Below are 57,671 nucleotides of genomic sequence, written 5' to 3' on the forward strand. Positions count from 1 at the left end.
GATGTCGAAGTAGCACAAGCAGTTCCACTGATTCGCGCGTTCAGTCACTTCTCTCTGTTGGCCAACCTCGCCGAGGATCTGCATCGCGAACGTCGTCGTGCAATTCACCTCGACCGCGAGGATCCGCCACAGGACAGCAGCCTCGACGCCACGTGGCTGAAGATAGATGCCGCAGCACCGTCGCGTGAGCAAGTGGCAGCCGCCCTGACCGATGCTCTGGTGGCTCCGGTGATCACCGCGCACCCCACCGAGACACGTCGTCGGACCATCTTCGACGTGCAGTCCAAAATCACCGAGCTGATGCGTCGCCGCGATATCGCCACTGCGGCTCGTGAAGGCAAGGCCGCCAGTGCGGCGAAAGAACTGGCCGCCATCGACGTGCAGATCCGCAGGCAGGTGCTGACCCTGTGGGAAACGGCTCTGATTCGGTTGTCTCGCTTGCGAATTCAGGACGAGATCGAGGTCGGTCTCCGGTATTTCGAGTCGTCTCTCTTCGATGTCATGCCTGCCCTCAATGCTGATGTCCGTGCCGCGCTGCGCGCACGGTGGCCCGAGGACGATCTACTGCCGCGCCCCATCCTTCGCCCCGGTTCCTGGATCGGCGGCGACCGCGACGGCAATCCGAACGTCACCGCGGAGGTGGTGCACACCGCGACACATCAGGCGGGGTACGTAGCGTTCGAGCACTACCTGGACGAACTGGTCGCGTTGGAAAAGGAACTGTCGATGTCCGCGCGCTTGGTGGACGTCACGGAGGATCTCGCAGCTCTTGCCGGTGCATCTGCCGAACCGGACGATCGCCGATCGGATGAGCCGTATCGGGTCGCGGTGGTCGGCATCCGGGCCCGGCTCACGGCCACCGCCGAGGCCGTCCTCGACGCGGTACCGGTCTCCGGGGTCGACCTCGGGGCGAGCAAGTACGACGGCCCGCAGGACATCCTCGACGACCTCGACATCATCGACCGCGCACTGCGCGCCGACGGTGACGCCTTGATCGCCGACGATCGCCTGCTCCGGCTCCGGCGGTCGGTCGAGACGTTCGGATTCCATCTGCAGGCTCTGGACATGCGGCAGAATTCCGAAACCCACGAAGAGGTGGTCGCCGAGCTTCTCGCCTGGGCCGGTGTACACCCGGACTACCTGTCACTCGGCGAGGACGAGCGTGTCTCGGTTCTCTCGCAGGAGCTGGCCACTCGGCGCCCTCTGGTCGGTCCCAACGCGCACCTCAGTGAGCTCGCCACGAAGGAACTGGGCATCGTCAAGGCCGCCAAGGAGGCCATCGACCACCTGGGCCCCGACACCATCCAGAACTACATCATCAGCATGTGTCAGTCCGTCAGCGACATGCTCGAAGCGGCGCTGCTGCTCAAGGAAGCAGGCATCTTCGACCCCGGCACGGACGGCTCGTCGCCCACGTCGACCGTCGGCGTCGTGCCGCTGTTCGAGACCATCGAGGATCTTCAACAGGGTGCGGCGACTCTGCTGGCCACGCTCGATGTTCCGATCTACCGCGCTCTCGTGGCCGGGCGCGGCATGAATCAGGAAGTCATGCTCGGCTATTCGGACTCGAACAAGGACGGTGGATATCTCGCGGCGAACTGGGCGCTGTACCGCGCCGAGTTGGATCTGCTCGAGGCATCGCGCAAGACGGGCATTCGTCTGCGGCTCTTCCATGGTCGCGGTGGCACGGTCGGTCGCGGTGGCGGTCCCAGCTACGACGCGATCCTGGCGCAGCCTCCGGGGGTGGTGCAGGGATCCCTGCGTCTGACCGAGCAGGGCGAGATCATCGCGGCGAAGTATGCCGAGCCGTCCTTGGCGCGTCGCAACCTCGAGTCCCTGGTTGCCGGAACCCTCGAGTCGACTCTGCTCGACGTCGAAGGCCTCGGTGACGGTGCCGAAGCTGCGTACGACATCCTGGACGATCTCGCCGCCAAGGCGCGCGCAGCGTACGGCCGTCTGGTGCACGAGGAGCCCGGATTCGTCGAGTACTTCCGTACGTCCACACCGGTGGCAGAGGTAGGGGAGCTGAACATCGGCTCCCGCCCGGCATCGCGGAAGCCGACCAACTCGGTGTACGACCTGCGGGCGATCCCGTGGGTGATGTCGTGGAGTCAGTGCCGCGTCATGCTGCCCGGCTGGTACGGCACGGGGTCTGCGTTCGAGGAGTGGGTGGGCGACGACGACTCCAAGCTCGACGTTCTGACCGACCTGTATCGAAAGTGGCCGTTCTTCCAGACCGTTCTGTCCAATCTTGCGCAGGTCATGGCCAAGTCGGATCTGGGCATCGCGGCGCGCTACGCCGAGCTGGTTCCGGACGCCGATCTACGGGCCCGGATCTTCGGCATGATCGAAGCCGAGCACGCCACGACGGTGCGGATGTACCTGAAGATCACCGGTCACAGTCGACTGCTCGAAGACAACCCGTCGCTCGAACGCTCCGTGCACAATCGGTTCCCGTACCTGGAGCCGTTGAACCAGATGCAGGTCGAGATGCTCCGCCGTTACCGCAACGGTGACGACGACGAACGCGTCAAGCGAGGAATCCTGCTGACGATGAACGGTCTTGCAACGGCACTGCGTAACAGCGGCTAGCCTCGGGCTCCGCCCTCGTGCGCGTTTTGCGTGTTCAGGACTACGCAAAACACGCACGAGGGGGAGGAACCGGCGGGTATCCCACCGCGTCCAACGGGTATGAGGCGGTGCAGAAACACAACCGAGGCCTGGCGTGACGGATCCGCCTACCGCGCGAACGGTAGGCGGATCGGATGCTCGAACATCCCACGCGACCATCTCACCGTCGAGGGTGATGCCGAGTCTCGCGAACGCGACTTCGGTGCCGAATCCGCTTAGGTCGGCAGCTGTCGAGGGTGGGGTCAGACAGAATCCAGTTTCGATGCAGCGCCGGCGTCGACGAACCACACCGTCGATTCCGTGCCCACGGCACCTGCCGACGGGACGTCATCGGAATCGGCTCCGCCGACTGCGGCCGCCACGGCGTCGGCCTTGTTCGCCCCCGATACCAGCAACCACACGTGCTGTGCGCGGCGAACTGCGGGCAGTGTCAACGTGATCCGAACCGGTGGAGGTTTGGGTGAGTCCTCGACCGCGACGACGAACCGGTGCTGTTCTCGGACTGCATCGGTATGGGGGAACAGCGAATTGATGTGCCCCTCGCCACCCATTCCCAGCAAATGGATGTCGAATGCGGGGGTCGGCTCGCTCTCGGATCCGGAATGCAGAGTCCGGGCATAGGTCGCCGCTGCCACCTCGGGGTCGCTGCCGTGCGGTCCATCGGACGCCGCCATTCGAAAGATGCGATCGGGATGCACGTCGACGTGATCGAGCAGTGCTTCGGCGGCCTGAACCTCGTTGCGTTCGGGATCACCCGACGGCAAGAAGCGCTCGTCTCCGAAGTAGATGTCGACACGGGCCCAGTCGATCGATCCGGAATCCTCGCGCAGCGCCTCCAACAATGCGATACCCGTGCCGCCGCCGGTGAGCACCACCGACGCCGAGCCCCGCTCTGCTTGTGCGGCAGTAACGACCTCGACGAATCGAGATCGCGCAGCGTCGACCAGAGCCTGCGCGTCCAGGTACCTAAGGACCGATGTCTTACTCATAGCTCACTTTCGACAGTCCGTGCAGGGCGAGTTCGTAGATCTCGTCGGTGTCGAGTCGGCGCAGTTCCTCCGCCAGACACTCGCGGGTGTTGCGCCGTGCCAGTGCGACTTCGGCGTCGGGCTGTCCGGTGCGCCGCAGCGTGGCGGTTTTCCCGGTCTGCGGACGCGTCAGCGAGATGCTGCTGTTCTCTCGGATCAGCTCCACCTTCAACTCACCCGCTCGGCGATACACCGGCACGTCCAGTTTTGCGGCCAGCCAGCCGGCCAGAATATCGAGTGCGGGCTCCTCGGCCAGTCCCGAGACCGTTGCGGAGACGACCGCCTCGAACGGAGCCTGGTCGAGCGCGGTGGCCAACAGACCACGCCAGTAGGTGATGCGACTCCAGGAAAGATCGGTGTCGCCCTCGGTGTAGCTGCTGAGCCGACCCTTGATCGTCGCGGTGGTGTCGGGGGAGTTGGTGGCATCGGTGATTCGCCGAATTGCCAAGCGCCCCAGCGGATCCTTCGCCGGAACAGCAGGTGCCTCGTCCGGCCACCACGCCACGATCGGAGTGTCGGGAAGCAAGAACGGGATGACCACACTGTGCTCGTGGTCGGCGAGCTCGCCGTTGAGCCGCAACACGACGACCTCCGATGCACCGGCGTCACCCCCGACGCGGATCTGGGCGTCGAGACTCGACTCGGCCGATCGGTCGCCGTGAATCAACACGATCACGCGGCACGGATGTTCGCGGCTCGCCTCGTTCGCTGCGTCGATTGCTCGCTCGGCCTTGGACGGATCGCGACTGGCAACGATCAGGGTCAGCACGCGTCCGATGGTCACCGCGCCACCTGCCTCGCGCACCTCCACCAACTTCTTGCCGACCTCGGCCGTCGTCGTGGCGGGGATATCGACAATCACGGCCTTCTCCATTCGCGTCCGGTGCGCTGCATCATCTCGTCACCCGAGGAGGGACCCCAGGTGCCGGCTTCGTACGGTTCCGCAGTGCCACCCGACGCCCAGAAGTCGAGGATCGGATCGAGGATCTTCCACGACAGCTCGACCTCCGCATTGACCGGAAACAGCGAGGGCTCACCGAGCAACACGTCGAGGATGAGTCGCTCGTACGCCTCCGGCGACGATTCGGTGAACGCCTGGCCGTAGCTGAAGTCCATGCTGACGTCGCGCACCTGCATGCTCGATCCCGGCACCTTGGAGCCGAACCGCATCGTCACGCCCTCGTCGGGCTGGACTCGGATCACCAACGCATTCTGACCGAGTTCTTCGGTCATCGTGGCGTCGAACGGCAGGTGTGGAGCGCGCTTGAACACCATGGCGATCTCGGTGACTCGGCGCCCGAGTGCCTTGCCGGTACGGAGATAGAACGGCACCCCACCCCAGCGCCGCGTGTCCACTTCGAGGGTGATGGCGGCGTAGGTCTCCGTGTTGGACTCGGAGTCGAAACCCTCTTCCTCCTTGAGCCCCTTCACTTTCTGGCTGCCCTGCCACCCTGCTGAGTACTGGCCGCGAGCGGTGGTGCGATCGAGTGGCTCGGCGAGCTTGGTTGCCGAGAGCACCTTGATCTTCTCCGACTGCAGCTCCTTCGGGTTGAAGCTGACCGGCTCCTCCATCGCAGTGATGGCGAGCAGCTGCAGAAGGTGGTTCTGAATGACGTCACGGGCCGCACCGATTCCGTCGTAATACCCTGCACGACCGCCCAATCCGATGTCCTCGGCCATCGTGATCTGAACGTGGTCGACATAGTGCGCGTTCCAGATCGGATCGAACAACTGGTTCGCGAAGCGCAGCGCGAGGATGTTCTGCACCGTCTCCTTGCCCAGGTAGTGATCGATGCGAAACACGGTGTCCTCGGGGAACACTCGATTCACCACGGCATTGAGCTCTTTCGCGCTCTGTAGGTCGTGGCCGAACGGCTTCTCGATCACCACTCGTCGCCAGTTGCCGTCCTCGCCCTGCGCCAGACCGGACCGAGACAGCTGCTCGAGAACGACGGGAAATGCGCTAGGCGGAATGGACAGGTAGAAGGCGTGATTGCCGCCCGTGCCTCGGGTCTCGTCGAGCTCGGTCAGCGTCCGCGACAACTCGTCGAACGCTGCGTCGTCGTCGAACGTGCCCTGGACGAACCGGAATCCTTCGGCGAGGGTGTTCCAGACCTCCTCGCTGAACGGGGTGCGCGCATGATCGCGCACGGAATCGTGCACGATCTTCGCGAAGTCCTGGTTCTGCCATTCCCGACGGGCGAAGCCGACCAAGGCGAAACCGGGGGGTAGAAGCCCCCGGTTCGCCAGGTCGTACACCGCAGGCATGAGCTTCTTACGCGCGAGATCGCCGGTCACTCCGAAAATGACCATGCTGCACGGGCCCGCAATGCGGGGGAGCCGCTTGTCTCGCGCGTCGCGGAGTGGGTTGACCCAGTCCGCGGAATGGAGAGGTTCGGTTTCTGCGGTGGGCACAGTCGGTCAGCTCTTCTGACCTGCTTGGCGAAGCTGCTCGCCGGTGGCCTCGAGCAACTCGTTCCAGGCCGCCTCGAACTTCTGGACGCCTTCGTTCTCCAGCGTCAGGAAGACATCGGTGATGTCGATCCCGAGCGCCGAGATGCGGTCGAAGATCTCCTGCGATTCCGGTCCCTTGCCCGATACGGTGTCGCCGACGACCTCGCCGTGATCGGCAACCGCATCCATGGTCTTCTCCGGCATCGTGTTCACCGTGTTCGGTGAGACGAGTTCGGTGACGTACATGGTGTCGGGGTAGGCGTCGGACTTGACGCCGGTCGAGGCCCACAGCGGACGCTGCGGACGCGCGCCGCTACCGACGAGCTCACGGAACCTGGGTGCAACCTCGAAGATCTGCTGGTACGCAACGTATGCGAGCCGCGCGTTGGCCAGAGCGGCCTTGCCCTTGAGCGCCTCGGCGTCAGGCGTGGCGATCGCATCGAGACGGGAATCGATCTCGCTGTCGACGCGGGAGACGAAGAACGACGCCACCGAGTGGATCTTGTCGAGGTCGTGGCCGGCTGCGCGCGCCTTCTCGAGACCGTCGAGGTAGGCGTTCATCACCAGCTCGTAGCGCTCGACGGAGAAGATCAGCGTGACGTTGACGCTGATGCCCTCGCCGATCACCTTCGCAATGGCGGGAATTCCGGCCTCGGTGGCCGGAATCTTGATGAGCAGATTCGGACGGTCGACGATCTTCCACAGCTCGACGGCCTGTTCGTACGTCTTGTCGGCATCGTGTGCCACGCGGGGATCGACCTCGATGGACACGCGTCCGTCGACGCCTGCGCTTGCCTCGTACTGGGGCATCAGGATGTCGCATGCCTCACGAACGTCGTCGGTGGTGACGGTGCGGATCGTGGTCTCGACGTCGGCGCCTTCGCCGGCGAGCTTGTTCACCTGCTCGTCGTATGCCTCGCCCTTGCTCAGCGCAGCCTGGAAGATCGACGGGTTGGTGGTCACTCCCACGACGCTCTTGGTGTCGATGAGGTCCTGCAGGTTGCCCGAGCGGATGCGGTCACGGGACAGGTCGTCCAGCCATACCGAGATTCCTGCGGCGGAGAGCTCTGCGAGATTCTTGTTCTGGGTCATGAGTTATCCCTTCACGTTGGTGATGGAGCGCTGAGCGGCTGCGGTCACGGCCTCGGCCGTGAAGCCGAACTCGCGGAAAAGTGTTGCAGCGTCGGCAGATTCGCCGTAGTGCTCGAGCGAGATGATTTCGCCGAAGCCGCCGACGATCTTCCACCACGGCATCGCGATGCCGGCTTCGATCGACACCCGGGCCTTGACGGTGGGCGGGATCACCTGGTCGCGGTAGTTCTGATCCTGGCTCTCGAACCACTCGACGCACGGCATGGAGACGACGCGAGCGGCGATGCCCTGCGCCTCGAGCTGCTTCTGCGCCTCCACGGCGTACTGCAGCTCGGAACCGGTTCCGATCAGCACGACGTCCGGGGTCGCCTTGGAGGACTCGACGAGGATGTATCCACCCTTCGAGACGCCCTCGTAGCTGGTGCCCTCGAGGATCGGGATGCCCTGACGCGTCAGTGCGAGGCCGACGGGTCCGCTGCTGCTGGACTTCGCGAGCACTGCCTGCCACGCGAATGCGGTTTCGTTGGCATCACCGGGGCGCACGACCGACAGGTTGGGGATGGCCCGCAGCGCGGCGAGATGCTCGACCGGCTGGTGCGTGGGGCCGTCCTCGCCGAGGCCGATGGAATCGTGGGTCCATACGTAGATGGGGTCGATGTCCATGAGCGACGCGAGCCGAACGGCCGGACGCATGTAGTCGCTGAACTGCATGAACGTGCCGCCGTACGCACGCGTCGGGCCGTGCATGACGATGCCCGACAGGATGGCGCCCATCGCGTGCTCACGGATGCCGAAGTGCAGCGTCCGGCCGTACGGCTCGGCGTCCCAGTCGTCGGTGGAGATCGACGTGGGGCCGAAGGACTTCGCGCCCTTGATCGTGGTGTTGTTGCTGCCTGCGAGGTCGGCGGAGCCGCCCCACAGTTCCGGCAGAACCGGTCCGACGGCGTTGAGGACCTCGCCCGAGGCGGCACGTGTGGCGACGGCCTTGCTGCCGGGCTCCCAGGTGGGGAGAACGTCGGTCCAGTTCTCGGGCAGCGTGCCCTGGGTGAGGCGATCGAGCAGCTTCTTGCGCTCGGGCTCGCGCGCGGCCCAGGCATCGAATTCGACGGTCCACTCGGCGTGCGCCTTGCGGCCGCGCTCCTGGAGCTTGCGGGTGTGGCCGATGACCTCGTCGGTGACCTCGAACGTCTTGGCGGGGTCGAAATCGAGGGCCTGCTTGACCTTCGCGATCTCCTCGTCGCCCAGTGCCGCACCGTGGACGGCACCGGTGTTCATCATGGTGGGCGCCGGGAAACCGATGATGGTGCGCAGAACGATGATCGACGGCTTGTCGGTGACGGCCTTGGCTGCCTCGACGGCCTCCTCGATGGCGGTGACGTTCTCGCCGCCCTCCACCACCTGCACGTGCCAGCCGTAGGCCTCGTAGCGCGCAGCCGTGTTCTCCGAGAGCGCGATGTCGGTGGAGTGCTCGATGGAGATCTTGTTGTCGTCGTAGAACAGGATCAGGTTGCCGAGCTGCTGAGTGCCGGCCAGAGACGACGCCTCGGAGGTGACACCCTCTTCGATGTCGCCGTCGGAGGCGATCACGTAGATGAAGTGATCGAAAGGACTGTCGCCGAGAGCGGGCTCGGGATCGAACAGGCCGCGTTCGCGGCGCGCTGCCATTGCCATGCCCACGGCGGAGGCGAGCCCCTGGCCGAGCGGACCGGTGGTGATCTCGACACCGTCGGTGTGGCGGAACTCGGGGTGTCCGGGTGTCTTGGACTTGTAGGTGCGCAGCGCCTCGATGTCGGCGAGTTCGAGCCCGAAGCCGCCCAAGTACAACTGCAGGTAGAGGGTCAGGCTCGAGTGGCCACACGAGAGCACGAACCGGTCGCGGCCGATCCAGTGCGTGTCGGTGGGGTCGTGGCGCATGGTGCGCTGGAAGAGGGTGTAGGCGAGGGGAGCCAGGCTCATCGCGGTTCCGGGGTGGCCGTTGCCGACCTTCTGCACTGCGTCCGCTGCCAGAACACGAACGGTGTCGACCGCTCGGGTGTCCAGGTCCGTCCAGTCGCTCGGGTGGTGCGCCGTGGTGAGGACGTCAATATCGTCTGTGATCGACACGAGCAGAAATCTCCTGACATTCGTTCGAGTTGTGGCTCCGAGGAATCGTCGGTCGGCGGCGACTGCGATGCGCCTGGGTGGAGCACGCATGTGGTCGGTGCCGAGGGACGTCCTCCACCAGCCTAGTTCTGTCCGACCCTACTGTCGTGCCTTCCCCCGGACGATTGCGCGTGGGTTACTCGGTGACCACCATTTCCTCACTTTGGGTGCCCTGCGAATTGGAGGTGCAAACCCAGCCGTCTACCATCGGTCGTAGTAGGCGCACGTTCGGTGGCATTTTTCCGATCGGGTTGATCAGGCGTGCGCGTGGACGTCCAGGGTCGCCGCCGAGTGCGAACCCCCGTGCCGGTGGCGCGAAGGACAAGTGGCCGAGCGCCAGAGAACGACAGTCGGGCGAGGAGACGCAGTGCGAATTGGGCAGCAGCCGGGCGGACACGGTTTCGCCGGCGGCCCCGGATTCGGAGCAGACGACCAGGGTGAGTCCGCGCAGTCGGCTCCGGCATCGTCGGCTCCGCGCCGAGCGTTCGCACTCTTCCTCGCGTACGTCGCGCTGACGAAGCCCAGGGTCATCGAACTACTCCTGGTGACGACCATTCCCGCGATGCTTCTGGCCGACCGCGGTCACGTGAACCCGTGGTTGATTCTCACCACGCTCTTCGGCGGAATGCTGGCGGCAGCGAGCGCCAACACACTGAACATGGTGGTCGACGCCGATATCGACAAGGTGATGAAGCGCACCGAGAAGCGTCCGCTCGCCCGCGGTGCCATGCCGGTCTCGCATGCTCTGGTGTTCGGAATCGTGCTCGGCGTGTTCTCGTTCTTCTGGCTGTGGGCCACCACGAACCTGCTGAGCGGCGTGCTCGCCGTCGTGACCATCTGCTTCTACATCTTCGTCTACACCCTCGTCCTCAAGCGGCGTACCTCGCAGAACGTGGTGTGGGGTGGTGCCGCCGGATGCATGCCGGTGATGATCGGCTGGTCTGCCGTGACGGGCACCATCGGGTGGCAGGCGTTGGTGATGTTCCTGGTCATCTTCCTGTGGACTCCGCCGCACACGTGGGCACTGATGCTGCGGTACAAGGAGGACTACCAGGCGGCCAACGTGCCGATGCTGCCGGCAGTGGCCTCGGAAACCAAGGTGACCAAGCACATCGTGCTCTACGCATGGGCGACGGTGGCTGCCACGCTGGCCCTGGCACCGGGCTCGGGCGTCATCTATGCAGTCGTCGCGGTGGCCTCGGGAGCATGGTTCCTCGTCGTCGCTCATCGCCTCTATGCCGGAGTTCGAGCCGGAACTCCGGTCAAACCGCTGAAGTTGTTCATCCTGTCCAACGAGTACCTGGCCCTGGTGTTCTGCGGCCTTGCCGTGGACTCGGTGCTCGGCTGGCAGACGCTCGCCCAGATCTTCTCCTGAGCGAACGTCCGCCGAGAGCCGGATCAGGGAACCAGAACGATGGACCCGGTGGTCTTGCGGGACTCGAGATCGATGTGGGCCTGCGCCGCGTCCTCGAGTGCATAGCGCGCACCCACCTGGACCGTGAGCGCTCCACTCGCCATCGCTGCGAACACCTCACCGGCCCGCCACTCCAGCTCGGCTCGGTCCCGTATGTGGTGGGCGAGTGTCGGCCTGGTCAAGAACAGGGACCCTGCACCGTTGAGCCGCTGTGGATCGAGCGGCGGCACGGGACCGCTCGCGGCCCCGAACAGAGCCAGCGTCCCTCGGACTCGCAGTGACGCGAGACTTGCCTCGAACGTGTCGGCACCGACGCCGTCGTACACCGCATGCACGCCTTCGCCCGAGGTGATCTCGCGGACGCGGGCGGCGATGTCCTCGTCGTAGCGCAACACGTGGGCGGCACCGGCCTGCGTCGACCGGTCGGCCTTTGCATCCGTGGAGACCGTGGTGATCACGTTCACGCCCTTGGCCACCGCCATCTGCGTCAACATCAGTCCGACGCCACCTGCGCCTGCATGCACCAGGACGGTCTCACCAGGCTGGGCCGGGTAGGTGGATTCGATCAAATAGTGCGCCGTCATGCCCTGCAGCAGTGCCGAGGCGGCCTGATCGGCAGGAACGCCGTCGGGAACCGCGATGGCCGACGAGGCGTCGACCAGGACGTATTCGGCGTAGCTACCGGGTGCTGCGGCCCAGGCGACGCGATCTCCTGGAACGAAGTCGGTGACGTCCGAGCCGATCTGATCGATCACGCCGGACCCCTCGTCACCGGGAACGTAGGGCAACGCGCGCGGATACATGCCGCGGCGGAAGTAGGTGTCGATGTAGTTGATGCCGATGGCGTCCGTCCGGACCAGGAGCTGGGTAGGTCCTGGGGTCGGTACCGGAATATCGACCCCCTTCATGACCTCGGGTCCGCCGGTGTTGTCTATTCGAATCGCACGCATGAACTCCGTTCTACACGGACCGACCGCAGCGGCGCGTCCGGATTCGGTCGATGCATGTGCGCCGCCGAAGTTACCGATCAGTAACGACACCGTGGGCCGATGCAGGCGAGACGAACGAACTCGGTATCGTGTCGGCATGGCTACCGAAATCGACAGTGCGGGCATCGAGAAGAGTGAGTCGAACGAGGTTCCCAAGGGAACGCTCGCAGCGGTGAAGAGTTTCCTCGCCGATCATGGCAATTCTGCTCAGGTCGTGATTCAGCCCATAGGTCGCGCCGGAACCCGACTCACCATGGTCGGTGCCGACGGAGTGCTCGGTGACCAGGTGGTTGCCACCCACGGCATCGCTCGGGCGATCGTCGACGATCTCGATGAACTGACCGAGGCCGAATGGGATCGTGAGCTGGTCAGCTCCGTCAACCCAGCGCCAGGGCACTACGAGAAGATGGCCGGCTGGGTCGCCCGTCAGAAGAAGTTCCCGAAGGCCCGCAACCAAGCGATCGTCTGAGCGAAAAACCTTCCGAAATTTGTTCGATCGGACGGGAACCATCTCGGAACCCGGTGCGTCGAAGTCAGTGGAGGGGCAGTCGGCCATCTGAGGGGGAGGTCGGCTGCCCCTCCACCCTGTTCGAAGCCGCACCGCTCGTCACGAGTGGAGTGCGACGTCCTCGACGGTCTCGATCTCGTCCGTCGCTATCGGGCCACGAGTGCGGCAGGCAGCCCAGACGGCCGCAGTCGCAGCGGTGCAGGCACCCGCTCCGGCTACGTGAAACGCGACGAGCACTGCCGGAACGCCGGTGAAGTACTGCACCAGTCCGATCAGCGACTGAGCCAGCACCAACGCGATCAGAACGTGCAGGCGACGCTTGACCGCGCTCGGCGCACGCACCGCGTACAGCGCGAATCCCAGCCCGACCAACAGGGCCAGGTAGCCGACCAAGAACTGGGAATGAGCGTGAACAAGAGTCACGATCTCGATGCCGAGACGTGGCACTGGCTCTTCGATGCTCTTGTCGCCGGCGTGGGGGCCGGCCCCGGTCACCATCGTGCCCGCGATCAGCACGCCGGTCAGGGCGACTCCGGACAGCCCGACAAGAGCGCGCAGTGCAGCCGGGACAGTGGGAGTCGATTCGGATGCCGCGTCGCTCTCGCCCACCTTGGCGTAGAGCAGGGTGGCCAGCCAGACCATGGCCATCGAGACGACGAGATGAATGGCGACCGTCCACCAGAGCAGTCCCGTCAGGACGGTGAATCCGCCGATCACAGCCTGGACGACGGTGCCGAGCGGCATCAACCATGCAAAGAACAGCACCTCACGGCGTCGTCGAGCGCGCACGACTGCCAGTACTACCGCGGCAGCGGAAATGACGACGACGAACGCGAGCAGGCGGTTGCCGAACTCCACGGCCTGATGCAGCACCGGGACCTCGGATACACCGACCGGAGTGAAGCTACCGGGGAAGCATTGCGGCCACGTGGGACACCCGAGACCGGAGCCGGTCACTCGGACGACGGCACCGGTGACGGCGATACCGCCCTGGGTCACTATCGCGATGAACGCAAGAATTCGCTGCACACGAAGCGACGGGAGTGGCAGAAGGTCGACGACGCGCAAGAACGCTCTGTACAGCACCCCACGATGGTAAACGCCGATCAACTACACAGCGTCGTTGGGGCAACCTGCTGGTTCAGGTGAACTTGAACGTGCGGACGGCGAGAGTGCTGCACACCGCTGCCCACACGAGGAGCACGACCACACCGAAAACGTCGAAGGACGACGCGACGCCTCGGCTCAGCGCTTCTCCCAGCGCACCGGATGGGACGATGCGAGCAACGTTCTGCAGACCCTGGGGAATCTGGTCGTCGACGAAGACCGCACTACCGATGCCGAGCATCACGAACCAAGCGATGTTGGCCAGCGCCAACACGATTTCCGCCCGAAGAGTACCGCCGAGCAGCAATCCCATCGACGCGAACGTGACGGTGCCGAGGGCAATGATCACGGCACCGAGCAGTAGGCCCGTTGCCGCCGGCCGCCAACCGAGAGCGACGCCGATGGAGCCCAGCAGAATCGACTGCAGTATCACCACGATCACCACCGCAGCGGACTTGCCGCCGATGATGCCCCAGCGCGGAAGCGGCGTTGCACCGAGTCGCTTCAGCGCGCCGTAGCGGCGGTCGAAGCCGACCGCGATGGCTTGGCCGGTGAACGCCGTCGACATGATGGCCACCATCATCACGGCAGGGACCACCTGGGCGACCCGGTCGTCGCCCAGTGCGCCGAACGGCAGGAGTGTCAGGCCGATCAGCAACGTGATCGGAATGAACATCGTCAACAGCAACTGCTCGCCGTTGCGCAACAACAACTTCAGTTCCAGGCGCGTCTGCGCGAGTAGCATGCGCGCGGCCGAGGCCGGTTGCGGACGAGGCGCGAACAGACCTGTCTCGAATCGGTTGTCGGCGAGCCGGGCTTCTCTGCGCACCGTCACTTCCTCAATTCTCTACCGGTCAGCTCGAGGAACACGTCCTCGAGTCGGCGCTGATCGACCTGCAACTCGGTGGCCAGCACATCCTGCTGAGCACACCAGGACGTCACGATCACGAGGATCTGTGGCTCGATAACTCCCGAAACCACGTACGAGCCGGGTGTCGGTTCCGACGGTACGTACCCCGGGGGAAGTGCCGCGTCGAGCATGGACAATTCGAGACCCGGGGGAGCGGTGAAGCGTAGTTGGCCCTCGGCACCCTGCTTGGTCAGTTCGGACGGCGAACCCGAGGCCACGACGCGGCCGTTGTCGATGATCGTCAGCCGATCCGCCAACTGCTCGGCCTCGTCCATGAGGTGCGTCGTGAGCAGTACGCCGACACCGTCGCGTCTCAAGGCGTCGATGAGCTCCCACACCAGCAGTCGGGCCTGGGCGTCGAGCCCGGCCGTCGGTTCGTCGAGGAACACCAGTTCGGGTCGTCCGACGATGGCACAGGCCAGCGCGAGGCGCTGTTGCTGACCGCCGGACAAGCGACGGTAGGGCGTGCGCACGACCGACGTGAGACCGAGGCAGTCGAGCAGCCATGCCGGATCGAGGGGGTCTGCCGAGTACGACGCGACGAGTTGCAGCATCTCGCCGGCCTTCGAACCCGGATACGCCCCGCCGCCCTGCAACATGACGCCGATGCGCGGCCGCAGCTGTGCCGATTGTGCGATGGGGTCGAGTCCGAGGATGCGGACCGACCCGCTGTCCGGTTCGACGAATCCCTCGCACATCTCGACCGTGGTGGTCTTTCCGGCACCGTTCGGGCCGAGGAGCGCGAGGACCTCGCCGGGGCCGATGTTCAGACTCAGACCGTCCACGGCCTTGACGCCGTCGTAGGACTTTCGTACGTCGGTCAGTTGCACGACAGAGTGCGTCGCATTCGACGTCCCGGAGATCACGAGGACTCAGCGTATTCGTCGGCTCTGCGGTCGCGTTCCGGTGGTTGGCTGCGAGTGGGCCACGGCATCCGGTTTCGCGTGAGCAGGTAGAGCACCGCGACCGTCAGGATCGTCATCACCGCGGCCTGCACGATCTGGAACGGTTGGTATTCGCTGCCGTTCGGCATGAGAATCACGCTGACCAGAGCAGAGAAGGCGATGGCAGGTCGACGGAACGACGGTGTAGTGGCCCAGGCAGCAAGAGGAATCACGGCCCACAGCAGATACCACGGTTGGACCACCGGAAACAGCAGCACGACCGCGCCGAGCGCGACGCCGAGTGCGCCGACCGGGTGCAGTCGCCCACGCAGAACGGCGATCAGCATGCGAACGACGATGATGCCTGCGACGACGGCCGCAATCGGACGAGTGAGACCCAACACAGCGGTGGTGTGGTCACCGAGGCCGAGCAGCACTCCGACGAACCCGGTACCCAGGCCGAGGATCGTGGGGATCGACATCCAGCTGCGGACGACACCTGCGGTGCCCAGTGTGTTGATCCACCCGAATCCGAGCCCGCTACCCAGACTGACGGCGACTTGGACGGTGATGACGATCGCGCCGAGGAGAACCGCCACGTACACCACGGAACGTAAGGTGCCGCCCCATCGCTTCGACAGCGCCATTCCCACGAAGCCGAGTGCGATGAGCGACGGGATCTTGATCGTGGACGACAGTGCGATCAGTGCCGCTCCGCCGACGAGGAAGGCGACGTCGGTTCTTCGAAGCACTCCTGGACGTTCCACGGACCGCAGCGCGAACTCGGTGCCCGCAAGCATGAGTCCGATCATCAGGGCCTCGTTGTGGATGCCGGCAACCAGATGGAACAGCAGCAGCGGGTTCGCGGCCCCGAGCCAGAGAGCAGTGACAGAGGCCACGCCGCAACGCCGCGCCAGTCGTGGCAGCGCCCAGACGATCAACGCCACACCTGCCAGCGCAAGGAGACGGTGCAAGAAGATACTCGCCACGATGTTCTCGCCTGTGAGATAGGTGATGCCGCGACCCATCCAGAGGAAGAGGGGACCATAGGGTGCCGGCGTCAGGCGCCAGATGTTGGGAACCGTTCGGGTCAGCACGTTGTCCACACCCAGGGCGGTCTCCGGCCCTACCTCGTACGGGTCGAGTCCACGCGCGGTGATCTCGCTCTGAGCCAGGTACGAGTACACATCGCGCGAGAACATCGGTGGCGCAACGCACAGCGGGAGAATCCACAGCAGCAGCGTGCGGTCCATCTGGGAGCGCGTGAGCCGGCGCGGAGTCGCACCCGATCGAGTGCGCCCCAGGGCGAACCTGCCCAGCAACAACCATGCCAGCACCACGATGACCGTTCCGGTCATCGTCACCGTCAAGGCCGAGGTGGCCATGCGTGAGGGAAGGCTCAGGAACCGAACGCCTGCAATAGGGTTCTGCAGCACCGGCTGCGCTCCCGCGCCGAGGGCTCCGATGGTCATCAGCAGAGCGCCCGCAGCACCGAACCGGCGGATGTTGCGGAGCTGAGCCGTCTCCGCGGCATTCAGACCGGGCGCTTCTCGCTCGTCACCGTGCAGGGTGGCGACCACACCACCCGGAGGAGTGGGCTCGAGGCCGATGACCCGGCGGGCCGGTGCCACCACGTACCGGTCGAGGGTCTGTGTGACCGCCGTTCTCGGGCGCGTGGTCGTGCGAGCCGACGAATCGTCACCGCCTCCGAGACGTGAGCGCCCGGAACTCTGCTCACTGTCGGTCGATGGCACAGTGGGAGCGTAGCCGTGCGCCCATCCGGTGCCCGCACCGTCCTCCCGACTGCGCTGGGGCCGAGGATCGCGTCGGGCATAGGGCACCCTTGGTGGACCAGGCAAAACAATTCCGTCACACTGGTGTTGTGAAAACAACCGAAAGCACGTTCGCGCGTCCGGGGAGTGTCGATTCCTCGACCGCCGGCGCAGGCGCGCCGTCGGTTCGACAGGCCTCGCTCCCCGAAGGACAGACCAGGGGTGCGGTGGTCACTCTACTGCTGGAAGAGGGCCCCATCACGGCCTCCGACATCGGGACGCGGCTGGGATTGAGCGCGGCAGGGGTCCGACGTCATCTCGATGCGCTCATCGACGCCGGCGAGGCTCGCATCACCACTCCGGCAGGAGCGCGTCAGCGTGGCCGCGGCCGACCGGCCAAGTACTTTCAGCTCACGGCCGCCGGACGTAACCGTCTCGGTCACACCTACGACGATCTCGCGGGTGCCGCGATGCGTCAGCTGCGCAAGATCGGCGGGGATGTGGCCATCGAGACGTTCGCTCGCCAACGCGTCAACACCATCGTGGCCGACGTCGAACCTGCGACAGGCTCCGACGCACGCGCCGTGGAGGACGCGGCAGACCGAATCGCCGACGCATTCAGCGCGGCCGGGTTCTCCGCGACCACCCGTCAGGTCGGCAATGGCGTGCAGATCTGCCAGCACCACTGCCCGGTATCGCACGTCGCCTCGGAGTTTCCGGAGCTGTGCGAGGCGGAACAGTCCGCGTTCGCCGAGATCCTCGGCACGCACGTCCAGCGTTTGGCGACCATTGCCAACGGCAATTGCGCCTGCACGACGCATGTACCGCTGTCACCGACGCGGTACTCGAACACCGATAGTTCCGACAAGAAGACTTCCGACGCGCAGCCCCGTGTCGGAGAACGCCCGAGCCTCCGGAAGGAGCCCGCATGACCGTCACACCAGACCAGGTGACACCCACCGCGCCGCTGACCCAGGACGAGACCATCGCCTCGCTCGGCACGTACGGATACGGCTGGGCCGACTCGGACGTAGCCGGTGAAAGCGCCAAGCGAGGTCTCTCCGAGGCCGTCGTTCGAGACATCTCGCAGAAGAAGAGCGAGCCCGAGTGGATGCTCGAGGCGCGTCTCAAGGCGCTCAAGACCTTCGAGCGCAAGCCGATGCCGAACTGGGGCTCCAACCTCGACGGCATCGACTTCGACAACATCAAGTACTTCGTACGTTCCAGCGAGAAGCAGGCTGCGACGTGGGAGGACCTGCCCGAGGACATCAAGAACACGTACGACAAGCTCGGCATCCCCGAGGCGGAGAAGCAGCGCCTCGTTTCCGGTGTCGCTGCCCAGTACGAGTCCGAGGTGGTCTACCACTCGATCCGTGAGGATCTCGAGGCGCAGGGAGTGTTGTTCCTCGACACCGACACCGCACTCAAGGAGCAGCCGGAGCTGTTCCGCGAGTACTTCGGCACCGTCATCCCCGCAGGCGACAACAAGTTCTCCGCACTGAACACCGCTGTGTGGTCCGGTGGATCGTTCATCTACATCCCGCCGGGCGTCCACGTGGACATCCCGCTGCAGGCCTACTTCCGGATCAACACCGAGAACATGGGTCAGTTCGAGCGCACGCTGATCATCGTCGACGAGGGTGCATACGTGCACTACGTCGAGGGCTGCACCGCCCCGATCTACAAGTCGGATTCGCTGCACTCGGCTGTTGTCGAGATCATCGTCAAGAAGGGTGGTCGTTGCCGCTACACGACCATCCAGAACTGGTCGAACAACGTCTACAACCTCGTCACCAAGCGCGCCAAAGCCGAGGCAGGCGCGACGATGGAGTGGGTCGACGGCAACATCGGCTCCAAGGTCACCATGAAGTACCCGGCCGTCTGGATGACCGGTGAATACGCCAAGGGTGAGGTTCTCTCGGTCGCGTTCGCAGGCCCGGACCAGCACCAGGACACCGGCTCGAAGATGCTGCACCTGGCACCGCATACGTCGTCGAACATCGTCAGCAAGTCTGTCGCCCGTGGTGGTGGCCGGACGTCCTACCGTGGTCTGATCCAGATCAACAAGGGTGCGCACGGTTCGCGCTCGACGGTCAAGTGCGACGCGTTGCTCGTCGACACGATCAGTCGCTCGGACACGTACCCCTACGTCGACATTCGCGAAGACGACGTGTCCATGGGACACGAGGCCACCGTCTCGAAGGTCAGTGACGATCAGCTGTTCTACCTGATGAGCCGCGGCATGACCGAGGACGAAGCGATGGCTATGGTCGTCCGCGGATTCGTCGAGCCGATCGCTCGCGAACTGCCGATGGAATACGCGCTCGAGCTCAACCGGCTCATCGAGTTGCAGATGGAAGGGTCGGTCGGATAAGTGAACAACCCCCTCACCGGAGTGATGGGTGCCGTGGCATCCGAGAACCCCGATTCCGCCAAGGAAGACAAGTCGAAGCTCGTCGCCAACAAGGGCGCTCAGTTCACGTCGTACGACGTGAACGCGTTCGAGGTGCCGTCGGGCCGCGACGAACTGTGGCGCTTCACGCCGCTGCGTCGCCTTCGCGGCTTGCACGACGGTTCGGCAGTCGCCGCCGGGGCCGCACAGGTCACCGTCGGCGCGCCGGACTCGGTAACTGTGGAGACCGTGGGCCGCGACGACGAACGACTGGGCAAGGCCGGAGTTCCGGCCGATCGCATCGCGGCTCAGGCGTTCTCGGCGTTCACCGAGGCCACGGTCGTCACCGTGCCGAACGAAGTCGAGGTTGCGGAGCCGATCGAGATCACCATCGACGGACCCGGCGTCGATCACATCGCCTACGGACATGTGCAGGTTCGACTCGGCACGTTCGCTTGTGCAACCGTCGTCATCGATCAGCGCGGTAGCGGCACGTACGCCGAGAACGTCGAGTTCGTTCTGGGCGACAGCTCGCAGTTGCACGTCGTGTTGATCCAGGACTGGCAGTCCGACGCCGTACACGTGGCCGCGCATCACGCGCTGCTGGGACGCGACGCCGTGCTGCGGCACTACAACGTCAGCCTCGGCGGCGATCTGGTCCGTATCAGCCCGACAGTGCGCTACAGCGCGCCCGGCGGCGACGCGAACCTGCTCGGTGTGTACTTCGCCGACGCCGGCCAGCATCTCGAGCAGCGACTGCTCGTCGACCACTCGGCACCGCACTGCAAGTCGAACGTCATGTACAAGGGTGCGCTGCAAGGCGAAGTCGGTCCGGGCAAGCACGATGCGCACACGGTGTGGATCGGTGACGTGCTCATCCGCGCGGAAGCCGAGGGCACCGAGACGTACGAGCTGAACCGAAACCTGGTGCTCACCGACGGCGCTCGCGCCGACTCGGTGCCGAACCTGGAAATCGAAACCGGCGAAATCGTCGGAGCCGGGCATGCCAGTGCGACCGGCCGCTTCGACGACGAGCAGCTGTTCTACCTGCGTGCTCGCGGCATCTCGGAGGAGGTGGCCCGGCGACTGGTCGTTCGCGGCTTCTTCCACGAAATCATCGACAAGATTCCGGTCCCCGCTGTACGCGAGCGTCTCGACGCCGCCATCGAGGCCGAACTCGCCGTCGCCGGCGCGTAGGTCCACCCGAACTCCTCTCGACTGCACAAAGGAACTTTGATGTCCACACTCGAAATCCGCGACCTGCATGTCAGCGTCGCCAACACCGACTCGTCCGCCGAGCCGATCAACATCCTCAAGGGTGTCGATCTCACCGTGAAGTCCGGCGAGACGCACGCGATCATGGGGCCCAACGGTTCCGGCAAGTCCACGCTGTCCTACGCCATTGCAGGCCATCCGAAGTACACCGTGACCTCGGGCACCATCACCCTCGACGGTGAAGACGTGCTCGAGATGAGCGTCGACGAGCGAGCTCGCGCCGGCCTGTTCCTGGCGATGCAGTACCCGGTGGAGGTGCCAGGAGTCTCGATGTCGAACTTCCTGCGCACCGCCGCCACCGCAGTGCGCGGCGAAGCGCCGAAGCTGCGGCACTGGGTCAAGGAAGCCAAGACCGCCATGAGCGAGCTGGAGATCGAGGCCAACTTCCTCGAGCGCAACGTCAACGAAGGTTTCTCCGGTGGCGAGAAGAAGCGTCACGAGATCCTTCAGCTGGGACTGCTCAAGCCGAAGATCGCCATTCTCGACGAGACCGACTCCGGCCTCGACGTCGATGCGCTGCGAGTGGTGTCCGAGGGCGTCAACAAGTACAAGGAACGCGAAGACGGTGGAGTGCTGCTGATCACGCACTACACCCGCATCCTGCGCTACATCAAGCCTGATTTCGTGCACGTCTTCGTCAACGGTGAGATCGTGAAGTCCGGCGGTGCCGAGCTGGCCGACGAACTCGAAGCCAACGGATACGCCGGCTACACGCAGGCCGCGACCACCGGAGCATGAGTATGGCTGCACCGGCAGCTGCGGCGGTGGCGGCATCGTTCGATGTCGCCACGGTTCGCCGTGATTTCCCCATCCTCTCGCGCACCGTCCGTGACGGAAAGCCGTTGGTGTACCTCGATTCCGGTGCAACCTCGCAGCGGCCGGTGCAGGTACTCGATGCCGAACGCGAATTCCTCACCACGTGCAATGCCGCAGTGCATCGCGGGGCGCATCAGCTGGCCGAGGAGGCCACCGACGCGTACGAGGGTGCCAGGGCGGCCATCGCGTCGTTCGTCGGGGCAGATGTCGACGAGATCGTGTTCACCAAGAACGCGACCGAATCGCTCAACCTCGTGACGTACGTGCTTGCCGATCAGCGATTCGATCGCCATCTCGGTCCCGGCGACGAGATCGTCGTCACCGAACTCGAGCATCACGCCAATCTCGTTCCGTGGCAGGAGCTCGCAGCTCGAACCGGAGCCACGCTGCGCTGGTACGGCATCACCGACGATGGACGAATCGACCTCGATTCGCTCGAATTGTCCTCGGCCGTCAAGGTTCTCGCATTCACGCACCAGTCCAATGTGACCGGTGCCGTTGCTCCGGTCGAGGAATTGGTGCGTCGGGCCAGGGCTGTGGGCGCGCTCGTCGTTCTCGACGCGTGCCAGTCGGTGCCGCACATGAAGGTCGACTTCCATGCCCTCGATGTCGACTACGCCGCGTTCTCCGGGCACAAGATGCTCGGCCCCTCCGGCGTGGGCGTGCTGTACGGCAAGGCTGCACTCCTGAATGCGATGCCTCCCTTCATCACCGGCGGGTCGATGATCGAGACGGTCACCATGGAGAAGACGACATTCGCCGCGCCTCCGCAACGATTCGAGGCCGGGGTGCCGATGACCTCGCAGGTCGTCGGACTGGGCGCAGCTGTGCGGTATCTGGAGAACATCGGTATCGACGTCATCGCCGCGCACGAGAAGGCTTTGGTCGCAGCGACTCTCGCCGAGTTCGCGAAGATCGACGGGGTGCGCGTGATCGGCCCGACAGAGAACGTCGACCGTGGTTCTGCGGTGTCGTTCGTCGTCGACGGTATCCACGCCCACGACCTCGGTCAGATCCTGGACGACGAGGGTGTCGCCATTCGCGTCGGGCATCACTGCGCATGGCCGCTGCACCGCCGGTTCGGCGTCGCTGCGACCGCACGTGCATCGTTCGCCCTGTACAACACGCTCGACGAGGTGCAGGTGCTCGCTCAGGCGATCCGCCGTGCGCAATCGTTCTTCGGTACCGCTCGTGCCGATGAGGGAGGGCAGCTGTAGATGCGTATGGAACAGATGTACCAGGAAGTGATCCTCGATCACTACAAGCACCCGCACGGCCGCGGACTACGCGAGCCGTTCGGCGCGGAGGTACACCACGTCAACCCCACGTGCGGCGACGAGGTCACTCTGCGGGTTCACGTGGATAACGGCACCGTTGCGGACGTCTCGTACGACGGCCAGGGCTGCTCGATCAGTCAGGCAGCAACATCGGTGCTCACCGATCAGGTCGTCGGCCTGAGCGTGGTCGATGCGCTGAAGACGGTCGACGCGTTCAGCGACATGGTCGGCAGCCGAGGTACCGTCGAAGGTGACGAGGACGTCATCGGTGACGGAATAGCGTTCGCCGGTGTGGCCAAGTATCCGGCTCGCGTGAAGTGCGCATTGCTGGGTTGGATGGCTTTCAAGGACGCGGTTGTTCAAGTAGTGGACGCAGATTCGACAGCTACGACGGGCGGGACAGCCCAGTCGGCACTTTCCGGAGGACAGCAATCATGACCGAAGCAACAGAGACGACTCCAGCCGTGACCCCGACGCCGGTGGAACTGACCGCCGAAGAGATCAAGGTGCTCGAGGACCTCGAAGAAGCGATGCGCGACGTCGTCGACCCCGAGCTCGGAATCAACGTCGTCGACCTGGGCCTGGTCTACGACATCAAGATCGATGCGGACGATATCGTCACGGTCGACATGACGCTGACCTCGGCGGCGTGCCCGTTGACCGATGTCATCGAGGATCAGGCCCGCGGCGCGCTCGTGCGCAGCGGACTGGCTGCCGACCTGAAGATCAACTGGGTCTGGATGCCGCCGTGGGGCCCGGACAAGATCACCGACGACGGCCGCGAGCAGCTCAGGGCCCTCGGATTCACCGTCTGATCCACAGCCGAGTCGGCTCCCTCAAGCACCCTTCGCCTCGTCGTCCTTCGATTCGGCGGACTTGGCGGCGGTCGACTTCTTGGCAGCTGCCTTCTTGGCCGGGGCCTTCTTCGCAGCTGCTTTCTTGGCCGGTGCTTTTTTCGCTGGAGCCGATGTGGCAGACCCCGACTTCGCGTTCTTGCCCGCCGCCTCGACACTGCGCTGCAGAGCTGCAACCAGATCGACGACCTCGGCGTCCTCACCCTCGTCGTCCTTCTCGGCCTCGGTGTGGATGACCTTTTCGCCGCCGTTGGCGAGGGTCTCGTCGATCAGCTTGCGCAGTTCGATCTGATAGTCGTCGGTGTACTCGGTGGGGTCGAACTCCGAGGACATGCTCTCCACCAGCGACGTGGCCATCTTCACCTCTTGCGGACGTGCTGACGGTGCATCCTCGAGCGAGGGGAACTCGGCTGCCCTGACCTCGTCCGGCCACAGCAATGTCTGAATCACCAACACGTCGTCACGCACCCGCAACGCAGCCAATCGGGTCTTCTGCCTCAGCGTGAAATGAACGAGCGCAGTGCGTTCGGTTTCTTCCAACGTCTCTCGCAGCAGAACGTACGCCTTCGGTGACGCCGAGTCCGGCTCGAGGAAGTAGCTCTTGTCGTAGAGAATCGGGTCGATCTGCTCGGTCGGTACGAATTCGAGAACCGGAATCTCGTGCTTCTCGGCCGCCGGGAGTTTGTCGAAGTCGTCGTCGGTCAAGATCACGCGTTCGCCGTCGGGGGAGTCGTAGGCCTTGTCGATATCGGCGAACTGCACCGACTTGCCGCATTCCTGACAGATGCGGTCGTACTTGATCCGACCGCCGTCCTTCGCGTGCACTTGATGGAACCGAATGTCGTGCTGCTCGGTGGCCGAGTAGACCTTCACCGGGACGTTGACCAGTCCGAAGGCAATCGAGCCCTTCCAAATGCTGCGCATGTGTCCATGATCGCCGACCGGGCGCCTGCATGTCGACCGTTGGAGAAGAAACTCAGCGGCGACGCGGGGCCCGCACGATCGTGCGGGCGATCGCACGCCGGGCCGAGGACGGCAGCGTCGGGAACATCTTGAGCATCGCGGTCATCGTCCCGACGGCGTCGTCGTGGCCCGACAGGTAGGAGCGTTGAAGTTCGACCGGAAGCGAGAAGAAGCTGGAGAAGAATTGAGGGACCATCTCCGGTTCCAGACTCAGCGCGGTACGGAGGCCGAGGTTGCGGAGCTTCTGCACCGTCCAGATGTGTACCGGGCGGGTTCGTCGAGACCGGCCGCCGCCACGGAACTGCTCGACAAGGTGGTCGGCCGACGCCAGCGATGCTGCCACGCTGTACCCCGTGGCGGGATGCATCAGGTTCGAGCGAGATCCGAACAGTACTGGGCCGCCTCGGCCGGAGAGCAGACGCGACCGAGGTGGCGGTTCGACGGAGAAGCGGACTCGCTCGACGTCCTCGTGGCCGGTCGGTTCCAGATTGCGATGGGAAAGTCGGTGGTGCAGCCGTGATCGAAGCACCGCAAGTTCCAGCGCCGGACGGCCGACCAAACAGGTCTCCTCGAGCAGGATGCGATCGTCGTCGAGCGCCACGGCATACAGGAAACTCGGGGCTTCGCCGGGCCGAGCGCCGTTGTCGGTGCGCCAATCCATGAACCAGGCGTCGGAGCCCTCGAGGATCGGGTCTGCGCGCTCACGGTCGACGACGATCCCGTAGGCGGTCTGTTGCGCGAGGTCCCGCGAATCGAGCGTGCCGCGGGCGTCGACAACGTGAGCAGCATCGACGATCGTCCCGTCGGCGGTCGTCACACGGGAACCGGTGACGTCGACGGCAGTACCCGTGAGCGTCCGAACTCGATCGAGCGCCAACGCCGACTGCAGGGCGCGTGTATCCAACACGCAGTACGTCCGGTCGATGATCCGATGGTGATCGGTCCACACCGCCGGCTTCTGCGCGGTCGAGGCGACAGCGGTCTCGGGTAACCACGACGGCAATTCGTCGGCCCAGGCCGAGTACGTCGGGGTCCAGGTGCGCGCCGGGTGCGGATCGAGGGCCAGCACGTCCAGGCCGGCCGCGGCACATCGGTGGGCCACGGCCCGTCCGGCCGGTCCGAGACCGACCACCGCGACGTCGGCCGAAAAATCGTTCACATTCCGCCGGTGGCGAGCAAACCACCGTCCACGCGCACGGTCTCGCCGGTGATCCACGACGACGCGTCGGACACCAAGAAGGCGACAAGCGCCGCTACGTCCTCCGGGTTTCCGAGTCGCTTCATCGGGTAGCCGGCCGCCGCGGCGTCCTCTCCGTTGGCGACGAGGGCCTCGGCGAACTTGGTCTTGACCACACCCGGTGCCACCGCATTGACGCGGATTTTCGGGCCCAGCTGCCAGGCGAGTTCTTCGGTGAGGCGGATCAGCGCAGCTTTCGAAGCGCCGTAGGCAGCGATGACGCCGGTGGAGCGGATGCCTGCCACGCTGGCGACATTGACGATCGAGCCGCCGTGCTCACCCATCCAGGCATGAAATGCCTGCTGAACGAAGCCGAGGGTGCCGACGACATTGGTGTCGAAGATCTTGCTCACGCCCGCGAGATCGGCATCCATCAGTGAGCCGTAGACGGGATTGATTCCGGTGTTGTTCACAAGGATGTCCAGCGAACCGAAGGTGTCGACGGTTCTCGCCACCGCATCGCGTCGGTGCTCCGAGTCGCCCGCATTGCCGTCGATTGCGAGCACGGAGTCGCCCAGTTCTGCGGCTGCTGCAACGAGTGGTTCGCGTTTGCGAGCCGTGATGGCGACGTTCGCGCCACGAGCGAGCAGTTCGGCGGCGATCGCTTTGCCGATGCCTCGGCTGCCGCCGGTGACGAGTGCGGTGCGCCCGGCGAGATCGGGGATCGGCGCGCTGCGTGGGCTGACTGTTACGGGGGCGTCGGTCATCGATCAGACGTTACCGGGGTCACCGTCGTTCCTGGGGCAGGGCACGTGAATGCTGAGCTAAAATGGGGGTTTGCTGTGCCGTCCTTCGGTGCACCTGAAGTTCGCTCGTCGGTCGACGGGCAACGATCTTGTTCGGCAATCGCTAGGAGCTCACGCGTGATCACCGCCACCGACCTGGAAGTTCGTGCCGGTGTGCGGACCCTTCTGTCCACCGAGGGGCCTGCGCTCCGCGTGCAGGCCGGCGACCGCATCGGGTTGGTGGGCCGCAACGGTGCAGGCAAGACCACCACGCTGCGCATCCTGGCAGGGGAAGGCGAGCCGTACGCAGGAGAGGTCGTGCGTACCGGAGAACTCGGCTACCTTCCGCAGGACCCCAAAGAGGGCGACCTCGATGTGCTCGCCAAGGATCGGGTGCTCTCGGCCCGGGGACTGGACACCCTGCTGCACAAGATGGAGAAGCAGCAGGCGCTGATGGCCGAGGTCGCCGACGAGGCGTTGCTCGACAAGGCAGTCCGCAAGTACGGCGAACTCGAAGAGCGTTTCGCCTCGCTCGGCGGCTACGAAGCCGAGAGCGAAGCCGCGCGTATCTGCAACAGCCTCGGCTTGGCCGACCGCATCCTCGGCCAGCCGCTACGCACCCTGTCCGGCGGTCAGCGCCGACGCGTCGAGCTGGCTCGCATTCTGTTCGCCGCGTCCGACGGCAGTGGCGGGCGCTCCAACACCACGTTGCTGCTCGACGAGCCGACCAACCACCTCGACGCCGATTCCATCACCTGGTTGCGCGGTTTCCTGCAGAACCACGAGGGCGGACTGATCGTGATCAGCCACGATGTGGAACTGCTCGGAGACGTGGTGAACCGGGTGTGGTTCCTCGATGCCGTGCGCGGTGAAGCCGACATCTACAACATGAACTGGAAGAAGTACCTCGACGCCCGCGCCACGGACGAGCAACGGCGCCGTCGCGAGCGCGCCAACGCCGAGAAGAAGGCGGGTGCGCTGCGCGTCCAGGCCGCCAAGATGGGTGCCAAGGCAACCAAAGCCGTTGCGGCACAGAATATGGCGAAGCGAGCGGACAAGTTGATGGCCAACCTCGATGCGGAGCGCGTGTCCGACAAGGTTGCGCACATTCGCTTTCCTGAGCCTGCCCCCTGCGGCAAGACACCGTTGATGGCCAAGAACCTGACCAAGATGTACGGATCTCTGGAGATCTTCGCCGGCGTCGATCTGGCGATCGACCGGGGGAGCCGCGTGGTGGTGCTCGGTCTCAACGGTGCAGGTAAGACCACGCTGCTCCGAATCCTGGCCGGAACCGAGAAAGCCGACACCGGAGAGATCGAGCCGGGCCACGGCATGCGCGTCGGGTACTTCGCGCAGGAACACGACACCCTCGACGATCACGCGTCGGTGTGGGAGAACATCCGGCATGCCGCACCCGACACCGGCGAGCAGGAGCTCAGATCACTGCTCGGTGCCTTCATGTTCACCGGCCCCCAGCTCGAACAGCCGGCAGGAACACTGTCCGGTGGTGAGAAGACACGTCTTGCGCTCGCCGGACTGGTGTCCTCGGCCGCGAACGTGCTGCTGCTCGACGAGCCGACCAACAACCTCGATCCGATCTCGCGCGAGCAGGTCCTCGATGCATTGCGCAGCTACAAGGGTGCCGTCGTGCTGGTGACTCACGATCCGGGTGCCGCCGAGGCACTCTCACCCGAACGAGTGATCCTCCTTCCCGACGGCACCGAGGATCACTGGTCGCAGGAATACCTGGAACTGATCCAGCTAGCTTGACTCGGGTCGGTCGCGTTTACGCACCGATTCCTCGACCAGATCGAGGATCGCCGACAGGTTGGACCCGCCCTGCCCTGACGCGATTCGGGCGACCAGACCGTCCAGCACGAGGTCCAGGTAGTCGGCCAGGACGTCGTTGGGCACGTCATCACGGAGTTTTCCTGCCGTCTTCTGCCGTTCCAGTCGGCCCAGGGTCGCGTCGGTGAGCTCTGCCGACCGTTCGGCCCAGCTGGTTCGGAAGTCGGCGTCGGTTCGCAGTCGTCGAGTGATCTCGAGCCGCGTTCCGAGCCACTCGAACTGATCCGGCTGAGCCAGCATGTCTCGCATCACCTGAACCAGACCCTGCGTCGCCGCGACTTCTGCCATACGCCGGGCATCCTCCTGCGCCAACGCGAGGAAGAGGCCGTCCTTGTCCTTGAAGTGGTGGAAGATGGCTCCGCGTGAGAGGCCTGTCGCCTCCTCCAGGCGTCGCACCGTCGCGCCCTCGTAGCCGAACTCTCCGAAGCACTTACGCGCACCGTCGAGAATTTCGCTGCGGCGAGCGGCCAGGTGGTCTTCGCTGACCTTGGGCACGTGTGAAACTCCTACTTTTCGATGAAGGGGCCCGTACCGATACGGCGATGGGCCCGAAACACGTATCGAGTTCCGGGCCCATCGCTGTGCGTGGCGTCTGTCTACAGTGCCGTGTGACTAGCCTCTGATCATGTTGCGCAGGACGTACTGGAGGATTCCGCCGTTGCGGTAGTAGTCCGCTTCACCGGGGGTATCGATACGGACCACGGCGTCGAACTCGACCTTGGTTCCGTCTTCCTTGGTCGCGGTCACTGCCATCGTCTTCGGGGTGGTGCCTTCGTTCAGCTTCTCGACGCCGATGATGTCGAACGTCTCGGTGCCGTCGAGCTTGAGCGACGCTGCGCTCTCGCCTGCCGGGAACTGCAGCGGAACGACGCCCATGCCGATGAGGTTGGAGCGGTGGATGCGCTCGAACGACTCGGTGATGACCGCCTTGACGCCCAGGAGCGAGGTGCCCTTGGCCGCCCAGTCACGGGAGCTTCCGGAGCCGTACTCCTTGCCGCCCAGCACGACCAGCGGGATGCCGGCCTTCTGGTAGTTCTGCGACGCGTCGTAGATGAACGACTGCGGACCACCGTCGAGGGTGAAGTCGCGGGTGTAGCCACCCGAGACGTCGTCGAGCAGCTGGTTCTTGAGGCGGATGTTCGCGAAGGTTCCGCGAATCATGACCTCGTGGTTACCGCGGCGCGATCCGAGCGAGTTGTAGTCCTTGCGCTCGACCCCGTGGGAATCGAGGTACTGCGCGGCCGGCGTACCCGCCTTGATGGGACCTGCCGGGCTGATGTGGTCGGTGGTGACCGAATCGCCGAGCAGTGCCAGCACGCGTGCACCCTTGATGTCCTCGACCGGAGCCGGATCCATCGTCATGCCGTCGAAGTACGGAGGCTTGCGGACGTACGTCGACTTGGGATCCCACTCGAACGTGTCGCCCTCGGGGGTGGACAGGTTCTGCCAGCGGCTGTCGCCGGCGAAGATCGTCTCGTAGGACTTGCTGAACATGTCCCGGCTGATCGAGGACTTGATCGTGTCCTCGATCTCCTGCGAAGACGGCCAGATGTCCTTGAGGTACACCGGATTGCCCTCGTGGTCGTTGCCGAGTGCGTCGGTCTCGAAGTCGAAGTCCATCGTGCCCGCGAGGCCGTAGGCGATGACCAGCGGCGGCGAAGCCAGGTAGTTCATCTTGACGTCGGGGGAGATACGACCCTCGAAGTTTCGGTTGCCCGACAGCACGGCGGTGACCGAGAGATCGTTGTCGTTGATCGCCTTCGAGATCGGCTCGAGCAGAGGACCTGTGTTGCCGATGCACGTGGTGCAGCCGTAGCCACCCAGGAAGTAGCCGAGCTTCTCGAGGTAGGGCCACAGGCCGGCCTTCTCGTAGTAGTCGGTGACGACCTGCGAACCGGGTGCCATGTTGGTCTTGACCCACGGCTTGGTGGACAGACCCTTTTCGACGGCGTTGCGAGCGAGCAGTGCTGCGCCCAGCATCACCGACGGGTTCGAGGTGTTGGTGCAGGAGGTGATGCCTGCAACCACGACGGCACCGTGGTCGAGAACGAACTCGCCTGCTTCGTCGGTGATGACGCGAACAGGCTTGCTCGGGCGGCCTTCGGAGCCGTATGCCGCCGACCGCACGTCGACTGCATCGTCTTCCGCGAAGCTCAGCGATGCGGGATCACTGGCCGGGAACGACTCGTTGAGTGCCTCGTCCAGCTTGCTGTCACCCTCGTGCGCCGGGTGGTTTTCCTCGACGTAGTTGTGAATGTCCTTGCGGAACGCAACCTTGGACTCGGACAACAGGATTCGGTCCTGCGGGCGCTTCGGGCCTGCGATGGACGGAACGACCGTGTTGAGGTCGAGCTCGATGTACTCGGAGTACACGGCTTCGTTCTTCGGGTCGTGCCACATGCCCTGCTCTTTGGCGTACGCCTCGACGAGGGCGAGCTGCTCGTCGCTGCGGCCGGTGAGGCGCAGGTAGTTGATCGTCTCTTCGTCGATCGGGAAAATCGCTGCGGTGGAGCCGAATTCGGGGCTCATGTTGCCCAGGGTGGCGCGGTTGGCGAGGGGAACCTCTGCCACGCCTTCACCGTAGAACTCCACGAACTTTCCGACGACTCCGTGCTTGCGCAACATCTCGGTGGCGGTCAGAACGACGTCGGTCGCCGTGACGCCCGGCTGAATCTCGCCCGAGAGCTTGAAGCCGACGACACGCGGAATCAGCATCGATACGGGCTGGCCGAGCATGGCCGCCTCGGCTTCGATTCCGCCGACGCCCCAGCCGAGTACGCCGAGACCGTTGACCATCGTCGTGTGCGAGTCGGTGCCGACGCAGGTGTCGGGGTAGGCCTGACCCTTGCGGGTCATGACGGTCGGTGCCAGGTATTCGATGTTGACCTGGTGCACGATGCCCATGCCGGGCGGGACGACCTTGAAGTCGTCGAAGGCGCCCTGGCCCCAACGCAGGAACTGGTAACGCTCGCCGTTGCGCTCGTATTCGAGGTCGACGTTGCGCTCGAGTGCGTCGGCGCGGCCGAACACGTCGAGGATGACCGAGTGGTCGATCACCATGTCGGCGGGGGAGAGGGGGTTGACCTTGTTGGGGTCGCCACCGAGGGTGGTCACGGCCTCACGCATGGTGGCGAGGTCTACGACACACGGAACGCCGGTGAAGTCCTGCATGATGACACGTGCAGGGGTGAACTGAATTTCGATGCTCGGGTCGGCCGAGGGATCCCACGACGCGATCGAGCGAATATGGTCGGCGGTGATGTTGGCACCGTCCTCGGTGCGAAGGAGGTTCTCCGCGAGGACCTTCAGTGCATAGGGCAGTTTCTCGGCACCGGGCAAGGCCGACAGGCGGAAGATCTCGTACGAGTTCTCTCCGACTTCGAGGGTGCCCTTTGCACCGAATGAGTTGTTACTTGCGGTCACTTCAGCTCCACTCGTCTATGAGGCACACCGCCGACGGGGCTGTGTCGACGGTTGAAGCGAGGCGCTGTCCGTGTGTCTCGGCATGGCATCCGGCGTGCGTATTGCCTGCGGACGCTCGGGCAGTGTCTCGATGGAAGTCTAACAGTACGCTTGTCCTGTGAAAACTTGCGGGTCCGTTTCGCGGTGGATGCCGACAGAACGACCCGCGTCACAATCCTCACGTACTGTTTCGTGCGACGCAATGAAGGGCGGCCTCAGTTGCGGGTTCGGATGTGCAGGCCTCCCGGGTATCGGGAGCACTGTGACGTAGGGTTTCACGCGAGGAGTTCCTACCGACTGGACGAGAGATGCCTGAACCGATTCACGCCGCTTCCCCACTTGCCACCGATATTCCGGCAGGTCTGGACGTCGACAGCATCGTCGCCACGGTCCGCGAATCCGGCGTGAGTGCGCCCGCCGACGAGGAAGCCGGGTTGTCCTCGGCTGTCGCGCGCGCAGAAGACCACGGCATCGACCTGAGCATCGTGATCGTGCCGAACGAACCGCGCCACGACTCGCAGCTGCGGGACCTCGCAACGGCGGTCGGAGCGCGCGAGGGTGGCACAGTGTTGGTACTGAGCCCCGGGCAGGTGGGCACCTTCAGCGACTCCATCAGCCGAGTCACCCTCGAAGCCGGCCAGGACCGCACCTACACCGGCAATCACATCGTCGCGGCCGATAATTTCGTGGACACGCTCGTCGAGGATCAGACGCCGTGGGGCCTGCTCACCGGTGGACTCGTCGTCGTCGTCGCCGCTGTGGCCGCCCTGACAGCCGTCGTCAAAGCGCGCAGGTTTCGTGCTCGTGCGGCATCGCCGAACCACGCGAACCGCGACTCCGCAGACAACTGACCCGTCGCCCCCGGGGTGTCGTTCGAGTGACCGACACCCGCGCCGTACGACCCGGTCCGGATCGAGATCGCCGGCCCCACCGAAAAAGTCGGAAAAATTGTTTTCGGCAAACCCCGAGTTCAACGCGTTGTGCCTGGTCGAATTACAAATGTGTCATTTGTGACTGGAGTTTCCTTAGGGTGCAAAGTGTCGTACGGTGCCATTGGCACTGCTGGGGAAGGAGTGTCGCAGAAGGCAGGGTGTCGTCCGTGGGGAACTCGGGAGGCCACTGCTTCGGGTGTGACTGACGTGGTTCACACCTGTCGTGTCGCTGCGTGTTTCTTTCCCGCCCGGCGAGACCGCTCACCGTCACCTGCGATCGGGGTGGGGACGGCAAGCACCTCGGCGGCACGACGGTTCGTCTCGGACCCGACTGAATGCCGGACCCGAGGGAGACATTTGTGAGCCGACGTCCAGTCCGCGGCACCCGCCGCAGAGCGCTCGTCCGTACCCGATTCGTACTGGTGGGTGCCGGCCTGGTGATTGCGTTGATGGCGACCCTTCCCGGAGTCGCCGCCGCAGTACCGCCCCCGCCGCCCAACCCGTCCGACAGTGACCTCGCCGCCGCGGGCAGCGCCGTCGATTCGAGCCTCGGGCAGGTGGGCCAACTGATCGATGCGATCGCGTCCGCCAATCAGCAGCTCGCTCGGCTCGACGACGAGGTCGCCTCGAAGCGAGAAGGCGTCAACAAGGCGCTGGTCGACTTGCAGAATGCGCGCGACGCGGCCGATGTTGCCGCCGCCGTCGTCGGTGCTGCGCAGCAGGCACTCGCGGATGCAGGCACGCAGATCCAAGCCGCCCAACGCAAGTTCGACGAGTTCGCGAAGTCCAGCTACACCCAGGGTTCCGGCGTCGCCTCGATGGCCTCGTTCCTCGGATCCAGCGGACCGGACGACGTCCTCGATCGCGCCCAGGTGCTCAAAGTTCTCTCCAACAGTCAGAACGCAGTGCTCGACGGGCTCCAGCGGGCCCGTACCGAGCAGGCGAATCGTGATTCGGCGGCGCGAGACTCCAAGCAGCAAGCCGACGCCGCGGCGTCGGAAGCCGAGGCGAAGAAGGCCGAGGCAGAGCAGGCCATTGCCGAAGCGCAGGCGGCGCTGCAAGCGGAGGCCGATCAGAAAGCAGCGATCGAGTCTCAGCGTGACGCAGCACAGACCGAGCTCGACGCGGCGCGCAGCAACGTCGCCGGTCTACAGGATCAGCGCGCGGCGTACGGCGACTGGGAAGCGCAGAAAGCGGCCGAGGATGCGGCGATCGCCGCCGCTGCGTCTGCGGCGCGGGAAGCTGCGTCTGCGGCGCGGGAAGCTGCTGTGCAGGCAGCTGCTCGGGTATCGGCCAACCTGGCGGCCCAGCAACGAGCTGCGGCCATCGCCGAGGGCCAACGGTCGCACGTCGACGTGGACGAGGATTCGAGTTCGTCCGACGACTCGGACAGCTCGACCGGGACCGCCCCCACCAAACCGAAGACCCCCACCAAACCGAAGACGTCCACGACGCCGTCGGTCACCGGAAGTGCAGCCGTCGAACTGGCGATCGACCGTGGAATGAGCCAACTCGGAGTGCCGTATTCGTGGGGCGGCGGTGACGAGAACGGTCCGACCAAGGGCATCAGGGACGGCGGGGTCGCAGACAGCTACGGCGACTACAACAAGGTCGGGTTCGACTGCTCGGGCCTGATGATCTACGCGTTTGCAGGCCTCGGCATCTCGTTGCCCCACTACACCGGCTACCAGTACACCGCAGGTAAGCAGGTGCCGTCCTCGGAGATGAAGCGCGGCGACATGATCTTCTACGGACCGAACGCCAGCCAGCACGTCGCTCTCTACCTCGGCGACGGCAAGATGCTCGAAGCACCGCAGTCGGGCTCGGTGGTCAAGGTGTCCGACGTGCGATACAGCGGGATGACTCCGTACGCCGTGCGCATAGTGTCCTGAGCGCGATCCGGAACCACTCCGGCCCCTCGAGTCGTTCCGCAGGCTCCACTCCGGCCTCTCGAGTCGTTCCGCAAGCTCCACTCCGGCATCTCGAGTCGTTCCGCAGGCTCCACTCCGGCATCTCGAGTTGTTCCGCAGGCTCCACTCCGGCCTCGTGCCGGGGGTGCCTTTCGGCGCTCCGGCCGATCACCTGGAATAGTTGATCGCGGCGGTACGAAACGAGCCCGACGATGATCGACTGAAAGCGGTGAATTCTTGGTGACATCACGTGACGGCCGGATTTCGAATGACGAGGAGTCGACGAACGTCGAGACCTCGACTCCGGGTCCACAGGGTGGGGAGCCGAAGCGGGTGGACAGTCCAGGCCTTGCCGAGGACGTTCTGCTTCTCGAGAAGGCCGTGTACGAGGTCAAGCGGGTGATCGTCGGTCAGGACCGACTGGTCGAGCGCATTCTGGTCGGATTGCTCGCCCGCGGACACGTACTGCTCGAGGGTGTCCCCGGTGTTGCCAAGACCCTTGCCGTCGAGACCTTCGCGCGGGTGGTGGGCGGGTCGTTCTCGCGAGTCCAGTTCACTCCCGACCTGGTCCCCACCGACCTCGTCGGCACCCGCATCTACCGTCAGGGCCGCGAGGAGTTCGACACCGAACTCGGGCCTGTCGTGGCCAACTTCGTGCTGGCCGACGAGATCAACCGCGCGCCGGCGAAGGTGCAGTCCGCGTTGCTCGAGGTCATGGCCGAGCGTCATGTCACCATCGGCGGCAAGACGTTCCCGATGCCCGACCCGTTCCTGGTGATGGCGACGCAGAACCCCATCGAGAACGAGGGTGTGTACCCCCTTCCCGAGGCACAACGCGACCGATTCCTGTTCAAGATCGTCGTCGACTATCCGACGGTCGAGGAGGAACGCGAAATCGTCTATCGCATGGGCATCAAGGCACCCGAACCGAAGCAGGTCCTCGACCCGGTCGAATTGGTTCGCCTGCAGAATCTGGCCAGCTCGGTGTTCGTGCACCACGCACTCGTCGACTACGTCGTCCGTGTCATCTCCGCCACGCGTACTCCCGAGCAGTTCGGACTGGACGACGTGGCCAGCTGGATCGCTTACGGTGCCTCGCCACGTGCGACGCTCGGCATCATCGCGGCGTCGAGGGCGCTCGCCCTACTGCGAGGTCGCGATTACGTGGTGCCGCAGGACGTTCTCGAGGTCATTCCCGACGTGCTTCGACACCGTCTGGTGCTGTCCTACGACGCTCTGGCAGACGAGGTGACGCCCGAGACGGTGATCTCCCGGGTACTGCAGACCGTCGGGTTGCCGCAGGTGTCGCCGCAGGCAGTTCCGGTGCCCCAGAGCAACGGAGCCGGTCCGGACGGCCCGCACTTCGATGGACGTCAGCCGCAGGGGCCCTACCCGGCACAGGGGCAGTTTCCGGCCCCCGGCCAGTTCCCCGCTCAGGGCCAGTTTCCCGGGCAGGGCCAGGTGCCGCCGGCTCAACAGCCCGGACCTCAGCAGCATCCACAAGGCGGTCAGTACGGTCAGCCGGCACCGTCGTTGCAGAAGCCGTCGGGTGACGGTTCGCCGATCGGTACGCCGGGTCAGTGAGCGGATCCGACACCGCTCGCGTGACGTCCGGCAGTACCGTCGTATCTCGGCCGCCGTCGTTCCGCTCGGGTGAGCTTCGTGATCCGAAGTTGGCCGCCGCGCTGCGGACCCTCGAGCTGACGGTGCGCCGAAGGCTGGACGGGGTTCTGCACGGCGACCACCTCGGGTTGATTCCCGGTCCCGGTTCGGAGCCGGGCGACGCCAGGGAGTACCAGCCCGGCGACGACGTCCGCCAGATGGATTGGTCGGTCACTGCACGTACGACGCACCCGCACGTGCGGCAGTCCGTCGCGGATCGCGAGCTCGAGACCTGGCTCGTGGTCGACCTGTCGGCCAGCCTCGACTTCGGCACCACCGGGTGTGAGAAGCGGGACCTGGCCGTCGCGGCCTCGGCCGCGATCACGCATCTGTCCGGCGGCGGGGGCAATCGAATCGGCGCGGTGGTCGCCACCGGTGCAAGTACCACGCGCATTCCCGCACGAGGTGGCCGTGTCCACACGCAGTCGATGCTCCGAAGCATTGCCACGACGCCCGCGGTGGCCGACGGTGTGCGCGGAGACCTTCGAGCAGCCATCGAAGCCCTGCGGCGGCCGGAACGCCGTCGCGGGATGGCTGTGGTGATCAGTGATTTCCTCGGACCCATCGATTGGGAACGGTCGCTCCGCGCCATCTCCGCCCGACACGATGTGCTGGCCGTCGAGGTACTCGATCCCCGTGATCTCGAATTACCCGACGTCGGTGATGTGGTGTTGCACGATCCGGAATCGGGCCGAACTCGCGAGTTCAGTACGACGCCGCGACTGCGAGCAGACTTCGCGCGCGCCGCAGCAGCACATCGTGACGACGTCGAGAAAGCGCTTCGTCGCTGCGGAGCACCACGGCTGACGCTGCGTACCGACGGTGATTGGATTGCCGACGTCGTCCGCTTCGTCACCGCGCGCAGACACACCATCGGCTCCGGTTTCACCAATACTGCTCGGGCCGGTACGCGATGAGCCTGAGCGATTTCGCTTCGCCGTGGTGGCTCGGATTTCTCGTCGTCGTCATTGCACTGACGGCCGGTTACATCTGGATTCAGCGGCGCAAGCAGAAACATGTTCTGCGCTTCTCCAACATGGAACTGCTCGAGTCCGTTGCGCCCGTGCGGCCGAACCGTTTGCGACACCTGCCGACCGCGCTGGTGTTGGTCGGTCTGCTGTTCCTCACCGTCGCACTGGCAGGTCCGACGGCGGACGAGCGCGTCCCCCGCAACCGCGCCACGGTCATGCTCGTCATCGACGTCTCGCTGTCGATGGAGGCCACCGACGTCGAACCGACCCGGTTGGCCGCCGCTCAGGAAGCCGCGAAGTCCTTCGCCGACGGCCTGACGCCAGGAATCAACCTCGGTCTGGTCGCATTCGCAGGCACCGCGTCCGTCTTGGTGTCTCCCACGGCCAATCGTGAAGCCACCAAGTCCGCCATCGACAAACTGCAGCTCAGCGAACGAACCGCCACCGGTGAGGCGATCTTCACCTCATTGCAGTCGATCGACACTCTCGGAGCGATACTCGGCGGCGGTGACGCGGCCCCACCTGCCCGCATCGTGCTGCTCTCCGACGGCAAGCAGACGGTTCCGCAGAATCTCGACGACCCGCGAGGCGGCTACACCGCGGCCCGGGCTGCGAAGGACAAGGGCGTGCCGATCTCCACGATCTCGTTCGGTACGAGCTACGGCTCGGTCGAAATCGAGGACGAGGCCGGGGTCGAACGAGTGCCGGTACCGGTCGACGACCCGTCCCTACGAGAGATCGCGACTCTCTCGGGTGGCAGCTTCTTCACCGCCTCGTCGCTCGAGGACCTCCGCGAGGTGTACGACACCCTGGAGGAGCAGATCGGGTTCGAGATCACCCGCGGGGACGCGTCGCGTCCGTGGTTGATTCTCGGTGTCCTGTTCATCTCGTCGGGGTTGGGTTCGGCGTTGGTGATGCGGCAACGATTGCCGTGATCACTGTTATTACTCACCAGTAAGTTTCGCTTTGTCATTCCAGGACGAACAGATAGGTTGCTAGGCATGTCCACACCTGACTTCATCGCGCGATCGGTACTCGTCACCGGAGGTAACCGGGGTATCGGTCTTGCCATTGCCCAGCGGCTCCAAGCCGACGGACACAAGGTGGCCGTCACCCACCGCGGATCCGGAGCTCCGGACGGACTGTTCGGAGTCGTCTGCGACGTCACGGACTCCGATTCGGTCGACGCCGCATTCAAGGAGGTCGAGGAGAAGCAGGGACCGGTCGAGGTCCTGGTCTCGAACGCCGGTACCACCGACGACACGCTCATCATGCGGATGACGGACGAACAGTTCTCCAATGTCCTCGACGCAAACTTGACCGGTGCGTTTCGGGTGGCGAAACGAGCAAGTCGTTCGATGCTTCGTGCCCGTTACGGCCGGTTCATCTTCCTTGGTTCCGTCGTCGGTATGACCGGAACGGCCGGTCAGGCGAACTACGCTTCGTCCAAGGCGGGCGTCATCGGTTTGGCGCGTTCCCTGACTCGTGAACTCGGTTCCCGGTCCATCACAGCGAACGTCGTCGCGCCGGGGTTCATCGACACCGAGATGACCCAGGTCCTGGACGAGAAGATCCAGGAAATGGCGGTCAAGGCAATCCCGTTGGCGCGCAAAGGCAAAGCCGAAGAGGTGGCAGGCGTCGTGAGTTGGCTGGCGTCGCCCGATGCGGCTTACGTCTCCGGTGCGGTCATCCCGGTCGACGGCGGTCTGGGCATGGGTCACTGAGAACCCTACCCTCACAATGCATTTCAGCTCGTTGTCATAGATTTTCGTCATCGAAAGCAAGGAACACAGCACTATGGGCGGATTGCTCGAAGGCAAGACCATTCTCATCACCGGCATCATCACCGATGCCTCCATCGCGTTCCACGCCGCTGCCATGGCGCAGGAACAGGGCGCCAAGGTGATCATCACCGGGTTCGATCGGCTGCGGCTGATCGACCGCATCGCACAGCGTCTGCCCAAGGAGGTGCCCCCGGCGATCGAGCTCGACGCCACCAACGAGGAGCACCTCGCGGCCCTGGCGGATCGAGTCCGCGAGGTGGCGCCCGAGGGTATCGACGGCGTGCTGCATTCGATCGCGTTCGCGCCTCGCACCCTGATGGGACCTGACGCCAAGCCGTTCCTCGACGGACCCGGTCCCGATGCCGCGAAGGCGTTCGAGATCTCGGCGTGGAGCTACGCGTCGCTGGCACGTGCAGTACTGCCGGTCATGAACGAGGGTGGCTCCATCGTCGGAATGGACTTCGATCCGCGCACCTCGATGCCGTACTACAACTGGATGGGTGTGGCCAAGGCCGCACTCGAATCGGTCAATCGCTACGTTGCCAGAGAAGTGGGTGCTGCCAAGCGCATTCGCTCGAACCTCGTCGCTGCGGGTCCCATCAAGACCCTCGCCGCGAAGGCGATCGCCGGTACGGCAACGGACGACGCGGCCAAGATGAATCAGCTCAACGTCTACTGGGACGGTGCCGCCCCGATCGGCTGGGATGTCAACGACCCGACCGTCGTCGCGAAGTCCATCGTCGCGCTGCTCTCCGATTGGCTGCCCGGCACCACTGGATCCATCGTGTACGTCGACGGCGGAGCCAGCCACAACACGTATCTGCCCGAGAACATGTGACGCCGCGGTGGGCGAGACCACGTGTGGTCTCGCTCATCGAAGGTTTCGTTCGCCGATCGGACCCCCGCCGGGTCCGGTCGGCGACGAGGGCACAATGGAAAACATGACCACCCCTGGAGACTTCGACGCACTGCTGGTGCTCTCGTTCGGCGGACCGGAACAGCCCGCCGACGTACGCCCGTTCCTGGAGAACGTCACTCGCGGACGTGGAGTGCCGCCCGAGCGTCTCGACGCGGTCGTCGAGCACTACATGCATTTCGGGGGCGTCTCTCCGATCAACCAGCTCAACCGTGACATCATCGACGCACTGCGGCGTGAATTCGATTCCGCCGGAGTGGATTTGCCGATCTATTTCGGAAATCGCAACTGGCATCCGATGATCGAGGACACCGTCGCGACCATGAAGTCGGACGGAATCAGCAAAGCACTGGTCTTCCCGACCTCCGCGTGGGGTGGATACTCCGGGTGCAGGCAGTATCACGAGGACATCGCCCGGGCCCGCGCCGCGGTCGGTGACGACGCACCACACCTGCTGAAGATCCGGCAGTACTACGACCACCCGCTGATGGTGGACGCGTTCAGCGACGCCGTCGCGGCGGCCAGAGCCTCGCTGCCCGAACAGCACCGCGCAGGGGCACGTCTGGTGTTCACTGCGCACTCCATCCCCTCGGCCGCCGATGCCAATGCCGGCCCGCCCGAGGACGGCGGGCACCTCTACAGCCGTCAGGTGGCCGAAGCGTCCAGGCTCGTTGCGGCCGCGTCGGGTATCGACGACTACGACCTGGTGTGGCAGTCGCGCTCGGGGCCCCCGCAGGTTCCGTGGCTCGACCCCGATATCTGCGATCATCTCGAAGCGCTCTCGGCGCGGTCCGTCGAGTCGGTGATCGTGTGTCCGATCGGTTTCGTCTCCGATCATCTCGAGGTCGTGTGGGACCTCGACACCGAGGCCGAGGACAAGGCTCGCGAACTCGGTATGGCGTTCGCCCGCGCAGGAACTCCCGGATCGGATGCGCGCTTTCCACAGATGATTCGCGAACTCGTGGACGAGTACCGTGTCGGCGGACGCTGCCGCCGCCTCGGGCGCGTGCCGGGCTACGGTTCGACCCTCGACGGAAATCGTTGCGCCATCGGATGCTGCGAGCAGCCGACCCGGCCCACTCGGCCCGCCGCTGCCACCTCCCGCTAGGCGCTGTTCGAGCGACCGACAGGTATCAGGCGGAGTGCATCGCCGCTTCTATGCTCGTCGCGACCGCGATGGTGCGGGCAGTACGGACTGCCGCCCACAGTGGCCGAACCAACTCTTCGCGCGCCGCAGCGGCCGAGGCGGTGGGCGCCTCCGAGGGAGCTGACCCGGCCGCCACGGTCAGAATCGCGGCCACTCGGTCGGCTGATTCGAGTACTCGGAATGCCCGGTCGGATATCTCGGCGGGGTAGCGGTGCCGGGCCGCATCGGCGATCAGTGCGGCGATGCGGGTGCGTGGATCGGATTGCAGTGTTCGGGTGGGGAGCGATTGCATCTCGGCGAGAGCGTCCGCCGCGCCGCGGACGGCCTCACGCATCTCGTATTCGGCCTCACCCAAGCCCTGATCTCGATGGCGATGCTCGGGAACGATGATCGAATACACGGTCCAGCGCAACACATCCGGTCCCTCGACGACGGGCACCACGCCGATCCCGTGGTTGCCCGAGGTGCCGACGATCACGGCCTGCCCCGCGTTCAGGGCGGCGCGCGAGAAATCCGTGTTCGCGGGCAGTCCGCTCACTGCGCCGGGGGCAGGCAGAACGAGCCTCACCCGGTCGTCTCCGACGGCTGATCCCGTCCGTACCTCTGCGGTGGCCCTGATCGCCTGTAGTAGGCCCGCGATTCCCTCGGCATAACCGGGGTGCTGCAGTCCGAAGCTATCGGCCGCACCTGCATCGCCCGCACCCACGAGATGCATCGGTGCCCACTCGGACATGGCGTCGATGACGTCGTCCGGGGAGCTGGCACCGGCCAGCCAGGAACTGGCCCACAGGGCAAGACTTGCACTCGAAGAACACACGACTCACGAGCATAGGTCGGCGTGGCGAACCGTGCTCGGGACGCCTGTGTCGCTAGCGTTGACCGCCGTGAACGACATGTACGGCGGAGACATTCTCAAAGGGCACAGCCGGATGCGGAAGGTCCCGGCTCCGGAAGTTCCGGCCGAGCGCGGACTGGTGGTCGAGGACGCCGGGACCGGCTACTGCGGTGCGGTGGTCGGATTCGAGCGCACCTACGACGGAGACTTCGTTCGACTCGAGGACGGTGCCCGCACCACGCGTCTGTTCGCCCTGCGCGAAGCCGCGTTCCTGATCGACGGCCGTCGGGTGACTCTGGTGCGCCCGAAGCCCGCGGCTGCGACTCCGCAGCACACGCGCTCTGCCTCCGGGTCCACCAAGGTCGAGGGACTGCGGGCACGAACAGCCCGCGCGAGCCGGATCTGGGTCGAAGGGGTGCACGACGCGGCCCTCGTGGAAAGTGTGTGGGGACACGACCTTCGAGTGGAGGGCGTGGTCGTCGAGCACCTCGAGGGCCTGGACAATCTGGGGGACCGGTTGGCGGACTTCGGCCCCGGCCCCGGGCGTCGTGTGGGAGTGCTGGTGGACCATTTGGTGACCGGGTCCAAGGAGTCCAAGTTGACGACGTCGCTGGGTGAGCACGTGCTGGTCACCGGCCATCCGTTCATCGACGTCTGGGAGGCGGTCAAGCCGGCCGCCGTGGGAATTGCGGCGTGGCCGAAGATCCCGCGGGGCGAGGACTGGAAGACCGGTATCTGCAGGGAGCTGGGGTGGGGGAGTCCGCGGGAGGGATGGCGTCGGGTGTATTCGTCGGTGTCGAGCTTCCGAGATCTCGAGGCACCGTTGATCGGAGCCGTCGAACAATTGGTCGACTTCGTCACCGAGTGAACGCTCTGTATTTCTGAACGAGCAGGTCAGGCCGTTCCGCAGGCTTCACTCCACCGCCGGATGTCCGATTCGTGATTGGATGGAGGCTGTGGCAGCGATCATTTGGCTCATAGCGGCAGTGGTGCTCGCCGGTGCCGAGGCACTGACGGGTGACTTCTTCCTTCTGATGATTGCCGGCGGTGCCCTGGGTACCGCCGGTGTCTCTGCTCTGACGGATTTCCCGGTGTGGGCCGATGCGATCGTCTTCGGTGTTCTGTCGCTGGCGCTGGTTCTCGGGTTGCGACCGATTCTGTTGCGGCGCTTTGCTAATCCGCCCGATACCCCGATGGGCATGGCCGCGCTCACCGGCAAGAGTGCCGTGGTGCTCGAGCAGGTCACTGCACACGAAGGCCAGATCAAGCTCGGTGGTGAGGTGTGGACCGCGCGCCCACTCGACGAGACCGAGGTCTACGCCCCGGGTACCACCGTGACCGTGATGGAAATAGACGGTGCTACCGCCGTCGTATGGAAGGGACCGTAGCTACGTGGAAGCACTCATCGCACTGGCTGTCATCGTCGTGTTCGTCGCGGTGTTGATGGCCAAGTCCATCTCGATCGTCCCGCAAGCCGAGGCTGCCGTCATCGAACGGCTGGGTCGTTACACGCGCACCGTGTCCGGGCAGCTCACGTTCCTCGTGCCGTTCGTCGACCGTATCCGTGCCAAGGTCGACCTGCGTGAACGGGTCGTGTCGTTTCCCCCGCAGCCGGTGATCACCAAGGACAACCTGACCGTGTCGATCGACACCGTCGTCTACTTCCAGGTGACCAACCCGCAGTCGGCCGTGTACGAGATCAACAACTACATCGTCGGTGTCGAGCAGTTGACCACCACCACGCTGCGTAACGTCGTCGGCGGAATGACGTTGGAAGAGACGCTCACCTCGCGTGATTCGATCAACGGTCAACTCCGCGTCGTGCTGGACGAGGCGACCGGGCGTTGGGGTCTTCGCGTCGCCCGAGTGGAGCTCAAGAGCATCGATCCGCCTCCGTCGATCCAGGAGTCGATGGAGAAGCAGATGAAGGCCGACCGCGAGAAGCGAGCGACCATTCTCACCGCCGAGGGTCATCGTGAGTCGGCGATCAAGACGGCCGAGGGTGACAAGCAGAGCCGAATTCTCGCCGCCGAGGGCGGTAAGCAGGCAGCCATCCTCACCGCCGAGGGTGAGCGGCAGTCTCGGATACTACGGGCGCAAGGTGACCGTGCCGCGAAGTACCTCGAAGCTCAGGGGCAGGCCAAGGCGATCGAGAAGGTGTTCGGTGCCATCAAGGCCGGCAAGCCGACTCCCGAATTGCTTGCCTACCAGTACATGCAGACGCTGCCGCAGATGGCGCAGGGCGACGCGAACAAGGTGTGGATGATTCCGAGCGATTTCGGGGATGCCCTGAAGGGCTTCGCGAAGACACTCGGTGCACCCGGCGAAGACGGCGTGTTCCGATACGAGCCGAACGAGGCGGCGGGCAACGAGCCCAAGCCCGAGGACGACTCGGACGAGGTCGCCGAATGGTTCGAGACCAAGACCGATCCTGCGGTCGCCGAGGCGGTCAAGGCTGCAGAGGCCGTGGCGCGCAAGCCGGTCGACACGTCGTTGGCTGCGTCTCCTGAACTCTCGAAGGGCTTCGACGTCGGTGCCCTGTCTGCGTCACCCGAGGCGGAGCCGGAACAACGCTGACAATCCGCCCTGATCAGTTGATCAGGGCGGTTCCCACACCGGCAGCGGCCAGGCCCCACAGGACGCTGGCGAAGGTGCCGATGATGAACTGTTCGGAGGCATGGGATTCGCGGAGTTCGGGATAGCGCGCGAGTCCCTTGACTGCCAGCACGATGGCGATCCCTTCCGGCCACCCGGCGAGGATCGACACGGCGACGGCCACGCGTTCGAGGATGCCGATGGTCAGTCCACCACGAAGCGGCTCGACCGGATCGTCTCCGGTCGAGTCGTTCTGTCGTCGTGCGACGCGAAACACGGTGGGTACCATCGCTGTTCCACCCAGGGCCGCAGCGACGACGCTCAGGACGATTCCGATCGCGTGGCCGATCCCCTGGGCGGGTCCGGCCACTGTCGCCAGAATGGCGGCCACGGCCAGCAGTGCCGATGCCGATGCAGTGGGTATCCACTGGCGGAGACCGGTGCCGGCAGGGACCAACGCGGCGAGTGCGGTCAGTGCCAGCAGCACGAGTGTGACGATGATCATGATCGGCGACTTCCTGTCGAGTTCGCGGCGTCGAGCAACCGCGCCGCAAGGGTGCGTCCGGCGTTTTCGACCTGCCAACCGGCGACCGAAAGTCGTTGCGACATAGCTTGTTTGCTGATCTTCAACCGGTCTGCTGCATCGGTTTGCGACAACCCACCGGCCATGAGTGCAACAGCTTCTCGCCCGTGGTCCGAGCGTCGATTGACGAGCAGGGCGACCAGTGTCGATGCGGTCTCGGCGTCTTCTGCAGCAGCGGCATCGGGACCGCTCACGGCAATCGAGGCAGGGGCGCTCTTGGCTCTGGTCACGGCATCTCGGGCGGCCTCGAATGCCGGGCCGCGTCCGGCTCGCGTCGTTTCGGGGAGCGGAAGCTCGACGGAACCGATGCCGATCCCCACACTCCAATGCGGTGTGGCCACCAGTTCGAGGGCGATGGACACGACAGTGCTGGCGTCCTCGCACACGGCCTGTACCTCGTCTCCTGCGGTGCGATCGAAGGGACGTAACAGCCCGTGGTCGCGATAGCGATCGAGGAGGTCGGGCACGCGATCGACATCGCGTCTACTTCGACGTTGGTCCACGGTCAGCACGAACATCGGACAAGGCTAGATCATTGATTCTCACTAGTCAAGCTTCAAGGCTTGATTGATCGGAGTCAAGGCTCTTGCCCTGTCGACCGCCGACGGTCGCAGGCTCGGAGCGCACGCCTCGCGAGAGCCGCCAGTCCACGACCAGGCCGATCAGGCCGATTGCAATGCACACAGCAGACAGCACCAGCAGTGCCGGATGCGTCTCGCCTCCGATGGCCCCGCCGATCACGACGATCCCCAGAGTGCCCGGCAGCATGCCCGCCGCGGTTGCGACGGCGAACGGCACAGGACGCACCGCCGATACTCCGCACGCATAGTTCACCAACGAGAACGGCACCGGGGCGATCAGGCGCAGCGAGCCGACAGCCAGCCATCCTCGTCGGCGCAGGCTGTCGTCGATCGAGTCCAGAGCCGAATGTGACATCCGCGCCGCGACGGCCTCCCTGCCGATCGCGCGGACCAGAAGCAGAGCCAGGACTGCGCTGACCGTCGACGCGCCGATGGTGACGGCCAACCCGGTAACCGGCCCGAACAGCACACCGGCACTGAGGGTGAACAGGGTTCTCGGGATGGGCGCGATGGTCACGATCGCGTGCACGGCGAAGAACACGAGCGGAAAGGCGGGACCGACCGATGTGCCCCACTGGCGAATCTGTTCCACGCTCGGATGAGGTGCGAACACGGCAACGAGGGCGAAGAGAACGATCACCGCCATCAGCGCGAGCAGTCGGAGGTCTCGCAGGTGCCGGGTCACGAGAGGCCAGCGTACCGGCGTGAGGTGACACACTCGCTTTCTCGAGTCGGAGGGTCCACTGTGCGGCACCGAACGTGAGGTGATCCTCACGATAACCTGCAACGTAGTGGGGTTAGCATCACTTCAAGTCGGGTGCAGGACTACCCGGCCGAACCGAGGGAGCAGCACACGTGTCCATCGCATCGCACGAAGATGCCGCACGCAGCGCTCATGCGGCCTGGCAGAAGGCAGTGGCCGGTGTCCTGGCCAAATCTCGCCGGGTCGACGTGGCCGATCTGCCCGACGATCCCGAACATCTTCTCGATTCCACGACGTACGACGGGATCACCGTGTCCCCGTTGTACACCGCGTTCGACGAACGCCCGGAAGGTCCCCTGCCGGGGCAGTTTCCATTTCTGCGTGGCCGCGACCCGCACCGTGACGTCAACGCGGGCTGGAAGGTGTGCACTCGGCACGGTTCCAGCGCCGGCGACGACGCACCCGCGCTCAACACCCAGATCCTCGACTCGCTCTCCAACGGCACCAGCGCCCTGTGGTTGACGGTCGGCAGCCGCGGCGTCGATCCGACTGCGCTGGCGGACGTTCTGAGTGGGGTGTATCTCGAGCTCGCACCGCTGACGATCGACGCCCGCGAGGATGTGTCCGCAGCAGCCGCCGCGGTGTTCGGCGTACTCGATTCGGCCGATATCGACGATCGCGCCGCAGTCGACATCCGGCTCGGCGTGTCCACTCTCACAACGGGATTGGGCGGAACCGAGTCGATCGAGATGGCCGAGACGCTCGAGTTGGTTCACCGGTCCATCGCGCGCACCGAGTCGGTTCGTACGATCACGGTCGACGGCACCGTGTTCCACAATCTCGGGGCCGCAGATGCGCAGGAGCTCGGTGCCGCGATCGCCGCAGGCCTCGAGTACCTCCGATCCATGACCGACTCCGGTATCGGCATCTCCGACGCCCTGCGACAGGTCGAGTTCCGATTCTCCGCCACCGACGATCAATTCCAGACCATCGCCAAGTTCCGGGCTGCGCGCACGCTCTGGGCACGCATCGCACAGGTGTGCGGAGCCCCGGACGCGGGCGACGCTCCTCAGCATGCGGTGACCTCGGAAGCGATGATGTCGCAGCGGGATCCATGGGTGAACATGCTGCGGACCACCTTGGCGTCGTTCGGAGCGGGAGTGGGTGGTGCCGATTCGGTGACCGTGCTGCCGTTCGATGCCGCACTCGACGGCGGAGCAGCCGGAGTGTCGAAAACGTTCGCGGCCCGCATCGCCCGAAACACCCAGCTGCTGCTGCTCGAAGAAGCGCATCTCGGGCGAGTTCTGGATCCCGGTGCCGGGTCCTGGTACATCGAGGAACTGACGGCCGCGGTCGCCGCGAAGGCCTGGGAGTTCTTCCAGACCATCGAGGCGTCGGGTGGATTCCGGGCCGCCGTCGACGACGGCTCCCTGGTGGCCGCCATCGAGAAGACCCGCGCCGAACGCGATTCCGACATCGCCCACCGGGTGACCCCGCTGACCGGCGTCAACGAATTCCCCAACTTGGCAGAGGCTCCACTGAGTCCCGAGCAGACCGCGCAGCAGGGTTCGGCGGCGGTGTACCGGTACGGCAGAGCGTTCGAGGCGCTCCGGGACCGGTCGGATGCATTTCTGGCCGAGCACGATTCGCGGCCCACAGTCCTCCTGGTGCCGCTGGGCAGCGTCGCCGAACACAACGTCCGAACCACGTTCGCGTCGAACCTGTTGGCGTCGGGAGGAATCGAGGCCGTCAATCCCGGTCCACTGACCGTCGACGGTATCGCCGCAGCAGTCGAGGCTTCCAGTGCTTCCACAGCGGTCGTGTGCGGCACCGACAAGCGATACGCCGACGAGGCCGCCACTGCCGTGGACGCGCTCCGCGCTGCAGGCGTCACGCAGGTTCTGCTCGCCGGACCGGAGAAGATCTTCGCCGGAATCGACGGTGCCTCGCGTCCCGACGGATTCCTCACCGCGAAGGTCGACGCCGTCGCCGTTCTGACCGAACTTCTCGACACCCTGGGAGCCTCGAAGTGACGACCGACGAGAACCGAACCTCACACACCATCGGCAGTTTCGCCGACGTACCCCTGATCGACCCCGACGAGCCGACACCGTCGCCGCCGTCGGCCGAGGACGTCGCCGCTCATGTGGAGCAGGGTGCGAAGGCCAATTTCTACACTCCCGATCAGGTGGTGTGGTCCACCCCCGAGGGTATCGACGTCAAGCCGGTGTTCACCGAGGCGGATCGTGACGCGGCGGAGGCCGAGGGCTATCCGCTGCACAGCTATCCGGGTGCCCCGCCGTTCCTCCGCGGCCCGTATCCCACGATGTACGTCAACCAACCGTGGACCATTCGTCAATACGCCGGATTCTCCACCGCGGCCGAGTCCAACGCCTTCTACCGCCGTAACCTCGCGGCCGGCCAGAAGGGCCTGTCGGTGGCGTTCGACCTGGCCACCCACCGCGGGTACGACTCCGATCATCCGCGCGTGCAGGGTGACGTCGGAATGGCCGGTGTGGCAATCGACTCCATCTACGACATGCGGCAGCTGTTCGACGGTATCGATCTCGGCAGCGTCTCGGTCTCGATGACCATGAACGGAGCGGTGCTGCCGATCCTGGCGCTGTACGTCGCGGCAGCCGAAGAGCAGGGCGTCGGGCCGGAGAAACTCGCCGGCACCATCCAGAACGACATCCTCAAAGAGTTCATGGTGCGCAACACCTACATCTATCCGCCGAAGCCGTCGATGCGCATCATCTCGGACATCTTCGCGTACACCAGCGAGAAGATGCCGAAGTACAACTCGATCTCCATCTCCGGCTACCACATCCAAGAAGCCGGTGCCACAGCCGATCTCGAACTGGCCTACACCCTCGCGGACGGTGTCGAGTACATCCGCGCCGGCCTCGACGCGGGCATGGACATCGACACGTTCGCGCCGCGACTGTCGTTCTTCTGGGCCATCGGAATGAACTTCTTCATGGAGGTCGCCAAGCTGCGGGCCGGGCGCCTGCTCTGGGCCGAGCTCGTCCAGCAATTCGAGCCCAAGAGCGCCAAATCCCGTTCGCTGCGCACTCATTCGCAGACGTCTGGTTGGTCGTTGACTGCACAGGACGTCTTCAACAACGTCGCGCGTACCTGCGTCGAAGCCATGGCCGCTACCCAGGGGCACACCCAGTCCCTGCACACCAATGCGCTCGACGAAGCACTGGCGCTGCCGACGGACTTCTCGGCCCGAATCGCTCGCAACACCCAGCTGCTCATCGCTCAGGAATCCAACACCGTGCGCCCGATCGATCCGTGGGGCGGCTCGCACTACGTCGAATGGCTCACCCATCAGCTCGCGAATCGAGCTCGCGCACACATCGCCGAGGTCGAAGAAGCAGGCGGCATGGCTCAGGCCATCGGCGAGGGCATTCCCAAGCTGCGCATCGAGGAGGCGGCGGCCCGCACCCAGGCTCGCATCGACTCCGGCCGTCAGCCCCTGGTGGGCGTCAACAAGTACGTGCCCGACGAGCCCGACACCATCGAGGTGCTCAAGGTCGAGAACTCGAAGGTTCGGCGTGAGCAGATCGAGAAGCTCGAGCGACTGCGGGCCGAACGGGACACCGCCGAGGTCGAGGCTGCGCTTGCGAACCTGACCAGAGCGGCCGCCTCGGATCAGCCGGGGATGGAGAACAATCTGCTGGCCCTCGCCATCGACGCCGCACGCAAGATGGCCACCGTCGGCGAGATCTCCGATGCACTCGAGAAGGTCTACGGGCGCCATCAGGCCGAAATCCGGACAATCAGTGGTGTGTACCGCGACGAAGCAGGCAAATCCGAGAACATCACCCGCGCCACTGCGCTGGTCGAGCAGTTCGCCGAGGACGAGGGTCGTCGGCCCCGTGTGCTGGTGTGCAAGATGGGTCAGGACGGGCACGACCGTGGCCAGAAGGTCATCGCAACGGCGTTCGCGGACATCGGCTTCGACGTCGACGTCGGCCCACTGTTCCAGACGCCGGAAGAGGTGGCCCGCCAGGCCGCCGACAACGACGTGCACGTCGTCGGAGTGTCGTCGCTGGCGGCGGGCCACCTGACGCTGGTGCCCGCATTGCGTCAGGCCTTGGCCGACGTCGGCCGCGAGGACATCATGATCGTGGTCGGTGGCGTTATCCCGCCCGGCGATTTCGACGAACTCTACGCAGCGGGCGCCGCGGCGATCTTCCCTCCGGGCACCGTTATCGCCGATGCCGCGATCGGGCTGGTGGAGAAGCTGTCGATTTCGCTCGGGCATGCACCACGCGAGGCCAACGCCTGAGTATGGGTTCTCCGAACGACAACACGAGTTCCCCGACCGGCGCGGCATCGCCGAGAGGCCGGATGATCGACATCGATAAGGTGGCCGACGCGGTCCGAGCGAACGAGCGATCCGGTCTGGCGCGTGCCATTACCCTGGTCGAGTCGACCCGATCGGATCATCGAGACCTGGCTCAGCAACTGCTCCTTCGTGTGTTGCCCGACGAAGGTGGCTCTCACCGGGTCGGTATCACCGGAGTGCCGGGGGTCGGTAAATCGACGTTCATCGACGCGCTCGGTATGCGGTTGATCGAGAAGGGCCACCGAGTCGCGGTGCTTGCGGTCGATCCGTCGTCCACCCGAACCGGCGGTTCGATCCTGGGCGACAAGACCCGGATGTCGCGTCTCGCGGTGCAGGAGAACGCATACATTCGGCCGTCTCCGACGTCGGGAACTCTGGGCGGGGTCGCACGTGCGACGAGGGAGACGATCGTGCTCCTCGAAGCGGCAGGCTTCGACGTCATTCTGGTGGAGACGGTGGGCGTCGGGCAGTCCGAAGTGACGGTCGCGAACATGGTCGACTGCTTCACGTTCCTGACGCTGGCGCGCACCGGAGATCAGTTGCAGGGCATCAAGAAGGGCGTTCTCGAACTCGCCGACCTGGTTGCCGTCAACAAGGCCGACGGCAAGCACGCGACCGACGCGAAGAACGCGGCGCGGGAATTGGCGGGCGCGCTGCGGCTGATCTATCCGCACGACGCGATCTGGAAGCCCCCGGTGCTGACGATGAGTGCCATCGAGGGCACCGGACTCGACGAGTACTGGGACACAGTGCTGCGTCATCAGCAAGTGCTCAGTGACGCAGGCGAATTCGCAGAGAAGCGTCGCAAGCAGCAGGTCGATTGGACGTGGACGATGGTCAACGATCAACTGTTGCGAAGGCTGGCGCAGAATCCCTCCGTCAAGGCCATCCGCGGCGACGTCGAAGCCCGGGTACGCGACGGTTCTCTGACTGCCGCGCTGGCCGCCCAGGAGCTACTCGACGCCTTCGACTCCTGAATCTGCCTCGGCGACCGGGACCGCGGGATAGAGCCGGGCGGCGAGCGCTCCGACCCGTTCGATCAGTCGGTCGAAGAACGCCTCCGGATCGGTGCGCGTCGCGATCGCGGCATTGGGGGCCTTGCCCCACATTCCGCGCCAGTCTGCGACCGTCGTTCCGCGCGTGAGGGTTCCGGCGAGCTCGACGTCGACGGTCGCGTGTCGGTAGGTGGCGATATCCGCATCCAGTGCAACAGCGGCGGCGAACGGATCGTGCATGTGCGCCAGGAATCCCTGATCGTGATCGCGATGGAATTCCAGGTAGAACCGCACCGCGTCGGAGAAGTGCCGCACGATCGGATTCGACGCGGTCGACCGAACACCGGGTGCATCGTCGGGCGAGATCACCTCGCCCGGGGAGCTTCCGGCCCGATCGGCAAGCCGCCGAACATGTTCCGGCGTCATCTCGATGGTCTCGGTGATGTCGAGCGCACAGACGATGGGGCGACGCTCTGCAGGTAGTCCGGAGAAGGCTGCGAACACCTCCGAGGCGGCCTCCGGGTCAACCGCGATGTTCCATTCGCTGGTCGGCGTCGTGTTGCCCTGGTGCTGAAACGCTCCGCCCATCAACACCAGTCGCTTCAACAGTCGAGGCAGCTCGGGATCACGGCGGATCGCCAGCGCGAGATTGGTCAGCGGACCGGTGACGAGGCCGGTGATCTCGCCCGGACGCGACCGGACCAGCTCGATCCACATCGTGGTGGCGTCTCGCTCCGACAGCGACCGCGATGAGACCGGAAGTTCCGCATAGCCGATGCCCTGCGGCCCATGAGTGTCCTCGGTGGTCATCAGCGGTGCCACGAGCGGCACCTGCGCCCCGAGGGAAACTTCGACATCATCCGCGCGGCACAGGTCGAGCCAGGCCAGATTGTTCGCCGCCACCTGGTTCACCGGTACATTGCCCGCGGTGGATGCAATACCGAGGATCTCGGCGTCCTCGCTGGCGAGCAGATAGAGGAGGGCGAGCGAGTCGTCGATTCCGGTGTCGACGTCGACGATCAAGGGGACGGTCACGCCGACACCTCCGTTGTCGGGTTGTGCCGCACCGGAAAATTGACCGAACGCGCGATGAAGCACTTCGACGACGCAGATGCGTGCAGTTTCTCGGCACGGGACACCATCGACGGGTCCGCAACTCTCACGAGCGGAGCCAACGTCACCTCGACGAACTCGCCCGACCCGTCGGATTGCTCGGTCATCACTCCGGTGGGGGAGTCGACGTAGTCGGTGACGACCACTCCCGACGCAGCGGCCAGGCCGAGGTACCAGAGCATGTGGCAGCTCGACAGCGAGGCCACGAGGAGCTCCTCGGGATTCCAGCGTTCTGCATCACCGCGGAAGCTCGGATCGGAACTTGCTGCGAGATCGGGTTTCCCTGGAGCCGAGACAACGTGGTCGCGGTCGTAGCAGGAGGCGCCCGACGTCCCCTGGCCGCGGTTGCCCGTCCAGTTGACCGTGAGTCCGTAGTTGTGGTTCGGCACGACTACATCGTGCCAGGCCTCGTTGCCCCGTCGTCGCGCACGCCGAGTACGCGTGTCCGTATTGCGATCATTGCACCAATTGTCAAGGTAGTGACCAAGATTCGATCGACCGACCTTTACCTGGGGGAATGTACACAGTTACTCGCCGATGTCCGTTTCGGCGTTTGTCCGCTGGTCATTGTGCTCGCTAACGTTGCTGCAATGACGGTTGCGCAAGATCCAGAATCGCCCGAGTCGTCGCCCCAGATCCCCAAATGGGGCCAGCGCCACGTCAAGCGTCTGCGGCGTGACGCCTTCTTCGAACGTATGCGTCGCAAGCCGGCGATGTCGGAAGACAGCATCACGGTCGTCGACCAACCGATGCTCAAGCGCGCCGTCTCAGCAGCTGCACTGGGCAACACGATGGAATGGTTCGACTTCGGCGTGTACGGCTACTTGGCCGCGACGCTGGGCAAGGTGTTCTACCCCGACGCGTCGCCCGCGGTTCAGTTGCTGTCGACCTTCGCAACGTTCGCGGCAGCGTTCGTCGTACGGCCACTCGGTGGACTCTTCTTCGGTCCTCTCGGCGACCGGATCGGACGTCAGAAGGTTCTGGCCGCGACCATGATCATGATGTCGATCGGCACCTTGGCCGTCGGCCTGATTCCCAGCTACGCCTCCATCGGAATCTGGGCTCCCATCCTGCTGCTGGTCGCCCGCTTGGTACAGGGATTCTCCACCGGCGGTGAATACGGCGGTGCCACAACGTTCATCGCAGAATATTCACCCGACAAGCGGCGCGGGTTCCTCGGCAGTTGGCTCGACTTCGGCACCTTCGTCGGATATGCGCTGGGGTCCGGGTTGGTGACGATATTGAATGCGGTACTGGGCGACGCCACCATGATCGAATGGGGTTGGCGCATACCGTTCTTCATTGCCGGTCCGATGGGCATCATCGGTTTGTACCTGCGCCTCAAGCTGGAGGACACCCCTGCGTTCCGCAAGCAACTCGACGAGCACGACTCCAAGGTCAAGGCGCAGGAGACCGGCCGTAGCTCGATCGGAAAGATATTCACGGTCCATTGGAAAGCACTGCTGATCTGTATGGGAATCGTGTTGCTGTACAACGTCACCAATTACATGGTGACCTCGTACCTGCCCACGTATTTCACCGAGGTCGTCGGTCGCAGCCAGCTCAGCGCCGATCTCTTGGTCCTGTCGGCGATGGTCGTGGTCGTGTCCATCATTGTGGTCGTCGGCCGGCTGACGGACCGAATCGGCCGCAAGCCGGTGTTCGTGTTCGGCGCCATCGGGCAGATCGTCCTGGCCATCCCGTGCTTCCTGTTGATCCAACGCAGCGGGTGGATCGGGCCTCTCGTTGCTTGCTTGCTGCTGGGGGTCGTGCTGGCGTGCTTCGCCGCACCCAGCGCCTCGACGTTGCCTGCTCTGTTTCCGACCCGAGTGCGCTACGCCGCGCTGTCCATCGGATTCAACCTGTCGGTGTCGATCTTCGGTGGCACCACACCGCTGGTCACCTCGGCCTTGGTCACGTCGACCGGCAACAACATGATCCCGGCCTACTACCTGATCCTCAGTGGCGTCATCGGTCTGATTGCCGTCGGTTTCCTACGCGAGTCGGCCACTCAGCCACTCGACGGTTCTCCACCCCAGGTGGATTCGACCGAGGAAGCCAAGGAGCTCTACACCGAGGTCTCCTCGGCCTCTCCGCGGTCGTAACGGCCGCCGTCGATCAGTTCCGCTTGGCCCAGATCTCCATTCCGGCCGCGTTGAGACGATCGACGAGAACGTCGCCGATTGCAGTGGCCGGAGTCAGAACGCCGCTGGCCTTCGGCAGCGCGTCCCCGCCGAGTACCAGCGCGAGCGCCGACTCGGCGAGCATGACGGCCGTCGCCTTGTAGCCGGGGTCTCCTGACGCCTTGACCCGGGCCCGATAGCGAGCACCCGAGGTGGTGAGGGTGTACAGGTCGACGGTGAAATGCCCCTTCTCGCGGGCTTTTTCGCTGGGACCGGTACCCGGCTTGGGCAGGATGCGATCGAGGACCTTGCCCGGCAGCACCGTCATGGCGGACACGCCGACGAACAGTCCGGCAGAGAGAGCTCCGGCGAGAACAGGGCTGGCGAACGACGAACCGACGCTCATCACTTCGCTGTAGCGGAACTGCTTTCCGTAGGCCCAATCACGAAGTGCGTTGCTGCGCCGGACGACGCGTGTGTTGTACGAGGCCATCACGAACGGGGCCTTCCATCCGCGCAGGCTCGGGTCGATCTTCTTGCCGTCGATCAGGACGGTGTCGAGTTGACGGCCGAGCTGCGGCTCGAGGCCTCGGTCCGGGCTCAGTGAGTACGGTCGAGCGGCGATCCGTCGGGCCCGCTTGTCCTTCTTCATCGCCTCGATCTGTCCTCGCAGCGAATCGATGGTGCCGCCGCTGACTCCACCGGACATCGAGGTGACCACCAGCGTCGTATCGGTGAGTTCGCCTGCGTTGTCGGCCGTCACAGCCTCGTACAGGGCATGCACACCGATGTCGGACGGGACGGAATCGAATCCGCACGAGTGGACGATGCGTGCTCCGGTGCGCTGAGCGATCTCGTGATTGGCGTCGATGCTCTCGCGGGCGAACAGGACCTCGCCGGTGAGGTCGACGTAGTCCGTGCCGGCTTCGGCGCAGGCCGTTGCCAGAGCCAAACCGTACTTCGCATACGGGCCGACCGTGGTGATGACGACCTTGGTCGATCGGGCCATGGCCTCCAGAGACGGAATGTCGGTGGCGTCGGCCACGAGTGCCGACCAGTGCGCGGCCTTCGGCCCGAGTTCTTTCTGTGCGGCCTGTACCCGCGCTGTCGAGCGACCGGCGAGAGCGATGCGCGTTCCGGCCGGAGCGTGCTCGGCGAGGTACTTCGCAGTCAGCTTTCCGACGAAGCCGGTGACGCCGTAGACGACGATGTCGTGAGTGCGATCGGGGCCGATGGTCGAGTCCGAAGCAGGCGAGTTCATACCAGCGACACTAACGCGGTTGCCGCGGCGAGTCGAAGCGCCTCAGTCGGTCCAGGTGTGGACCGGCTCTCCGGAGTTCATCAGCGTGACGTAGTCGCCCAGCATTCCGGCAAGGGCACGATCACGCTTGTCGCCTGCACGTTCACGGGCGACGACGGCGTTGCGCTGCCATACCGAGCCGGACTGCTTTGCCAGGCACCGTGCCTCGATCACGCCGAGGTACCGGTCGCGGACGTCCGCGTCCACGCCGTAGGCCGCCAGTCCGGCATCGGCCATCGGGAGCAGTCGACGCAGAACCAGTTCCTGGGGGCTCACCCAGCCGACTTCTGGCCAGTACAGCATCGAGTCGAATCCGCCCCGCGCGGCAGAGTGCACGTTCTCCTCGGCGGCGTCGAACGACATCTGCGACCACAGCGGCCGATCGGCGTCCGCCAACGCCCGCACCGTGCCGTAGTAGAACGCGGCATCGGCGAGAGTGTCGACCACCGACGGTCCGGCCGGGAGGACGCGGTTCTCGAGCCGGATGTGGTGACCGTCGCCGGACCGGTCGTAGATCGGCCGGTTCCACCGGTAGACGGTTCCGTTGTGCATGCGCAGCTCGGACAGCGACGGAGTCTTGCCCTCGGCCAGAGCGGCCTTGGGATCCTCCTCGCTGCAGACGGGCAGCAACGCCGGGAAGTAGCGCGAATTCTCCTCGAACAGATCGAAGATCGATGTGATCCACCGTTCACCGAACCACACCCGTGGTCGGACACCCTGATTCTTGAGCTCCTGCGGCCTGGTGTCGGTGGCCTGCTCGAACAGCGGAATGCGAGTCTCGTGCCACAGCGCGCGACCGGCGAAGAACGGCGAGTTGGCGGCAAGGGCCACCTGAACTCCCGAAAGAGCCTGCGCTGCATTCCAATACGACGCGAACTCGTCCGGAGCCACCTGTAGGTGCAGCTGAACCGACGTACAGGCTGCCTCGGGGAGGATCGTGTCGGTCACGATGTCCAGGTCCTCGGCGATAGCGGCACCGGGCAGCCGAACTCCGCCGATCTTCAGTTCGATGTCCTCGCCTCTGGCGGCGAAGATCTGTTGGTTGAGCAGGTCGTACCGAGGATTGGCCGAGAGCCATCGGTGCTCGAAGTGCTCCTCGTCCAGGGTCGGGAGCATGCCGATCATGGCGAGACGACTTCCCGAGGTGCGGGCGCGTGCGTCCGCAGCATTCAGCGATCGACGCAGGTCCGTTTCCAACTCGGCGATAGAGGCACCACGCAACGGCCGAGGATCGACGTTGATCTCGATGTTGAACTGGCCCAACTCGGTTTGATAGTCGGGGTCGGCGATGGCGTCGAGCACGGCGGCGTTGGCCATCGAGGGTGCCATGTCGTCGTCGACGAGATTGAGCTCGATCTCCATGCCGATCTGCGGTTCACCG

At 64.9% G+C, this 57,671-nt stretch carries 48 protein-coding genes and 1 pseudogene (2 of these 49 cut by a window edge); 26 read left to right on the forward strand and 23 right to left on the reverse strand.

What is annotated here, in order from left to right; genetic code table 11:
• A protein-coding gene (gene ppc, locus CH275_RS00355; protein ID WP_094674172.1) for a phosphoenolpyruvate carboxylase crosses the window boundary here: on the forward strand, positions 1 to 2,592 show its 3' portion. Its footprint begins 240 nt before the window's first position; the window shows 2,592 of its 2,832 coding nt (coding positions 241-2,832); the start codon falls outside the window, past its left edge; it ends in the stop codon at positions 2,590 to 2,592.
• Between the two features lie 281 nt (positions 2,593 to 2,873).
• Here the strand turns inward: ppc and pgl are convergent, their stop codons facing one another.
• From pgl to tkt, 5 genes are read right to left on the reverse strand one after another with little or no spacing between them, the layout of a single operon-like run.
• The gene (gene pgl / locus CH275_RS00360; protein WP_094674174.1) at positions 2,874 to 3,620 is read right to left on the reverse strand and encodes a 6-phosphogluconolactonase; all 747 of its coding nucleotides are present in this window, start codon (positions 3,618 to 3,620) and stop codon (positions 2,874 to 2,876) included.
• Positions 3,613 to 4,521, reverse strand: coding sequence for a glucose-6-phosphate dehydrogenase assembly protein OpcA (gene opcA / locus CH275_RS00365; protein WP_373453651.1), 909 nt, complete (start codon positions 4,519 to 4,521; stop codon positions 3,613 to 3,615). Before opcA ends, pgl begins: the two co-directional genes overlap by 8 nt.
• Positions 4,518 to 6,074, reverse strand: coding sequence for a glucose-6-phosphate dehydrogenase (gene zwf, locus CH275_RS00370; RefSeq protein WP_094674178.1), 1,557 nt, complete (start codon positions 6,072 to 6,074; stop codon positions 4,518 to 4,520). Before zwf ends, opcA begins: the two co-directional genes overlap by 4 nt.
• Positions 6,075 to 6,080: 6 nt before the next feature.
• On the reverse strand, positions 6,081 to 7,205 hold the full coding sequence (gene tal / locus CH275_RS00375) for a transaldolase (RefSeq protein WP_094674180.1): 1,125 nt from the start codon (positions 7,203 to 7,205) through the stop codon (positions 6,081 to 6,083).
• 3 nt (positions 7,206 to 7,208) lie between these two features.
• A complete protein-coding gene (gene tkt, locus CH275_RS00380) occupies positions 7,209 to 9,308 on the reverse strand; it encodes a transketolase (protein WP_094674583.1) in 2,100 nt (699 codons plus the stop codon).
• A 496-nt stretch (positions 9,309 to 9,804) separates the two neighbouring features.
• On the opposite strand from tkt, the pseudogene CH275_RS00385 reads away from it, so the two are divergent.
• Positions 9,805 to 10,722, forward strand: a pseudogene (locus CH275_RS00385) (heme o synthase); the annotation flags it as partial.
• A gap of 23 nt (positions 10,723 to 10,745) precedes the next feature.
• Here the strand turns inward: CH275_RS00385 and CH275_RS00390 are convergent.
• Positions 10,746 to 11,711, reverse strand: a complete 966-nt coding sequence (locus CH275_RS00390; protein ID WP_094674585.1) for a quinone oxidoreductase family protein — start codon at positions 11,709 to 11,711, stop codon at positions 10,746 to 10,748.
• Between the two features lie 136 nt (positions 11,712 to 11,847).
• Between CH275_RS00390 and CH275_RS00395 the strand changes: the two genes are divergently transcribed.
• Entirely contained in the window at positions 11,848 to 12,219 is a 372-nt protein-coding gene (locus CH275_RS00395) for a hypothetical protein (protein WP_094674184.1), read from the forward strand.
• A 138-nt stretch (positions 12,220 to 12,357) separates the two neighbouring features.
• Here the strand turns inward: CH275_RS00395 and CH275_RS00400 are convergent, their stop codons facing one another.
• Genes CH275_RS00400 through mptB form a run of 4 tightly spaced genes read right to left on the reverse strand, consistent with a single transcriptional unit; the run spans position 12,358 to position 16,793 of the window.
• Entirely contained in the window at positions 12,358 to 13,344 is a 987-nt protein-coding gene (locus CH275_RS00400) for a COX15/CtaA family protein (RefSeq protein ID WP_094674186.1), read from the reverse strand.
• Between the two features lie 55 nt (positions 13,345 to 13,399).
• Positions 13,400 to 14,194 carry an ABC transporter permease gene (locus tag CH275_RS00405; protein WP_373453658.1) on the reverse strand — a complete coding sequence of 265 codons (795 nt, stop codon included), beginning with the start codon at positions 14,192 to 14,194 and terminating at the stop codon, positions 13,400 to 13,402.
• Positions 14,195 to 14,196: 2 nt separating this feature from the next.
• A complete protein-coding gene (locus CH275_RS00410) occupies positions 14,197 to 15,141 on the reverse strand; it encodes an ABC transporter ATP-binding protein (protein ID WP_373453652.1) in 945 nt (314 codons plus the stop codon).
• Positions 15,138 to 16,793 (reverse strand): polyprenol phosphomannose-dependent alpha 1,6 mannosyltransferase MptB, encoded by a 1,656-nt coding sequence (gene mptB / locus CH275_RS00415; protein ID WP_373453659.1) that lies wholly within the window; start codon positions 16,791 to 16,793, stop codon positions 15,138 to 15,140. The genes CH275_RS00410 and mptB overlap by 4 nt, the downstream gene beginning before the upstream one ends.
• A 365-nt stretch (positions 16,794 to 17,158) precedes the next feature.
• Here mptB and CH275_RS00420 point away from each other — a divergent pair, with 365 nt between their 5' ends.
• Genes CH275_RS00420 through CH275_RS00450 form a run of 7 tightly spaced genes read left to right on the forward strand, consistent with a single transcriptional unit; the run spans position 17,159 to position 23,506 of the window.
• Entirely contained in the window at positions 17,159 to 17,863 is a 705-nt protein-coding gene (locus CH275_RS00420) for a helix-turn-helix transcriptional regulator (RefSeq protein ID WP_373453660.1), read from the forward strand.
• Entirely contained in the window at positions 17,860 to 19,305 is a 1,446-nt protein-coding gene (gene sufB / locus CH275_RS00425; RefSeq protein WP_032377835.1) for a Fe-S cluster assembly protein SufB, read from the forward strand. The genes CH275_RS00420 and sufB overlap by 4 nt, the downstream gene beginning before the upstream one ends.
• Positions 19,306 to 19,329: 24 nt before the next feature.
• A complete protein-coding gene (gene sufD / locus CH275_RS00430) occupies positions 19,330 to 20,520 on the forward strand; it encodes a Fe-S cluster assembly protein SufD (protein WP_094674591.1) in 1,191 nt (396 codons plus the stop codon).
• 39 nt (positions 20,521 to 20,559) lie between these two features.
• Positions 20,560 to 21,336: a Fe-S cluster assembly ATPase SufC gene (sufC, locus tag CH275_RS00435; RefSeq protein ID WP_032403380.1), complete on the forward strand. Its 777-nt coding sequence runs from the start codon at positions 20,560 to 20,562 to the stop codon at positions 21,334 to 21,336.
• 2 nt (positions 21,337 to 21,338) lie between these two features.
• Complete coding sequence (locus CH275_RS00440) at positions 21,339 to 22,631, forward strand: cysteine desulfurase (protein ID WP_094674192.1); 1,293 nt, start codon at positions 21,339 to 21,341, stop codon at positions 22,629 to 22,631.
• Complete coding sequence (sufU, locus tag CH275_RS00445) at positions 22,632 to 23,129, forward strand: Fe-S cluster assembly sulfur transfer protein SufU (RefSeq protein WP_032377839.1); 498 nt, start codon at positions 22,632 to 22,634, stop codon at positions 23,127 to 23,129.
• Positions 23,126 to 23,506, forward strand: coding sequence for a metal-sulfur cluster assembly factor (locus CH275_RS00450; protein WP_094674194.1), 381 nt, complete (start codon positions 23,126 to 23,128; stop codon positions 23,504 to 23,506). Before sufU ends, CH275_RS00450 begins: the two co-directional genes overlap by 4 nt.
• A 21-nt stretch (positions 23,507 to 23,527) precedes the next feature.
• On the opposite strand, the gene ku is transcribed toward CH275_RS00450, so the two are convergent.
• Genes ku through CH275_RS00465 form a run of 3 tightly spaced genes read right to left on the reverse strand, consistent with a single transcriptional unit; the run spans position 23,528 to position 26,452 of the window.
• Complete coding sequence (gene ku / locus CH275_RS00455; protein ID WP_094674196.1) at positions 23,528 to 24,469, reverse strand: non-homologous end joining protein Ku; 942 nt, start codon at positions 24,467 to 24,469, stop codon at positions 23,528 to 23,530.
• Positions 24,470 to 24,521: 52 nt separating this feature from the next.
• Positions 24,522 to 25,724: a lycopene cyclase family protein gene (locus CH275_RS00460; RefSeq protein ID WP_373453653.1), complete on the reverse strand. Its 1,203-nt coding sequence runs from the start codon at positions 25,722 to 25,724 to the stop codon at positions 24,522 to 24,524.
• A complete protein-coding gene (locus tag CH275_RS00465) occupies positions 25,664 to 26,452 on the reverse strand; it encodes an SDR family oxidoreductase (RefSeq protein WP_094674200.1) in 789 nt (262 codons plus the stop codon). Before CH275_RS00465 ends, CH275_RS00460 begins: the two co-directional genes overlap by 61 nt.
• Before the next feature lie 156 nt (positions 26,453 to 26,608).
• On the opposite strand from CH275_RS00465, the gene CH275_RS00470 reads away from it, so the two are divergent.
• Positions 26,609 to 28,240: an ABC-F family ATP-binding cassette domain-containing protein gene (locus CH275_RS00470; RefSeq protein WP_094674202.1), complete on the forward strand. Its 1,632-nt coding sequence runs from the start codon at positions 26,609 to 26,611 to the stop codon at positions 28,238 to 28,240.
• Here CH275_RS00470 and CH275_RS00475 read toward each other — a convergent pair.
• Both CH275_RS00475 and CH275_RS00480 read right to left on the reverse strand, forming a co-directional pair.
• The gene (locus tag CH275_RS00475; RefSeq protein ID WP_094674204.1) at positions 28,232 to 28,813 is read right to left on the reverse strand and encodes a TetR/AcrR family transcriptional regulator; all 582 of its coding nucleotides are present in this window, start codon (positions 28,811 to 28,813) and stop codon (positions 28,232 to 28,234) included. The two genes, CH275_RS00470 and CH275_RS00475, sit on opposite strands and share 9 nt — an antisense overlap.
• Before the next feature lie 117 nt (positions 28,814 to 28,930).
• A complete protein-coding gene (locus CH275_RS00480) occupies positions 28,931 to 31,741 on the reverse strand; it encodes an aconitate hydratase (protein ID WP_094674206.1) in 2,811 nt (936 codons plus the stop codon).
• Between the two features lie 347 nt (positions 31,742 to 32,088).
• Between CH275_RS00480 and CH275_RS00485 the strand changes: the two genes are divergently transcribed.
• The 8 genes from CH275_RS00485 (at position 32,089) to CH275_RS00520 (ending at position 41,063) form a co-directional block, all read left to right on the forward strand.
• On the forward strand, positions 32,089 to 32,631 hold the full coding sequence (locus tag CH275_RS00485; RefSeq protein WP_094674208.1) for an Rv1476 family membrane protein: 543 nt from the start codon (positions 32,089 to 32,091) through the stop codon (positions 32,629 to 32,631).
• Between the two features lie 416 nt (positions 32,632 to 33,047).
• Entirely contained in the window at positions 33,048 to 34,604 is a 1,557-nt protein-coding gene (locus CH275_RS00490; protein WP_373453654.1) for an NlpC/P60 family protein, read from the forward strand.
• 351 nt (positions 34,605 to 34,955) lie between these two features.
• Positions 34,956 to 36,206: an AAA family ATPase gene (locus CH275_RS00495; protein ID WP_094674593.1), complete on the forward strand. Its 1,251-nt coding sequence runs from the start codon at positions 34,956 to 34,958 to the stop codon at positions 36,204 to 36,206.
• The gene (locus CH275_RS00500) at positions 36,203 to 37,201 is read left to right on the forward strand and encodes a DUF58 domain-containing protein (protein ID WP_373453655.1); all 999 of its coding nucleotides are present in this window, start codon (positions 36,203 to 36,205) and stop codon (positions 37,199 to 37,201) included. The genes CH275_RS00495 and CH275_RS00500 overlap by 4 nt, the downstream gene beginning before the upstream one ends.
• A complete protein-coding gene (locus tag CH275_RS00505; RefSeq protein ID WP_094674212.1) occupies positions 37,198 to 38,190 on the forward strand; it encodes a VWA domain-containing protein in 993 nt (330 codons plus the stop codon). Before CH275_RS00500 ends, CH275_RS00505 begins: the two co-directional genes overlap by 4 nt.
• A gap of 66 nt (positions 38,191 to 38,256) precedes the next feature.
• Positions 38,257 to 38,979: a 3-oxoacyl-ACP reductase FabG1 gene (gene fabG1, locus CH275_RS00510; RefSeq protein ID WP_094674214.1), complete on the forward strand. Its 723-nt coding sequence runs from the start codon at positions 38,257 to 38,259 to the stop codon at positions 38,977 to 38,979.
• A gap of 73 nt (positions 38,980 to 39,052) precedes the next feature.
• Entirely contained in the window at positions 39,053 to 39,877 is an 825-nt protein-coding gene (inhA, locus tag CH275_RS00515) for an NADH-dependent enoyl-ACP reductase InhA (RefSeq protein ID WP_094615150.1), read from the forward strand.
• Positions 39,878 to 39,980: 103 nt separating this feature from the next.
• Positions 39,981 to 41,063 carry a ferrochelatase gene (locus tag CH275_RS00520; RefSeq protein WP_094674597.1) on the forward strand — a complete coding sequence of 361 codons (1,083 nt, stop codon included), beginning with the start codon at positions 39,981 to 39,983 and terminating at the stop codon, positions 41,061 to 41,063.
• A gap of 25 nt (positions 41,064 to 41,088) precedes the next feature.
• On the opposite strand, the gene CH275_RS00525 is transcribed toward CH275_RS00520, so the two are convergent.
• Entirely contained in the window at positions 41,089 to 41,919 is an 831-nt protein-coding gene (locus CH275_RS00525) for a hypothetical protein (RefSeq protein ID WP_179275901.1), read from the reverse strand.
• Between the two features lie 76 nt (positions 41,920 to 41,995).
• Between CH275_RS00525 and CH275_RS00530 the strand changes: the two genes are divergently transcribed.
• The 3 genes from CH275_RS00530 to CH275_RS00540 all read left to right on the forward strand — a co-directional run bounded on the left by CH275_RS00530 (position 41,996) and on the right by CH275_RS00540 (position 44,514).
• Positions 41,996 to 42,805, forward strand: a complete 810-nt coding sequence (locus CH275_RS00530; protein ID WP_094674599.1) for a DUF3097 domain-containing protein — start codon at positions 41,996 to 41,998, stop codon at positions 42,803 to 42,805.
• 88 nt (positions 42,806 to 42,893) lie between these two features.
• A complete protein-coding gene (locus CH275_RS00535; RefSeq protein ID WP_032378478.1) occupies positions 42,894 to 43,325 on the forward strand; it encodes an NfeD family protein in 432 nt (143 codons plus the stop codon).
• A 4-nt stretch (positions 43,326 to 43,329) separates the two neighbouring features.
• Positions 43,330 to 44,514: an SPFH domain-containing protein gene (locus tag CH275_RS00540; protein WP_094674218.1), complete on the forward strand. Its 1,185-nt coding sequence runs from the start codon at positions 43,330 to 43,332 to the stop codon at positions 44,512 to 44,514.
• A 13-nt stretch (positions 44,515 to 44,527) separates the two neighbouring features.
• On the opposite strand, the gene CH275_RS00545 is transcribed toward CH275_RS00540, so the two are convergent.
• From CH275_RS00545 to CH275_RS00555, 3 genes are read right to left on the reverse strand one after another with little or no spacing between them, the layout of a single operon-like run.
• Positions 44,528 to 45,037 (reverse strand): hypothetical protein, encoded by a 510-nt coding sequence (locus CH275_RS00545; RefSeq protein WP_094674220.1) that lies wholly within the window; start codon positions 45,035 to 45,037, stop codon positions 44,528 to 44,530.
• On the reverse strand, positions 45,034 to 45,633 hold the full coding sequence (locus CH275_RS00550) for a hypothetical protein (RefSeq protein WP_094674222.1): 600 nt from the start codon (positions 45,631 to 45,633) through the stop codon (positions 45,034 to 45,036). The genes CH275_RS00545 and CH275_RS00550 overlap by 4 nt, the downstream gene beginning before the upstream one ends.
• Before the next feature lie 31 nt (positions 45,634 to 45,664).
• The gene (locus tag CH275_RS00555; RefSeq protein WP_179275902.1) at positions 45,665 to 46,381 is read right to left on the reverse strand and encodes a TVP38/TMEM64 family protein; all 717 of its coding nucleotides are present in this window, start codon (positions 46,379 to 46,381) and stop codon (positions 45,665 to 45,667) included.
• A 170-nt stretch (positions 46,382 to 46,551) separates the two neighbouring features.
• Between CH275_RS00555 and mutA the strand changes: the two genes are divergently transcribed.
• The 3 genes from mutA to meaB all read left to right on the forward strand — a co-directional run bounded on the left by mutA (position 46,552) and on the right by meaB (position 51,736).
• The gene (mutA, locus tag CH275_RS00560) at positions 46,552 to 48,432 is read left to right on the forward strand and encodes a methylmalonyl-CoA mutase small subunit (RefSeq protein WP_094674224.1); all 1,881 of its coding nucleotides are present in this window, start codon (positions 46,552 to 46,554) and stop codon (positions 48,430 to 48,432) included.
• The gene (gene scpA, locus CH275_RS00565) at positions 48,429 to 50,699 is read left to right on the forward strand and encodes a methylmalonyl-CoA mutase (protein ID WP_094674226.1); all 2,271 of its coding nucleotides are present in this window, start codon (positions 48,429 to 48,431) and stop codon (positions 50,697 to 50,699) included. Before mutA ends, scpA begins: the two co-directional genes overlap by 4 nt.
• 62 nt (positions 50,700 to 50,761) lie before the next feature.
• Positions 50,762 to 51,736: a methylmalonyl Co-A mutase-associated GTPase MeaB gene (gene meaB, locus CH275_RS00570; protein WP_094674603.1), complete on the forward strand. Its 975-nt coding sequence runs from the start codon at positions 50,762 to 50,764 to the stop codon at positions 51,734 to 51,736.
• Here meaB and CH275_RS00575 read toward each other — a convergent pair.
• Both CH275_RS00575 and CH275_RS00580 read right to left on the reverse strand, forming a co-directional pair.
• On the reverse strand, positions 51,713 to 52,789 hold the full coding sequence (locus CH275_RS00575) for a nucleoside hydrolase (RefSeq protein WP_094674228.1): 1,077 nt from the start codon (positions 52,787 to 52,789) through the stop codon (positions 51,713 to 51,715). The genes meaB and CH275_RS00575 overlap by 24 nt on opposite strands.
• Positions 52,786 to 53,256 carry an OsmC family protein gene (locus tag CH275_RS00580; RefSeq protein ID WP_094674230.1) on the reverse strand — a complete coding sequence of 157 codons (471 nt, stop codon included), beginning with the start codon at positions 53,254 to 53,256 and terminating at the stop codon, positions 52,786 to 52,788. Before CH275_RS00580 ends, CH275_RS00575 begins: the two co-directional genes overlap by 4 nt.
• Before the next feature lie 306 nt (positions 53,257 to 53,562).
• Between CH275_RS00580 and proP the strand changes: the two genes are divergently transcribed.
• Positions 53,563 to 54,972 carry a glycine betaine/L-proline transporter ProP gene (gene proP, locus CH275_RS00585; protein WP_373453661.1) on the forward strand — a complete coding sequence of 470 codons (1,410 nt, stop codon included), beginning with the start codon at positions 53,563 to 53,565 and terminating at the stop codon, positions 54,970 to 54,972.
• A 13-nt stretch (positions 54,973 to 54,985) separates the two neighbouring features.
• Here proP and CH275_RS00590 read toward each other — a convergent pair whose 3' ends face one another.
• Positions 54,986 to 56,251: a saccharopine dehydrogenase family protein gene (locus CH275_RS00590; protein WP_094674234.1), complete on the reverse strand. Its 1,266-nt coding sequence runs from the start codon at positions 56,249 to 56,251 to the stop codon at positions 54,986 to 54,988.
• A gap of 42 nt (positions 56,252 to 56,293) precedes the next feature.
• Positions 56,294 to 57,671: the 3' portion of a glutamate-cysteine ligase family protein gene (locus CH275_RS00595; RefSeq protein ID WP_094674236.1), read on the reverse strand. It continues 119 nt past the right edge of the window; only the last 1,378 of its 1,497 coding nucleotides appear in the window; its start codon lies off the right edge, out of view — the gene reads right to left on this strand; the stop codon is at positions 56,294 to 56,296.

The organism is Rhodococcus sp. 06-235-1A (genome assembly GCF_002258785.1).
In the GTDB taxonomy this organism is placed as follows: Bacteria; Actinomycetota; Actinomycetes; order Mycobacteriales; family Mycobacteriaceae; genus Rhodococcoides.

Coding starts and splice junctions, on each gene's coding strand:
- CH275_RS00530 (WP_094674599.1), top strand. CDS start 41,996: ATGTACGGCGGAGACATTCTCAAAGGGCACAGCCGGATGCGGAAGGTC.
- CH275_RS00450 (WP_094674194.1), top strand. CDS start 23,126: ATGACCGAAGCAACAGAGACGACTCCAGCCGTGACCCCGACGCCGGTG.
- fabG1 (WP_094674214.1), top strand. CDS start 38,257: ATGTCCACACCTGACTTCATCGCGCGATCGGTACTCGTCACCGGAGGT.
- tal (WP_094674180.1), bottom strand. CDS start 7,205: ATGACCCAGAACAAGAATCTCGCAGAGCTCTCCGCCGCAGGAATCTCG.
- proP (WP_373453661.1), top strand. CDS start 53,563: ATGCGTCGCAAGCCGGCGATGTCGGAAGACAGCATCACGGTCGTCGAC.
- sufB (WP_032377835.1), top strand. CDS start 17,860: ATGACCGTCACACCAGACCAGGTGACACCCACCGCGCCGCTGACCCAG.
- CH275_RS00485 (WP_094674208.1), top strand. CDS start 32,089: ATGCCTGAACCGATTCACGCCGCTTCCCCACTTGCCACCGATATTCCG.
- CH275_RS00550 (WP_094674222.1), bottom strand. CDS start 45,633: ATGTTCGTGCTGACCGTGGACCAACGTCGAAGTAGACGCGATGTCGAT.
- CH275_RS00440 (WP_094674192.1), top strand. CDS start 21,339: ATGGCTGCACCGGCAGCTGCGGCGGTGGCGGCATCGTTCGATGTCGCC.
- CH275_RS00490 (WP_373453654.1), top strand. CDS start 33,048: ATGCCGGACCCGAGGGAGACATTTGTGAGCCGACGTCCAGTCCGCGGC.
- CH275_RS00520 (WP_094674597.1), top strand. CDS start 39,981: ATGACCACCCCTGGAGACTTCGACGCACTGCTGGTGCTCTCGTTCGGC.
- CH275_RS00545 (WP_094674220.1), bottom strand. CDS start 45,037: ATGATCATCGTCACACTCGTGCTGCTGGCACTGACCGCACTCGCCGCG.
- pgl (WP_094674174.1), bottom strand. CDS start 3,620: ATGAGTAAGACATCGGTCCTTAGGTACCTGGACGCGCAGGCTCTGGTC.
- sufD (WP_094674591.1), top strand. CDS start 19,330: ATGGGTGCCGTGGCATCCGAGAACCCCGATTCCGCCAAGGAAGACAAG.
- sufC (WP_032403380.1), top strand. CDS start 20,560: ATGTCCACACTCGAAATCCGCGACCTGCATGTCAGCGTCGCCAACACC.
- inhA (WP_094615150.1), top strand. CDS start 39,053: ATGGGCGGATTGCTCGAAGGCAAGACCATTCTCATCACCGGCATCATC.
- ku (WP_094674196.1), bottom strand. CDS start 24,469: ATGCGCAGCATTTGGAAGGGCTCGATTGCCTTCGGACTGGTCAACGTC.
- CH275_RS00505 (WP_094674212.1), top strand. CDS start 37,198: ATGAGCCTGAGCGATTTCGCTTCGCCGTGGTGGCTCGGATTTCTCGTC.
- sufU (WP_032377839.1), top strand. CDS start 22,632: ATGCGTATGGAACAGATGTACCAGGAAGTGATCCTCGATCACTACAAG.
- CH275_RS00390 (WP_094674585.1), bottom strand. CDS start 11,711: ATGCGTGCGATTCGAATAGACAACACCGGCGGACCCGAGGTCATGAAG.
- CH275_RS00465 (WP_094674200.1), bottom strand. CDS start 26,452: ATGACCGACGCCCCCGTAACAGTCAGCCCACGCAGCGCGCCGATCCCC.
- CH275_RS00590 (WP_094674234.1), bottom strand. CDS start 56,251: ATGAACTCGCCTGCTTCGGACTCGACCATCGGCCCCGATCGCACTCAC.
- CH275_RS00395 (WP_094674184.1), top strand. CDS start 11,848: ATGGCTACCGAAATCGACAGTGCGGGCATCGAGAAGAGTGAGTCGAAC.
- meaB (WP_094674603.1), top strand. CDS start 50,762: ATGATCGACATCGATAAGGTGGCCGACGCGGTCCGAGCGAACGAGCGA.